56 protein-coding genes and 1 pseudogene (2 of these 57 only partly in view) are annotated in these 54,198 nt (G+C 61.6%); 31 read left to right on the forward strand and 26 right to left on the reverse strand.

Going from position 1 to position 54,198, the window contains the following annotated elements; genetic code table 11:
- Positions 1-139, reverse strand: the 5' portion of a protein-coding gene (locus ACY8D3_RS15360) for a type IV pili methyl-accepting chemotaxis transducer N-terminal domain-containing protein (RefSeq protein WP_462379662.1). It extends 635 nt beyond the left edge of the window; the window shows 139 of its 774 coding nt (coding positions 1-139); its start codon is at positions 137-139; its stop codon lies off the left edge, out of view.
- Between the two features lie 393 nt (positions 140-532).
- Here ACY8D3_RS15360 and ACY8D3_RS15365 point away from each other — a divergent pair, with 393 nt between their 5' ends.
- The gene (locus ACY8D3_RS15365; protein ID WP_462379663.1) at positions 533-790 is read left to right on the forward strand and encodes a hypothetical protein; all 258 of its coding nucleotides are present in this window, start codon (positions 533-535) and stop codon (positions 788-790) included.
- A 52-nt stretch (positions 791-842) separates the two neighbouring features.
- On the opposite strand, the gene ACY8D3_RS15370 is transcribed toward ACY8D3_RS15365, so the two are convergent.
- The 9 genes from ACY8D3_RS15370 to ACY8D3_RS15410 form a co-directional block, all read right to left on the reverse strand.
- Entirely contained in the window at positions 843-1,988 is a 1,146-nt protein-coding gene (locus ACY8D3_RS15370; RefSeq protein WP_462379665.1) for an ABC transporter permease, read from the reverse strand.
- Between the two features lie 8 nt (positions 1,989-1,996).
- Positions 1,997-3,184 (reverse strand): ABC transporter permease, encoded by a 1,188-nt coding sequence (locus tag ACY8D3_RS15375; RefSeq protein WP_462379666.1) that lies wholly within the window; start codon positions 3,182-3,184, stop codon positions 1,997-1,999.
- A 15-nt stretch (positions 3,185-3,199) separates the two neighbouring features.
- Entirely contained in the window at positions 3,200-4,174 is a 975-nt protein-coding gene (locus ACY8D3_RS15380; protein ID WP_462379667.1) for an HlyD family secretion protein, read from the reverse strand.
- Entirely contained in the window at positions 4,171-4,713 is a 543-nt protein-coding gene (locus tag ACY8D3_RS15385) for a nucleoside 2-deoxyribosyltransferase (RefSeq protein ID WP_462379668.1), read from the reverse strand. The genes ACY8D3_RS15380 and ACY8D3_RS15385 overlap by 4 nt, the downstream gene beginning before the upstream one ends.
- Positions 4,714-4,755: 42 nt before the next feature.
- Positions 4,756-5,844 (reverse strand): calcium:cation antiporter, encoded by a 1,089-nt coding sequence (locus tag ACY8D3_RS15390; protein WP_462379669.1) that lies wholly within the window; start codon positions 5,842-5,844, stop codon positions 4,756-4,758.
- Positions 5,845-6,006: 162 nt separating this feature from the next.
- Positions 6,007-7,359, reverse strand: coding sequence for a PepSY-associated TM helix domain-containing protein (locus tag ACY8D3_RS15395; protein ID WP_462379670.1), 1,353 nt, complete (start codon positions 7,357-7,359; stop codon positions 6,007-6,009).
- Between the two features lie 133 nt (positions 7,360-7,492).
- Positions 7,493-7,942, reverse strand: coding sequence for a DUF2946 family protein (locus ACY8D3_RS15400; protein WP_462379671.1), 450 nt, complete (start codon positions 7,940-7,942; stop codon positions 7,493-7,495).
- Positions 7,943-8,015: 73 nt separating this feature from the next.
- Entirely contained in the window at positions 8,016-8,498 is a 483-nt protein-coding gene (locus tag ACY8D3_RS15405; RefSeq protein ID WP_462379672.1) for a copper chaperone PCu(A)C, read from the reverse strand.
- A gap of 57 nt (positions 8,499-8,555) precedes the next feature.
- Positions 8,556-8,927, reverse strand: a complete 372-nt coding sequence (locus tag ACY8D3_RS15410) for a DUF2946 family protein (RefSeq protein WP_462379673.1) — start codon at positions 8,925-8,927, stop codon at positions 8,556-8,558.
- A gap of 248 nt (positions 8,928-9,175) precedes the next feature.
- Between ACY8D3_RS15410 and ACY8D3_RS15415 the strand changes: the two genes are divergently transcribed.
- The 6 genes from ACY8D3_RS15415 (at position 9,176) to ACY8D3_RS15440 (ending at position 12,996) form a co-directional block, all read left to right on the forward strand.
- On the forward strand, positions 9,176-10,075 hold the full coding sequence (locus ACY8D3_RS15415) for a MaoC family dehydratase (RefSeq protein WP_462379674.1): 900 nt from the start codon (positions 9,176-9,178) through the stop codon (positions 10,073-10,075).
- Between the two features lie 87 nt (positions 10,076-10,162).
- Positions 10,163-10,468 carry a MazG-like family protein gene (locus tag ACY8D3_RS15420; RefSeq protein WP_462379675.1) on the forward strand — a complete coding sequence of 102 codons (306 nt, stop codon included), beginning with the start codon at positions 10,163-10,165 and terminating at the stop codon, positions 10,466-10,468.
- Entirely contained in the window at positions 10,465-11,223 is a 759-nt protein-coding gene (locus ACY8D3_RS15425; RefSeq protein WP_462379676.1) for a methyltransferase domain-containing protein, read from the forward strand. Before ACY8D3_RS15420 ends, ACY8D3_RS15425 begins: the two co-directional genes overlap by 4 nt.
- A 28-nt stretch (positions 11,224-11,251) precedes the next feature.
- Complete coding sequence (locus ACY8D3_RS15430) at positions 11,252-11,917, forward strand: DUF4136 domain-containing protein (RefSeq protein ID WP_462379678.1); 666 nt, start codon at positions 11,252-11,254, stop codon at positions 11,915-11,917.
- Between the two features lie 21 nt (positions 11,918-11,938).
- Entirely contained in the window at positions 11,939-12,493 is a 555-nt protein-coding gene (locus ACY8D3_RS15435) for a DUF4136 domain-containing protein (protein WP_462379679.1), read from the forward strand.
- A 56-nt stretch (positions 12,494-12,549) separates the two neighbouring features.
- Positions 12,550-12,996: a DMT family transporter gene (locus ACY8D3_RS15440; protein ID WP_462379680.1), complete on the forward strand. Its 447-nt coding sequence runs from the start codon at positions 12,550-12,552 to the stop codon at positions 12,994-12,996.
- Between the two features lie 7 nt (positions 12,997-13,003).
- Here the strand turns inward: ACY8D3_RS15440 and ACY8D3_RS15445 are convergent, their stop codons facing one another.
- Complete coding sequence (locus tag ACY8D3_RS15445; protein WP_462379681.1) at positions 13,004-13,939, reverse strand: SdiA-regulated domain-containing protein; 936 nt, start codon at positions 13,937-13,939, stop codon at positions 13,004-13,006.
- Positions 13,940-14,162: 223 nt separating this feature from the next.
- On the opposite strand from ACY8D3_RS15445, the gene ACY8D3_RS15450 reads away from it, so the two are divergent.
- The 3 genes from ACY8D3_RS15450 to ACY8D3_RS15460 all read left to right on the forward strand — a co-directional run bounded on the left by ACY8D3_RS15450 (position 14,163) and on the right by ACY8D3_RS15460 (position 16,484).
- A complete protein-coding gene (locus tag ACY8D3_RS15450; RefSeq protein ID WP_462379682.1) occupies positions 14,163-14,561 on the forward strand; it encodes a YkgJ family cysteine cluster protein in 399 nt (132 codons plus the stop codon).
- Positions 14,562-14,658: 97 nt separating this feature from the next.
- The gene (locus ACY8D3_RS15455; RefSeq protein ID WP_462379683.1) at positions 14,659-14,952 is read left to right on the forward strand and encodes a hypothetical protein; all 294 of its coding nucleotides are present in this window, start codon (positions 14,659-14,661) and stop codon (positions 14,950-14,952) included.
- Between the two features lie 161 nt (positions 14,953-15,113).
- Complete coding sequence (locus ACY8D3_RS15460) at positions 15,114-16,484, forward strand: MATE family efflux transporter (protein ID WP_462379684.1); 1,371 nt, start codon at positions 15,114-15,116, stop codon at positions 16,482-16,484.
- Here ACY8D3_RS15460 and speA read toward each other — a convergent pair.
- From speA to ACY8D3_RS15480, 4 genes are all read right to left on the reverse strand, one after another.
- Positions 16,469-18,382 carry an arginine decarboxylase gene (speA, locus tag ACY8D3_RS15465; RefSeq protein WP_462379685.1) on the reverse strand — a complete coding sequence of 638 codons (1,914 nt, stop codon included), beginning with the start codon at positions 18,380-18,382 and terminating at the stop codon, positions 16,469-16,471. The two genes, ACY8D3_RS15460 and speA, sit on opposite strands and share 16 nt — an antisense overlap.
- 99 nt (positions 18,383-18,481) lie before the next feature.
- Complete coding sequence (locus ACY8D3_RS15470; RefSeq protein ID WP_462379686.1) at positions 18,482-18,826, reverse strand: translation initiation factor Sui1; 345 nt, start codon at positions 18,824-18,826, stop codon at positions 18,482-18,484.
- A 139-nt stretch (positions 18,827-18,965) separates the two neighbouring features.
- On the reverse strand, positions 18,966-19,499 hold the full coding sequence (locus ACY8D3_RS15475) for an NUDIX hydrolase (RefSeq protein WP_462379687.1): 534 nt from the start codon (positions 19,497-19,499) through the stop codon (positions 18,966-18,968).
- Positions 19,496-20,551 (reverse strand): DUF2333 family protein, encoded by a 1,056-nt coding sequence (locus ACY8D3_RS15480; RefSeq protein WP_462379689.1) that lies wholly within the window; start codon positions 20,549-20,551, stop codon positions 19,496-19,498. The genes ACY8D3_RS15475 and ACY8D3_RS15480 overlap by 4 nt, the downstream gene beginning before the upstream one ends.
- A gap of 335 nt (positions 20,552-20,886) precedes the next feature.
- Here ACY8D3_RS15480 and ACY8D3_RS15485 point away from each other — a divergent pair, with 335 nt between their 5' ends.
- From ACY8D3_RS15485 to ACY8D3_RS15545, 13 genes are all read left to right on the forward strand, one after another.
- The gene (locus ACY8D3_RS15485; protein WP_462379690.1) at positions 20,887-22,854 is read left to right on the forward strand and encodes a methyl-accepting chemotaxis protein; all 1,968 of its coding nucleotides are present in this window, start codon (positions 20,887-20,889) and stop codon (positions 22,852-22,854) included.
- Between the two features lie 113 nt (positions 22,855-22,967).
- Positions 22,968-24,761 carry a protein-disulfide reductase DsbD gene (gene dsbD / locus ACY8D3_RS15490; protein ID WP_462379691.1) on the forward strand — a complete coding sequence of 598 codons (1,794 nt, stop codon included), beginning with the start codon at positions 22,968-22,970 and terminating at the stop codon, positions 24,759-24,761.
- Positions 24,762-24,885: 124 nt separating this feature from the next.
- Complete coding sequence (gene aroQ, locus ACY8D3_RS15495; protein ID WP_462379692.1) at positions 24,886-25,329, forward strand: type II 3-dehydroquinate dehydratase; 444 nt, start codon at positions 24,886-24,888, stop codon at positions 25,327-25,329.
- A gap of 25 nt (positions 25,330-25,354) precedes the next feature.
- Positions 25,355-25,810 (forward strand): acetyl-CoA carboxylase biotin carboxyl carrier protein, encoded by a 456-nt coding sequence (accB, locus tag ACY8D3_RS15500; RefSeq protein WP_462379693.1) that lies wholly within the window; start codon positions 25,355-25,357, stop codon positions 25,808-25,810.
- 17 nt (positions 25,811-25,827) lie between these two features.
- Positions 25,828-27,177 carry an acetyl-CoA carboxylase biotin carboxylase subunit gene (accC, locus tag ACY8D3_RS15505; protein ID WP_462379695.1) on the forward strand — a complete coding sequence of 450 codons (1,350 nt, stop codon included), beginning with the start codon at positions 25,828-25,830 and terminating at the stop codon, positions 27,175-27,177.
- A gap of 121 nt (positions 27,178-27,298) precedes the next feature.
- Positions 27,299-28,183 (forward strand): 50S ribosomal protein L11 methyltransferase, encoded by an 885-nt coding sequence (gene prmA, locus ACY8D3_RS15510; protein WP_462379696.1) that lies wholly within the window; start codon positions 27,299-27,301, stop codon positions 28,181-28,183.
- A gap of 195 nt (positions 28,184-28,378) precedes the next feature.
- Entirely contained in the window at positions 28,379-29,617 is a 1,239-nt protein-coding gene (locus ACY8D3_RS15515) for a DUF3426 domain-containing protein (RefSeq protein WP_462379697.1), read from the forward strand.
- A 281-nt stretch (positions 29,618-29,898) separates the two neighbouring features.
- Entirely contained in the window at positions 29,899-30,897 is a 999-nt protein-coding gene (gene dusB / locus ACY8D3_RS15520; protein ID WP_462379698.1) for a tRNA dihydrouridine synthase DusB, read from the forward strand.
- On the forward strand, positions 30,894-31,214 hold the full coding sequence (fis, locus tag ACY8D3_RS15525) for a DNA-binding transcriptional regulator Fis (protein WP_462379699.1): 321 nt from the start codon (positions 30,894-30,896) through the stop codon (positions 31,212-31,214). The genes dusB and fis overlap by 4 nt, the downstream gene beginning before the upstream one ends.
- A gap of 70 nt (positions 31,215-31,284) precedes the next feature.
- Entirely contained in the window at positions 31,285-32,889 is a 1,605-nt protein-coding gene (gene purH, locus ACY8D3_RS15530; protein ID WP_462379700.1) for a bifunctional phosphoribosylaminoimidazolecarboxamide formyltransferase/IMP cyclohydrolase, read from the forward strand.
- Between the two features lie 199 nt (positions 32,890-33,088).
- Complete coding sequence (purD, locus tag ACY8D3_RS15535; protein WP_462379701.1) at positions 33,089-34,375, forward strand: phosphoribosylamine--glycine ligase; 1,287 nt, start codon at positions 33,089-33,091, stop codon at positions 34,373-34,375.
- Positions 34,376-34,548: 173 nt separating this feature from the next.
- A complete protein-coding gene (locus tag ACY8D3_RS15540; protein ID WP_462379702.1) occupies positions 34,549-37,308 on the forward strand; it encodes a hybrid sensor histidine kinase/response regulator in 2,760 nt (919 codons plus the stop codon).
- 324 nt (positions 37,309-37,632) lie between these two features.
- Complete coding sequence (locus ACY8D3_RS15545; RefSeq protein ID WP_462379703.1) at positions 37,633-38,394, forward strand: SDR family oxidoreductase; 762 nt, start codon at positions 37,633-37,635, stop codon at positions 38,392-38,394.
- 53 nt (positions 38,395-38,447) lie between these two features.
- Here ACY8D3_RS15545 and ACY8D3_RS15550 read toward each other — a convergent pair whose 3' ends face one another.
- Entirely contained in the window at positions 38,448-39,578 is a 1,131-nt protein-coding gene (locus tag ACY8D3_RS15550) for a methyl-accepting chemotaxis protein (protein ID WP_462384403.1), read from the reverse strand.
- Positions 39,564-40,436, reverse strand: a pseudogene (locus ACY8D3_RS15555) (cache domain-containing protein); the annotation flags it as partial. The gene ACY8D3_RS15550 and the pseudogene ACY8D3_RS15555, both read right to left, overlap by 15 nt.
- A 688-nt stretch (positions 40,437-41,124) precedes the next feature.
- Here ACY8D3_RS15555 and ACY8D3_RS15560 point away from each other — a divergent pair.
- Together ACY8D3_RS15560 and ACY8D3_RS15565 are read left to right on the forward strand one after the other, a co-directional pair.
- Complete coding sequence (locus tag ACY8D3_RS15560; protein ID WP_462379704.1) at positions 41,125-41,628, forward strand: N-acetyltransferase family protein; 504 nt, start codon at positions 41,125-41,127, stop codon at positions 41,626-41,628.
- Entirely contained in the window at positions 41,625-42,152 is a 528-nt protein-coding gene (locus tag ACY8D3_RS15565; RefSeq protein ID WP_462379705.1) for a GNAT family N-acetyltransferase, read from the forward strand. The genes ACY8D3_RS15560 and ACY8D3_RS15565 overlap by 4 nt, the downstream gene beginning before the upstream one ends.
- Before the next feature lie 188 nt (positions 42,153-42,340).
- Here the strand turns inward: ACY8D3_RS15565 and ACY8D3_RS15570 are convergent, their stop codons facing one another.
- Both ACY8D3_RS15570 and ACY8D3_RS15575 read right to left on the reverse strand, forming a co-directional pair.
- On the reverse strand, positions 42,341-43,084 hold the full coding sequence (locus tag ACY8D3_RS15570; RefSeq protein ID WP_462379706.1) for a hypothetical protein: 744 nt from the start codon (positions 43,082-43,084) through the stop codon (positions 42,341-42,343).
- A gap of 350 nt (positions 43,085-43,434) precedes the next feature.
- Positions 43,435-44,232: a DsbA family protein gene (locus ACY8D3_RS15575; RefSeq protein WP_462379707.1), complete on the reverse strand. Its 798-nt coding sequence runs from the start codon at positions 44,230-44,232 to the stop codon at positions 43,435-43,437.
- Positions 44,233-44,407: 175 nt separating this feature from the next.
- Here ACY8D3_RS15575 and ACY8D3_RS15580 point away from each other — a divergent pair, with 175 nt between their 5' ends.
- Positions 44,408-44,956 carry a glutathione peroxidase gene (locus ACY8D3_RS15580; RefSeq protein WP_462379708.1) on the forward strand — a complete coding sequence of 183 codons (549 nt, stop codon included), beginning with the start codon at positions 44,408-44,410 and terminating at the stop codon, positions 44,954-44,956.
- Between the two features lie 3 nt (positions 44,957-44,959).
- Here the strand turns inward: ACY8D3_RS15580 and ACY8D3_RS15585 are convergent, their stop codons facing one another.
- Together ACY8D3_RS15585 and ACY8D3_RS15590 are read right to left on the reverse strand one after the other, a co-directional pair.
- Positions 44,960-45,226 carry a DksA/TraR family C4-type zinc finger protein gene (locus ACY8D3_RS15585; protein ID WP_462379709.1) on the reverse strand — a complete coding sequence of 89 codons (267 nt, stop codon included), beginning with the start codon at positions 45,224-45,226 and terminating at the stop codon, positions 44,960-44,962.
- Between the two features lie 63 nt (positions 45,227-45,289).
- Positions 45,290-46,153 (reverse strand): isocitrate lyase/PEP mutase family protein, encoded by an 864-nt coding sequence (locus tag ACY8D3_RS15590; RefSeq protein WP_462379711.1) that lies wholly within the window; start codon positions 46,151-46,153, stop codon positions 45,290-45,292.
- Between the two features lie 476 nt (positions 46,154-46,629).
- On the opposite strand from ACY8D3_RS15590, the gene ACY8D3_RS15595 reads away from it, so the two are divergent.
- Both ACY8D3_RS15595 and ACY8D3_RS15600 read left to right on the forward strand, forming a co-directional pair.
- Positions 46,630-47,589, forward strand: coding sequence for a lysylphosphatidylglycerol synthase transmembrane domain-containing protein (locus tag ACY8D3_RS15595; RefSeq protein WP_462379712.1), 960 nt, complete (start codon positions 46,630-46,632; stop codon positions 47,587-47,589).
- Between the two features lie 124 nt (positions 47,590-47,713).
- On the forward strand, positions 47,714-48,976 hold the full coding sequence (locus ACY8D3_RS15600; RefSeq protein ID WP_462379713.1) for an Hsp70 family protein: 1,263 nt from the start codon (positions 47,714-47,716) through the stop codon (positions 48,974-48,976).
- On the opposite strand, the gene ACY8D3_RS15605 is transcribed toward ACY8D3_RS15600, so the two are convergent.
- The gene (locus ACY8D3_RS15605; RefSeq protein ID WP_462379714.1) at positions 48,967-49,377 is read right to left on the reverse strand and encodes a hypothetical protein; all 411 of its coding nucleotides are present in this window, start codon (positions 49,375-49,377) and stop codon (positions 48,967-48,969) included. The two genes, ACY8D3_RS15600 and ACY8D3_RS15605, sit on opposite strands and share 10 nt — an antisense overlap.
- Before the next feature lie 169 nt (positions 49,378-49,546).
- Between ACY8D3_RS15605 and ACY8D3_RS15610 the strand changes: the two genes are divergently transcribed.
- Together ACY8D3_RS15610 and osmE are read left to right on the forward strand one after the other, a co-directional pair.
- Positions 49,547-49,759, forward strand: coding sequence for a hypothetical protein (locus tag ACY8D3_RS15610; protein ID WP_462379715.1), 213 nt, complete (start codon positions 49,547-49,549; stop codon positions 49,757-49,759).
- Positions 49,760-49,845: 86 nt separating this feature from the next.
- Positions 49,846-50,190: an osmotically-inducible lipoprotein OsmE gene (gene osmE, locus ACY8D3_RS15615; RefSeq protein WP_462379716.1), complete on the forward strand. Its 345-nt coding sequence runs from the start codon at positions 49,846-49,848 to the stop codon at positions 50,188-50,190.
- 156 nt (positions 50,191-50,346) lie between these two features.
- Here the strand turns inward: osmE and ACY8D3_RS15620 are convergent, their stop codons facing one another.
- Entirely contained in the window at positions 50,347-50,766 is a 420-nt protein-coding gene (locus ACY8D3_RS15620; protein ID WP_462379717.1) for a Rho termination factor N-terminal domain-containing protein, read from the reverse strand.
- 187 nt (positions 50,767-50,953) lie between these two features.
- On the opposite strand from ACY8D3_RS15620, the gene ACY8D3_RS15625 reads away from it, so the two are divergent.
- Positions 50,954-51,487 (forward strand): ferritin-like domain-containing protein, encoded by a 534-nt coding sequence (locus ACY8D3_RS15625; protein WP_462379718.1) that lies wholly within the window; start codon positions 50,954-50,956, stop codon positions 51,485-51,487.
- Between the two features lie 78 nt (positions 51,488-51,565).
- On the opposite strand, the gene ACY8D3_RS15630 is transcribed toward ACY8D3_RS15625, so the two are convergent.
- The 3 genes from ACY8D3_RS15630 to ACY8D3_RS15640 form a co-directional block, all read right to left on the reverse strand.
- On the reverse strand, positions 51,566-51,934 hold the full coding sequence (locus ACY8D3_RS15630) for a DUF3140 domain-containing protein (protein ID WP_462379719.1): 369 nt from the start codon (positions 51,932-51,934) through the stop codon (positions 51,566-51,568).
- A complete protein-coding gene (locus tag ACY8D3_RS15635) occupies positions 51,931-52,449 on the reverse strand; it encodes a Rho termination factor N-terminal domain-containing protein (protein WP_462379720.1) in 519 nt (172 codons plus the stop codon). The genes ACY8D3_RS15630 and ACY8D3_RS15635 overlap by 4 nt, the downstream gene beginning before the upstream one ends.
- 141 nt (positions 52,450-52,590) lie before the next feature.
- On the reverse strand, positions 52,591-54,198 hold the 3' portion of the coding sequence (locus tag ACY8D3_RS15640; protein WP_462379721.1) for a cation acetate symporter. Its footprint extends 48 nt past the window's final position; only the last 1,608 of its 1,656 coding nucleotides appear in the window; its start codon lies off the right edge, out of view; it ends in the stop codon at positions 52,591-52,593.

The following is a 54,198-nucleotide window of genomic DNA, read 5'->3' on the forward strand; positions in this document are numbered from 1 at the left end:
CCTTGGCAAGAATCTGCCCCAGGGTGCGCTGCAGGCCGGCCATATTCATGGCTTCGAGCGGCGCCATATCGGCGCGGCAAACGCAGGCAACGAGAGATAGGCCAACCAGCAAAGAGCGAATACAGCTTTTGAAAGACACGAAGGTTCCTTGAAACGGGATATGGAGAGGTAAAGGCAGGCAACGATGCCTGAAAAAGGGGCCGCGTTCCGCGACGGCTCGGGGCGGCCATCAAACGGGCCCTGGCGTAGTGGCCGGGCGAAACGAGCGGTGCGAATTCTAGCCGAACGCATCCCCCGTCGGCTGACCAGCCAGTCACAAGAATGCACCGCCTGCCCGTCACAAGCGGAACCGGTTCACAATTTCGAAAAGTTATCAAAGGGCCGACTCCTCGATGCGCCGAAAACACACCCTCACGTTCGGTTGCCTTGGGTGCAGGGTAACCCGTGCCGTTTCGCTTGTGGCCACCACTCGCAGGAACTTCCCAGGATCGCTATTTTCGAAGAGGGGAGTTTTTGTACAGGGAAATCGACCATGCTCACCGTCACTCGTTATGTCATGGCATTCGGCGCATTGTTCGCACTCGCCGGCTGTGGCGACCAGTTGGCCGAAGACAAGAATCAGGCTGCGATCGAGCACAAGGAGAATGCGGCCCAGCACATGGATCAGATTCTCAAGACCGATGATCCGGACGAGAAGACCGAATTGCTGCAGAAGGCCCAGGAAGAGCAGCGCAAGGCCGCTGAGCTTCGCCAGGAGGCCATCGAAAGCGGAAACGCCAGCTCGAAATAAGGGTGCGTGGCGGAAATAAAACGGGAGCAGCGCTCCCGTTTTTCATGATGGCTCAGCCGAGCGGGCTGGGATCCTTGCCGTGGTCCCGACGCCAATTCCGCCATTGGTAGATCAGCGTCCCTAGCACGCCATAGCCGGCAGCCAGCGCCAACAGCACTAGGATATGACGCCCTGTCTGAGCCAATGGCAACCCCATCTGGTTCATCTCTGCGACCGCGCGAATTGCCCAGGTCGAAGGGATCGCGTTCGCCAGCCAGATGACCCATTCTGGCATCGCCTGGGGAGGCCAGGTATAGCCGGCGAGATAGAACAACGGCATCGTTACGAACGTAAGCGTCAAATAGACCGCCTCCTCTGATGGCAGCAGTTCGGCGAGGAACTCGCTGAAGGCGAGCACTGCTAGAAGGAACGGCAATACCAGCCCCAATAGCGCCCAAAAAGAGGCAGTCTGGCGAAAGCCGAAGATGTGAGGCCAGATCACGTACAGCAACATGGCCAGGACGACCCAGACCAGCAACTGGGCCGCATAGCGCCCCAGGCGAGTCGAGAGTGGCTGCCGCAGCGAGCGCGGCGTACCACCCCTCATGGCCAGGTTGATCCGGGTGCTGGAAAGCAGCAACCCGTGCTGCAGTACGAGCGTCACGAGGCCGGGCAACACGATCGCGGCGAAGCTGGTGCCGGGGTTGTACAGGTCGACCAACCTGGAGATCAGCGGATTCAGCAACGTTTCCGCCTGCTTCTCGGAGAAACCTTCCCTCATCAGCAGTGCGCGATTGTAACGTCGGAGAATGTCGTTGTAGGTCGCGCTGATGTCTTGCTGGATCTGGCCGTTGGCCATGCGATTGGTGGCATCACCGAACACTGGAACCACGAGGTTTTCGCCACGCAGTAGCCGTTTTTCGAAATCCACCGGAATGATGATGATGCCGTAAAGATCCCTCCACGCCAGGTCCCGCTGCGCTTCGGGCAGGTTGTCATAGCCCCGGATCGCGATTTTGGGCGCTGCATCGAGCAGCCGAGTCAGGTCACGACTTGCGGTACTGTGGTCCATGTCGACGACCGCAACCGGTAGGTCGTAGATCGCGCGTCCAAGATAGGGCATCGATGCGATGCAGACGGTGATCACCAGAAGCAACCACAGCGGCTTGGCTAGCATGTTCGCCAGGCTCAGGCGCATCACTTTCCAGAAATTGGCCATAGCCCCTCCTATGCCGGACTGAAATCAAGCCGCTTGCGCAGCCGCTGCTTGGCAATGACATAGGCCACCAGCGGATACAGCGAGAGCTTGAGGCAGGCGTTCAGTCCTGAAACTGACGGCGCGTCCCTGAGAAACTGATCGAATAGTCCATTCAGCGCGTGGGTCAGCGGCTCGATGTGACCTATCAGCTGTGCAGGCAGCGGCATGGCCAGGGCCGGAATCAATACGCCCGAATAGGTCTGCGCGATACCGATGAGCATGCCCACCAGCGAATACGCCGAGAACCGGTTGGCCGTAAAGATGAACAGCACCAGCCCCAAGGCCTGCGCTGCCATGACATAGAACGCGGTGATCGCGACCATCCATAGCACGCTGCCCTTGATCACGGCGCCATTGAATGAAACGAGCAGGAAGATCTCGATCATCAACAGGGCCGAAAACAGCAACGTATAGGGTGCGAGCTTGCCAACCAGTCGAACGCCCAACGCCTTGGCGCGAAGGATGTGGGGCGAGCTTGCCCTCAGTTCCGGCGCCTCTCGGGCCAGCACATGAATGGTCGCGACGATCACGAACAGCTGCAAGAGATGCACGACGGCTGCGAACTGCTGGTAATAGATGTAATTACCGCTCGCGTTGTAGAGGCTTTCGAACGCGACCGTGATATTTGCAAGCTGCGGAACCGGCATGCCCATACCCGCCGCGATCTCCGGCCGCAGAGACTGCTGCAGAGAACGGGTCAGCGTTGCCATGTCCAGCGTCGAGTAGAACCCCGCTGCATAGAACAGCGAGTTGTAATAGAACGGGACGCTAGGCTGCCGCCCGGCCAGGACGTCTGCTTCGAAATCCTGCGGCACGTATACGATGCCGTATTGATCGCCCTGTTGAACGCGGTCCTTCGCCTGGGGCAGGCCGTCCGGCGTTGTCACCAGGGTGGCATGAGAGCCGGCGTCGAGCTGCCTCACCAGCTGCCGCGACAACGCACTGTTATCCTGGTCGACGACGGCAACAGGCATGTCCTGCAGTGTGCCCGCCTGGTAGACCCCGCTGATGAGGAGAAAAAGCAGCAGGGGCCATATCCAGCCGAGCCAGTGAATGGTCCAGCTGCGCGCTGCAAGCCTTGCCTCCGTGTTGAAGGCGCGTGTGAACCTGGCCAGGTCGCGACGCGCCTTCCTCAGCGGCCGGTCAATCTTGCGCATGGACCGCCCGCCGCCTCAAGGCGTCGCCCACTGCCACAACGCGCTCATTCCTGGCCGCAGGCCCTCGACCGGCGCTGTAGGATAAAGACGGACCTCGAACGTCTTCAGGTCGAAATCCCCTGTCGCACGGGTAGCGCGCCGCGTGGCGAAGTCACCGAGGGGCGCGATGTAGCGCACTTCGGCTTCGACCGCCTCCTTGCCTACCGCCGGAACGCGCAGCGATAACTTGTCACCCTTGCGGATGTGCGCCAGCAGGTCTTCACGCAGGTTGAAGATGAAGTAGCTTTGCGGCAACTGGACCACGGTCATCAACGGACTGTAGGCATTGACCAGCTCTCCCTGCTCGGCAGGAATGGAACCTACTTCGCCCTCCACCGGGGATCGAACCATCAGATCGTCCGCCTGTGCCTGCAATTGCTGCAGTTGTGCATCAGCTTGCGCAAGCGATGCGGACAACGCTTCGCGCCGCTCTGCCCGGTCGCCGGATTCGCCCTTGGCCAGATTGGCCTTTGCCGCGGCAAGCTGATCTCGCGCCACGTCCTGCTGGCGACGGGCGACGTCGAGCTGGCTCTGTGGATAAAAACCTCGGCTGGCCAGTTCGGCATAGCGTTGGTAGTCACGCTGGGCATTGCGGACGTTGGCCTCCGCTTCAGCAACGTTCGCCTGCAGGACGCGGATGTCCTCTTCGCGGGTGCCGCTGTTCGACTCCTTGACCTGAGCCTCGGCCTGGGCACGGGCGGCTTCAAGGCTGGCCAATTGGGCCTCCAGTTCAGGGCTGACGATGCTGACCAGCAAGTCGCCCTGCTTTACCGCATCGCCCCGTTGAACGTGTAACTGCGCCACCCGACCGTGCGCCTTCGAGGCGATCGTCACGGTCGTTGCATCGACTTCACCCTGAAGCAACAGCGGATCACGGTGCAGGCGAAGGTACAGCGTGATCGCGATGATGATGAGGATCAACAGGGGTGCGAACAGCTTCCAGCCTTTCATGAGTGGCTCCCCAGGAAATCGCCGCCAGAGCGGTCGTGATCCTCAGCAATCCGCTCCAGCGCATCCTCGAACGTGCCATGAACAAGATGTGTAGGCACCGCAAGCATTAAATTCAGCGGCAGCTCGAATTCCTCGACGGTCATGCCGTCGCGATCCAGTCCGCGCTCGGGGAAATGGTCGGGGAATCGGTGCGTAATGCGTTCGGCATAACTGCCCTTTTCGAGCACGTGCCCATACACCGGCTTGCCCAAAGCCACTGCATAGCCCACTTCAAAACAGGTGCCACTGTCGGGTTCAGCGCCTCGAAAGAAATTCAGGTCTGCGAGCACCAGGTCGCACTGCTGGATCAAAGCGAGGTTCGCACGGTAGACCCACGCGCCCTGCTCGGCCGGATCGGTAAGCTGTGCTGGAACCGCATTGTCGAGTGGATACAGCCCTTCGAAACCGGCCTCGGCACATCGCGCCTTGAGCCAACGCCCGTATTCCACGGCATCGGGACGAAATACGGCTGGGCCGGCCAGGTATATCCGCGGAATCATCGATTGCCCTTATCCTGTTTGATCGCTCTGCTCATTGAAGCGTTACACACCCATCAATGCCAGCATGATGAACGTGGCGAATAGCACGAAGTGGGTCATGCCCTCGATCGCATTGGTCTCGCCATCGTTCAGGTTGATGGCAGCCACTACCAGCGTGATCAGGACCATGACCGTCTGGACCGGTGTCATTGCCATCTGGAACGGCTGCCCCCGGTACAGCGCCAACGCTTCCATGATTGGAACCGTCAGAATAACGGTAGACAATGACGCACCCAATGCGATGTTGACCACCGATTGCATCCGATTCGCCAACGCTGCACGCAAGGCCGTAAGAATTTCCGGACTTGCAGAAATCGCAGCCACGACCAATGCCGCAAGAATCGGGGGTGCACCACTCCCTTCCAGGCCAAGGTTCATGGCTGTGGACATCATCTCGGCCAGCGCACCGATAATGACGACCCCCAGCACCAGCGTGAGGATCGACCGGGTAGTGCTGCCATGAGCCTCGTCGCTTGACGCCTCCGGACGGCGGCGCTTCTTCTCCGGGTAGCTGTAGCTGAAGAAGTAACTGTGTGCGCCCACCTGCATCCGCAGAAACACGCCATACAGCAGCACCATGGCCCCGATGGTAAACATCGAATACAGATGCCACTTGGCCTCGGGAATGAATTCCGGCACCACCATGGAAATGCCCATGGCAGTGAGGATCATCACACTATAGGTACGAGCCGAGTCGTCGTTGTAGGGCTGCTCGCCATGCTTGAGGCCGCCCATGAGCGCCGCGAGCCCGAGAATGCCATTGAGATCGAGCATTACTGCGGCATAGATCGTATCGCGCACCAGCGTAGGGGATGGCTCGTGGCTCATGAGGATCGCCAGGATGATCACTTCCACCAGCACGGCAGATAGCGTCAGGATCATCGTGCCGTAGGGGTCGCCTACCTTCTCTGCGAGAACTTCAGCGTGATGCGCCACCCGCATGGACGCCAGGATGATTGCACCCACGAGCGCCGCAGCAACACTCAGCGCCACCATACGGCCGCTGTCGGCCCACTGGGGTTCCAAGAAATAGCAAAGCAATCCTGCCCCTACGGCGAGCAGGAGGAAGTATTCATCTTTGATGGCGGTCATGGATGTCTCGCTATGAGGTGATCGCGCCTTGGGTATGCCTCCTTTATCGGGGGCGCCGTCAGCACACATCCAGTGACATTCTCACGTCTCACCGCGTTCAACCGCTGCGCTTCGAATGCTCGACAGCGCCACGTTCGTCATGACGCTGCCTGGTTCGGCCTGTCAGCCTGCGTGCACCGCCTCCTTGCGCAGGCGCATCGAGAGCAGCGCATCGACCAGCAGGAATAGGACGAGGCTTGCCCCAAGGACCGGTAACGCGTAGCCCAGTGCAACCGCTACCACCCCGACGCAAAGACGCGTGACTGGCGTAAGCGCCATGAACGTGCGAAGCGGGCCGCGGTAGGTGCTCATCGAGGGCCGTCGCCGCCACCACATCAGGTAGCCCCATACCGTCATCGCCACGAGACCGAGCGCAAATACACTCAGGATCAGCTGATTTGCGAACCCGAACAGCACGCCCATGTGCAGGTCGATGCCCCACCGGGTGAGCTTCGCCGCCAGGGGATAGTCCGCGAAGCGCACATGATCGAGCACGGTCAGGTGACGAGGGTCGACCGAAACCGCATCCACACGCGTCGGCCAGCGGCGGTCAATTTCCGAGACAGTCCATGCCTGGCCGGCCGTTCGAGGCGGCCGGACTTCGATCAGGTCGGCGCCGATACCGGCCGCACGCGCTGTCGCAAGTATGCTGTCCACAGAAGCGACACTGGCAGCGGCAGGCGGGTCGGCCATGTGATGCCCCATATGGTCTGCATGGTCTGCATGGTCTGCAGGTACCGGCGCATCCCCCTTGAGGGACGTCACCACGGCAGGCGTCGCCCACCCGTAGTGCTGACGGAGTACGCCAATTCGGTCTCCTGCGTACTGCGACCACGTCAGTCCCGTCGCAGAGAAGAACAGAAGCCCGAGCATCAGGCAGAGTCCTACACGCGCATGCCAGCGGCGCATCGGGCGGAGGCTTTGCCGGCCTTGCCGACGGCGAACCCACCAGATTGCCATCCCACCCAGCGCGCCAACCCAAAGCCACGACGCCGCGAGCTCGCTGTACAGGCGCCCCACGTCGCCAAGCAACAGGCCTCGATGGAATTGGTCGATCAGGCCCCGAACGGGAAGTACGCCGGACGTCCCGTAGACGACATGATCACCGCGAACCTCGCCTGTCACCGGATCGATGAACACGGCACGGCTTTCAGACGGGCGTAGCCCAGCCTCGGCGAATTGCACCCGCGTGGTCATACCTGGCTGCGGCGCCGGCCGTATGGCGAATAAGGTGCCGTCATGTTGGAGGTAGTGCTCTGCTGCCTCGACCTGTTTCGAAAGCGGCAATGACTTCCCCTGCGACTCGGTATATAGGGCGTGGCGGTACAGCATCGGTTCGAGTTGGGGCGATAACGCGTAAACGACGCCGCTTGCGGCCGCCACCAGGAGAAAGGGGCCTACGAAAAGCCCAATGTAGAAATGTAGGCGTACCAGCAGCGACATAAATGGCCCGCTGGCTGTGGAAGTTCTGGACATGGTCGGATGTCTCGATAACGCGCATGCATGCGATGCGCCCGGACGAATGCGTCCGGCGCGGCTCCTCATCGACCCGGGTAGCGGCAAGCCAGGCTGCGCGTTACTCGGATCACGAATGACGAAAAAGGCGTTTTCAGACAAGGACCGGTGGCGCACGCGAACGCGCGCCGGGAAAGACAGGGGATATGACATCGTTTCGAACGGGACCGAGAGCCAACCGCACCGGGCCGACCGGAAGGTTCTCGGCAACGCTGTAGCCTTGCGTACCGACTGCCGGACACATGAGCAGGAGATCGCAATAGCCGCATTTCGCCCAGATGGCGTGGCCGTGGGCAGAGCCGAATGAAGATGCCTGTTCATCGAGCTGCGCCCCCTGATGCAGAGAGGCCGCGCCATGTCGATGTTGGGCCTCGACGCTACCGGGCGCCACCTGATGGTCATGCACCGCGGCATGTCCTTGCCCGGCCGGCGCCATGGCATGGGCGAGCGCAAGCGCCTGCGACAGCAGCGGGCCGGCGAAAAGAATGCACATGGCGAACAGCGCGGCAAACGCGCTATATCGCGAGCGTCGAAGCGATCTCATTTCACGGGGCCGAGCCTGCGACGCACCGACACGGATCACCTCCGCCTCGCCACACCGCATCAGGCCGGCTCTTTCAATGCATGTGGTGGCCTTCTGCGTGCCCGCCTTGCGACTTCGGGGCATCACGCTGCACCAACACCTCTACTGACACATCCCCTGCGTGCTCGAAATGCAGCGTCATTGGGAAACGGTCGCCGGCGCGCAGCGGTTGCTTCAGATCGAAGAGCATGACGTGATAACCGGACGGCGCGAACGGCACTTCGCCGCTGGCTGGAATGGTCACGGTCTCGACTTTCTGCATCTTCATCATATCGCCACTGTGAACGTGCTCGTGAAGCTCTGCGCGTGCAGCAACAGGCGTGTCGACCGAAACCAGGCGGTCGGCCTCGCGGCCATTGTTGTGAACGACGAAATAGGCTGGCGCAGTAGGCCCATTGGGTGGCAGCTCACGCGACCAGGGGTGGCCGATATGAAGCGAACCGGCATCATATGAATGCGCGAAAGCAATGGAGGGGCCCGCAGCGAGGGCGACGAGCAACAGGACTTTCTTGAGCATGACGTAATCTCTAAACGTGAAGGCCGTTTCTGGCCTGAACAGGTTTGATCGAAAAGCTCAGGAAAGACCTGGAGAGGCACGGGGGTTGGCGGACGGCCACCAATCTGAAAGCGGCGACGGCGCAGCCGGGAGTGTGTCGCGCGGCGGAACGGGGACCACAGCGACAGCCATCGACCAGCCAGTTACCGGCAAGCCACTCGCGGCAAGGCAGGAGATGCAATGCACGCCATGCCCGCCACCGGCAGGGTCCAAGGGCTTGTTTGATACTGTCGCGAGGGTCGCCCCTGACGCGCAGAAGCCGCCATCCAGACCGCTCAAGGCGAGCGCCGTGGCCTGCCCGTGTTGCAGCCCCGCGAAAAGCACGTTCATGGCCAATGCACACAGCACCAGCAGCGCAATGGGCAATCGGCGGGACGGGGTCGTCTTCATGGCCTGATTCTAGGCCGTGCAGGGGGAGACGTCGAGGCGCCATGTGATGGCAAATGGTCACAGCGCGCTTGACGCAGTAACGAAACAAATAGATACAAGTGCTTTTGCGCACGAAACGGAACGATTCGTCGCCGGTCTCTATGCAACACCTGCCCGCAGCCGAGACTGTGCGTATACTCCGCCCCCTCTTCGCTCGCATCGATTCACCCTGGTGAGAATCGATGCGACTCGCTTCAAGGAACGCTGCAATGACCCAATGGCTCGACATGCCCGCGCCACCGGCTCTTCCGGTCATGTATCTGCAGGCGGCGCTGCGCCGCGGCATCACGGGTCGAGTGCTTCCCGACCGTGGGCTGCGGTGCACCTTGGATGTCGATCCAACGCATTTGGCCCGCTACCGCGAGCTGTGTGGGCATGTCGATGACGGTGCCTTGCCGCCTGCCTACCCGCATGTGTTGGCGTTCCCGTTGCAGATGCACTTGCTCACCGCCAACGATTTCCCCTTCCCGCTCCTGGGTCTCGTCCATCTGGAGAATCGCATTCGCGTTCTGCGACCGCTAGATACTCAAGGCCCACTGCGCGTCAGCGTGATTGCCGAAAACCTGCAGGCACACCCTCGTGGCGCCGCGTTCGATCTCATCGCGCGCCTGGAAGATGAACAGGGAGCCTTATGGGAAGGTGTCAGCCGTCTGCTGTGCCGCGGTGCGTCGGTTGGAGAGGCGGAGCGCGAGCGCCGACAGCGGCGATCGGCTCCGCTCCGGGAAATCGCGCGCTGGTCGGTCCCGGCCGATATCGGTCGCGCCTACGCGCGTGTTTCCGGGGACTACAACCCTATCCACCTATCGCCCCTCACAGCGCGCCTGTTCGGCTTTGATCGCCCGATCGCGCACGGCTTGTGGAACAAGGCCCGCGTGCTTGCCGCCATGGCTGACCGACTGCCCCGCGCCGGCTATGAGGTCGAGGCCTGCTTCCATCGTCCGCTCGTGCTGCCGGGCGAAGCGCTTCTGATGGCAGGCGAAGCCGGTGAGAGCGGCCACTTCGCAGTGACCGGCGCCAAGGGCAAGCGCCACTTGGACGGCAGCTGGCGGCCGCTGCCTCTCGAATTGTTCGAGCCGGAACCCGAGCTGGCACTTGCCGCCCAGTCCTGACTTGCCTCCCGCCCGCAGGCGATAGACACTCGCTCCCATTTCCCTCCCCCGCCGGCAAGCCGCGCGGGGTCGAACTGGCGGAGCCCCATGAATATCCAAGCCCTTACCGAACGCCTGCACGCCATCCGCGATGCCAATGAATGGCGCCGCTTCCACAGTCCGAAGAATCTCGCCATGGCCGCCAGCGTCGAGATGGCTGAGCTGGTTGAGATCTTCCAGTGGCTGAGCGAGGCCCAATCACGCGAACTGCCGCCCGACCAGCTTGAACATGCCGGGCAAGAGATTGGCGACGTCGTCCTCTATCTACTGTTGCTCTGCGCGGAACTTGGCCTGGACATGAACACGGTCGTCAGTGCCAAGCTGGCTGACAGCGAACGGCGTTTCGCACGATGACTGTTGAAGATCGTCACTTCGACGCCCTCGCCGTACGCTTCGCCGAAAAGATCTATGGCGGCACCAAGGGCGCAATCCGTCTTGCAGTACTCCAGGCTGACCTGACCGAGCACCTTCCTCATGGCCCGCTGAAGGTTTTGGACATCGGCGCAGGCCTTGGTCACATGAGCCTATGGCTGGCCCAACAGGGCCATTGTGTGACGCTAGCCGAACCTGCCGAACCGATGCTGGACGGCGCCCGCGCGCGTTTCGAAGCGGCGGGCCTCGACGCCACGTTCATCCACGCGCCGTGGCAGGCGCTGAAGGATAGCGTGGACACCCAATACGACCTGATTCTGTGCCACGCCGTGCTGGAGTGGCTGGCCGAGCCATGGGCCATCCTGCCCACATTGCGAGACCTGACGCGGGACGACGGACACTTGTCCCTCGCGTTCTACAACAAGGACGCCTTGATCTATCGCAACCTGCTCAAGGGGCATTTTCGCAAGCTGCGCAAGGACCATTACGCCGGTGAAGGCCAGAGCCTGACCCCACAAAATCCGCTGGACCCTCGTGACCTTCGGGCGCAACTGGCTGAGCGCTGGACGGTCGAATGCGAAAGCGGCGTGCGAGTGTTCCACGATTTCATGCCACCTGATTTTCAGGGGAAGGTCGACCCGGACGAGCTCGTTCGTATGGAACTCGAATACCGCCATCACCCGACGTTCGCAGGTCTTGGTCGATACCTGCATTGGCTGTGCACACCGCATCGATAGCCTGGCTGCGTCTACTCTGGAGGACATTATGAACCTGTCCAAACGCACGATGGTGCCGAAGCACTCCGCACCCGCGAAAGGGCCCTGGCGTCTGTTGCTGACGGCAGGCATCGCCGCGCTGGTATCGGCCTGCCAAAGCAGTAACCCCTACACGGCGCAGTCCGTACCGATGCCACCGCCCCCCGCCGGGGCGGACACACACTTCGATGCCAGCGCCTACCCTGCCGCCCCTACCGACTACAGCCGCTACCAGAGTTGGCGCTGGGGCAATACGCCCTCATCTTCCGGCGCGCTGAACGATAACGTTCGCGACGCCGTCGCAAACGGGCTCGAACAACGCGGCCTGCGCCCTGCCGCGACCGACAAGGCGGACCTGACTGTGGACGCCAGCATTCGTACCGAGCGACGCCTGCAGCAGGTACAGGACAGCTACGGCAGTTATGGCGGCTATTACGGCGGCAGCCCGTATCGCCACGGCTACGACCCGCATGGCTACGGCGTAGGTGCAAGCATCCCGATCACGCGCACGTATGAAGTAGAGGTCGGCGTGCTTCGTGTCAGTTTCCGCGACGCCGCCGGGCAAGCCGTATGGAGCGGCAGCACCGAATTGTCGGTCAGAGGAGATCAGAGGGAGCGTCGCGAGGCCGTTTACGAGGCCGCCCGCAAGTTGCTCGCCAATTACCCGCCCCGCTAGTTCCTTCAACGGAGAGCCACCATGCTTCGCTTGCCGCTGATTTGCGTTGTGCTGTTGCTGAGTGCCTGCCAGGGCATCCCGGTCGAACGGGACTTCGATCCCACCCGTGACTTCGCTGGCTACCGAACCTGGAGTTGGGATACGCCTCGGATTCAGTACCGCCCGGACGATCCGCGCCTCAAGAGCGACCTCACCGAAGACCGCATCACCGGCGCCGTCTCGGACCAATTGGATCAGCGGGGTTTGCGCCCTGCGCCTGCCGGTCAGCCGGGCGACGTCAGGGTGCAGGTATCGATGGTGGTCGAACAGCGGCAGGACCAGGTGTCGTCGGGGTTCAGCCCAATGTGGGGCAGCCCCTGGCATGGCTATTGGGCGGCACCAATGGTCATGGATACGCGGACAGTCGTCTATGAGGTCCAGACGCTACAGATCGACCTGCGCGACGGCCGAGATGGCAAGCTGGTCTGGCGCGCGAGTGCCGAGCAGATCCGGCGAAATCAGGCCAACCCCAACGAACGTACGCAGGCGATCCGTGAAACGGTCGCGCGTATCCTGTCGCAGTACCCACCTCGCTGATCCGCAACCGGCGCCCCGGCGGGCATAATGCAGCGCCCTGACCTCTGGAGTCCTACATGCAACCCGCCTGGTGGCTGCTCGTTCTGACCTTTTTCGCTGGCGCCGTCCTGCCGTTGCAGACCGGTATCAACGGGCAACTGGCCCGGCATGTGTCCGGAGCCATTCCGGCGGCGATGATCTCGTTCCTTGTCGGCACGCTCATCCTGATTGCAGTCACCCTCGCGATGCGTCAGATGCCGAGTGTACAAACGCTGCGATCGGCTGAGAGCTGGCAGCTCACCGGCGGCATGCTGGGCGCGTTCTTTCTGGTAAGCGCCGCGATGGCTGGGCCGCGGATCGGCGCCGTCCTTTTCATTGCCCTTGTGCTTGCGGGGCAACTCACCATGGCCCTGCTACTGGACCATTTTGGTTGGGCAGGCTTTCGAGAGTCGCCAGTCACCTTGGGGAAAATCGGCGGAATCCTGCTTATAGTCGCCGGCATCTGGATGATTCGCCGGGGCTGACACCGCATTACTCGCGACGAAAGCGGTAGAACAGGTTCGGCTCGCTGACAAGATACAGGTCACCGTGTTGGTCGAACGTCAGGCCTTCACCCTGAGGCACGCTGCCCTTGAGCCCGGCGAAACCACTGAACAGGGAGCGATAGCCTACCAGCTTCCCCTCCCCGTCGAGTTCCATTAGCAGCTTGGACTCGTCGCTCAGCAGTACGAGATGGCCGGTGCGAGGGTCATACTCGACGGATGAGAGATCTGTCGCCATCACGGACCGATCAACCCACTCCTGCCGGTCGATGACCTCGAGGCTGAAATTGCCCATGACGCTCTGCCTCAACCCTCGGATCTCGTAGAGCTTCATGGGGGAGTGTTCCTTGACCACGAACAACCGGTCCCCGTCCCGGTCATAGGCCAGCCCTTCGAAGCCATCGTTGTCCCCGGCGTCGATCCCCAATGTCAGACCTCTTCCAGTGCTCCGGTCGATGGCGCCTGCGCTGTCCTTGGGTACCGGAATCACCAACAGCGCATGCGACCGTTCCTCGACGACGACAAGCAGGTCGTCGCCCAGATAGGCCACGCCTTCGACATCCGTGAACCCCGAAAGCGTGTGTCGGGACAGGAGATTGCCCTCACGATCCAGCGAGACCAGTTCCTCGGGGCTGTTGATGACACCCCACAGCACGTCGCGATCGGCATCGAATGCCAGGCCGGACAGGTTATCCTCGATGCCCGCTACCGGGCGCGCCTCGATGGCCACCCGATAGCGGAGCAACTGCATGCCACGCGATTCCCAGTCTTCACGATCGAGCGCGGTCTGGAGCCAGTAGTAGAGACGGTCGTCCAGATGGGTCGCTTTGATCTGATAGGCGCCTAGTGCCAGTGACATCAGCAGCGCCAGCGGCCAAAGCCGAGTTCCGGCAGCAAGCCCCGAACGGACGGCAAGCATGTTCATGAAGGCGCACCTGTGTGGAAGGATACGCGCGAGTCTGCAGCACCGATGTTTCAATTCGTGCAGCGCGTCGATACCAAGCCACTCCCTCGCTGATACCGATGAAAGGTATGTCGGCCTGCTATCGCTGCCTGCCCGGATGGGTGGCGCTGCGGTATATTCCGCCGCCGCAAATCCGTGCCCTGTACCACCACGCCACATCCGATCTCACGCCTGTTCTCTTTCGATGAAATCGCCTACACCCACTGCCAACGCCGACGTCAATCGCCTGGAAACCTGGGCTCGCTACCACCAAAGCCTCTGCCGTTCCTGTCGAGGAACATGCTGCAGCCTGCCCGTTGAAGTGCAGGTTGCCGATCTGGTCAGGATGGGGCTCATCGACGCCTTCGATGCCGAAGAAGAACCCAAGCGGCTGGCCAGGCGGCTGATGAAGGACGGCGTCGTCGAGCACTTCAACCACAAGCACGCCCGCTTCACACTTACCCGCCTTGCCAATGGCGACTGCCTTTTCCTGGACCAGAAGACGCGCCTTTGCACGATCTATGAGGGGCGCCCTGATACCTGCCGCCGCCATCCCCAAATCGGCCCTCGGCCGGGTTATTGCGCCTACATCGCCAAGGCATGACCGTCACCACGCCGCCCATGGAACTCGGCATCGGCGGCGCGGCCCAAGTGACCAAGACCGCTTTGCTTGAGCGGGCCTGTTGATCCGGGAGTGCTTCATGCAGGTAGAAGGCTTTTTCGAATGGCTGGGACAAGCCATCGGCAGCGTCATACGCTTTGTCGTGGACGGGTTGTACTGGATTCTCGGCATGCTGGCCGTTGCCAGCCAGAACTTCATCGACGGGCTTGCCAGTACGCTTGGCATGGACCGGTCCCTTTTGACCATCGCTGCACTGATCGTCGGACTTATGCTCCTGGTCGCCGCACTGCGGGCCTTCATGCGCCGAGCCATCATCAGTGGCCTGATCTGGCTCGTACTCGGGCTGTGGCTGCTCTCCAACGTAATTCATTGATCACGATGGCGCTCGGCAGTGTCTTCATCTTCACGATCGACCACGCCGGTCACGTGCTGGCCCGGTAAACCCTGCCACGAACGCCGTTGAGTCAACTGGCCCACGCGCGCCCCGCCTCGGTGCTCACTCGTCTATAGTGTCGGCCCTCGCAAGGAGACACGATGAGCCGCTTGCTGGACGCCTGGCGTCACACCCCTACCCATCGCCAGGTCCGCGCGCTGGCGATTCCCATGATCCTGTCGAACCTGTCCGTCCCGATGGTCGCGCTGGTCGACAGCGCGGTGGTTGGCCACCTGCCCCATGCTCATCAATTAGGCGCTGTCGCGGTCGGCAGCATGCTCTATGTCGTACTGGTGGGCATTCTCAACTTCCTTCGAATGGGCACGACCGGCTTCGCGGCCCAGGCTGCCGGGCAGGAGGACGGCAATGCGTTGCGACGCATACTGCTGCAGGGCGTAACGCTTGGGCTGGGGCTGGCGGTGATAGCCGGCGCCCTTGCCCTTCCGCTGACCCACGTCCTGCTGGGCATGGTGGAACCCTCGCCCGCGCTGCGCGATCTCGCTGCTACGTTCTTTCAGCACCGGCTCCTGGGGCTGCCCGCTGCATTGATGAACTACGCCCTGATTGGCTGGTTTCTTGGCGCCCAGAACGCGCGCGCACCACTCGCGGTGCTCCTGCTCACCAACGCTGTCAACGCAGTCCTCTCGGTGACGTTCGTGCTCGGTCTCGACTGGGGCGTCGTGGGCGCTGCACATGCCGCTGTCATCGCTGAATGGCTGGGACTTTGCCTGGCCTTTGCCCTGACACGCGGCGAGCTACGTCGTTATCCGGGAAGGCTCGATTGGCAGCCCTTGCGATACTGGGTGCACTGGAAGCCGCTGCTGGCAGTCAACCGCGATATCTTCATCCGCAGCCTGACGCTGCAGGCCGTATTCGTGCTCGTCACGCTGCAAGGCAGCCGTCTGGGTGATGCCACGGTGGCAGCGAATGCACTGCTGCTAAACGGGCTCTCGGTGACTGCTTATGCGCTCGACGGCCTTGCGCATGCGGTCGAGGCGCTATGCGGGCGCGCCATCGGTGCACGGGATCGTCTGGCATTGCGACGCGCCCTGGTCGTGGCAGCAGGTTGGTCGGCGTTTGCGAGCCTGATTTTTTCGCTCGCGTTTCTGGTATTCGGCGAAACCTTCATCCGCTTGCAGACAGACATTCCCGACGTGCGCACCGTCGCGTTCGCCTACCTGCCCTATCTGGCATTGCTACCGGTTATCGCAGTTGCAAGCTATCTGCTCGATGGACTCTTCATCGGTGCCACGCGAGCGCGGGAGATGCGCGACGCGATGGTGGTCGCCTTCTTGCTGGCACTGCCACTGGGGTGGGCGATGCAGGGCTGGGGCAACCACGGGCTGTGGATAACCTTTCTGTCCTTCATGCTATTGCGCGGCCTGGTCATGGCCGGCTACAGCTGGCGAATCCACAAGCGGCCGGGCTGGATTGCGCCAGCACCGGCCGTGGCCGGTCAAGGCGCGAGGTAGGACGAGCGGGTCAGCCCCAGACGCAGCGCGTCGAGGTACTGCGTGCGCTCACGGGGCGTGAGCTTGGAGCTGGCGACCTTGTCACGGTAGTAGCCCATGAGTTCCTCGGGTGAGAGGTGCACATAGCGCAGCAGATCCTCGATGGTGTCGTGAGTCTCAATGCCCGCGTGATACACGCTGCCATCGTCGCGCTGGAAAATGTTCACCGAGTCGGTATCGCCGAACAGGTTGTGCATATCGCCGAGAATTTCCTGGTATGCGCCCACGAGGAACACGCCGAGCAAGTAATCCTCACCGGACCTAACCTCGTGTACCGGCAGGCTCGTCTCGATGCTCTGCTCGTCCACGTATTGCTTGATCTTGCCGTCGGAGTCGCAGGTCAAGTCCTGCAAGACCGCCCGCCGTAGCGGTTCTTCGTCGAGACGCTGCAACGGGATGATCGGCAGGATCTGGTCGATTGCCCAGGTGTCGGGAAGGCTCTGGAACACCGAGAAGTTGCAGATGTACTTGTCGGCAAGCTTATCGTTGAGCTCATCGAGTACCTGACGATGCGAGCGTTGGCGCGCCTTCAACTGATTGTGAAGCTTGCGGCAGATCGCGAAATAGCACTGCTCGCCCATTGCCTTGTGGCGCAGGTTCAGCTTGCCGGCCGAATACTGCGCCGACACTTCCTCCGCGAAGTGAGTCGCCCGCCAGTAGGTTTCCGCGACCATTTCCGGGTCGTTCGGCCCAAGCAGGTCAAACAGTGCACGCAGCGCGTCCGGGTACTCTTCGGTCTCGTCGACTTCAGGTTCATCGTCATTGTGGCGTTCGATATCGGTGACCTGAACGACCAGCACCGCGTGGTGGGCCGTCATTGCGCGGCCGCTCTCGGAGAAGATATGCGGATGCGGCAGCTCCTGGAGATCACAGAACTCCTTGAGCATATCGACGACGGTGCCCGCGTAGTCTTCCATGTCGTAATTGATGGAACTGGCGTTGCGCGAGTGGGTGCCGTCGTAGTCCACGCCCAGGCCACCGCCAACGTCTACATGATCAACCGGCAGGCCAAGGGCACGCAGCTCTCCGTAATAGCGGATGGCTTCGCGGAAACCACGGCGATAGTCGGCGATGTTGGCGATCTGCGAACCCATGTGGAAGTGCAGCAGGCGCACGCCCTGGTCAAGGCCGGCGGCCTTGAAGCGCTCGACGACGGACAGCAACTGCGCCGCGGAAAGGCCGAACTTCGATTTCTCACCGCCCGTATCTGCCCACTTCGAGGAGGACAGTGACGACAGGCGGACCCGCAACCCAAGCTGCGGCATCACGTTCAACGCCGCGGCCTCGTCGATGACCATCTGAACTTCAGATTCCTTCTCGATCACGATGAACACGTTATGGCCAAGCTTGTGTCCCATCAGGGCGAGACGGATGAACTCACGGTCCTTGTAACCGTTGCAGACGATCGTGCCGCCCCGTGGCGAAAGCGCCAGCACGGCGAGCAGCTCTGGCTTGGAGCCGGCTTCGAGGCCGATGGATACGTTCTCGGTGGCGATGATGCTTTCGATTACCGCCTCCTGCTGGTTCACCTTGATCGGATAGAGCGCGGTGTACTGGTTGCGGTATTCGAGCCGTTCGATATTGGCGTCGAATGCGCTGGTGAGCTGGCGTACGCGGTCCTGAAGAATGTCCGGGAATCGCACCAGCAACGGCAGCGACAATCCCGACGACCGCAGCTCGGCCAGGACGGCGGAGAAGTCGATCGGCTTGCTGGCGTTGCGGTTGGGTGAAATCTCGACCTTGCCTTCGTCGCTCAGCGAAAAATAGCCGGCGCCCCAATGGCGAATACCGTACACACTGCGCGTGTCAGCGACTGTCCAGCTGCTGCCATCGTCTTTTCTCGTACGTCGTGCGGCCATGGATTCCCCCTGCGAATTGAAGCTCGACGACACGTCGGCCGTCGTCACTGTACTGATGTGGACCCAGGTGCGGGTCGCGGAGTTTGGCGGCAGCGCGTATCAGCCGCCGGACTTCTTGGTCTTGAAGCCGCGGGCCTGCAACTCGCCCAGCAGCAGGTCGACATGGTCACCCTGGATTTCGATGACACCGTCCTTCAACGCACCGCCGGTACCGCAACGCTTCTTCAGTGCGGCGGCGAGTGCCTTGAGATCATCGCCTCCCAAGGGCACGCCGGTGACGGTGGTGACCGTCTTGCCGCCGCGCCCCTTGGTTTCGCGACGCACGCGCGCGATGCCGTCGCCAGCAGGTAACGATTCCTCGACGGGTTCAGGTTTGATGCGGCCGACGTCGGTTGAGTACACGAGGCCGCCCAGATCGGACAGGGACAGGCTTTTCTTGGCCATGAACGTCTCCAATGTCTAAATCGAATGCAAGCAAAGGCTGGCCGCGCAGTTTACCGGCAATCGCGGCCGGCACCAGCGCTCGACGCCTGTACGGCACCGGGTCGCAAGGTTATGTCGCTTCGCTTATCGGCAGGCGTGCTTATCGGTTGGCGAGGAAGCGTCTCAGCGCCACCCGTGAATCCGGGCAGTAGGGGCGCTGCTCAATATCGGCCAGTACATCATCCAGCGGCATGAACCAGGCCGCGGCCACTTCTTCGGGCTGCAGGCGCAGTGGGGCGTCGGATACCGCTGAGTAGATCGCGCCCCACAGACGATTGTCAGGCGCATCGAAGAAGAACCGCCCATGGTCGCGCAGGGCGACGCCACCAATTCCGAGCTCTTCTTCGAGTTCGCGCGCTGCGGCGATTTCGTAAGGCTCATCTGGAGCGACCATGCCACCCGCAGCCACATCGAAATAACCCGGATAAACAGCCTTGCTCATGACCCGTTGGTGGACGCAGAGGTGCCCTTGGCCATTGAGCAAAAAGATGAACGTGCCGCGGCCAATCAGGCCGCGAGCACGCAGCTCGGCGCGCGGCAACCCACCGAGCAACCTGTCGTACTCGTCGACCCAGGCGACTTGCTCGCGGTCCGACGCCGCCCGGTGTTCGATTTCGGCAGGAGGCGTGTTCATCCCTGGGACAGCAGGTTGCGCAGATCGATAATCGCGGCATTCGCGCGCGAAATGTAGTTGGCCATGACCAGGGAGTGATTTGCCAGGATCCCATAGCCACTGCCGTTCAGAACCATTGGGCTCCACAGCGTCTCCTGGGAAGATTCCAACTCACGGATGATCTGGCGGACGCTGATGGTGGCATTCTTCTGCGCGAGCACGTCCGCGAAGTCGATCTCCACAGCGCGCAACAGGTGTGCCAGTGCCCAGGCCTGACCCCGCGCCTCATAGAAGACATCGTCTATTTGCAGCCAAGGCGTCTGGACGGTCTCCTCCTTCACCTTGGGCACCGCGCCAGGCGCGACCACTTGCGGTTCGGCATTGGTATCAAGACGAACGCGGCCGACGCTGGCAGACAGACGCTGCGACAGCGAGCCCAGGCGTGTGGCGACGTCACCGAGCCAGTTATTGAGATTGTCAGCCCGCGTATAGAACTGTGCCGAACCCTGCCCGGTGTTGGTCAGCCGAGCCAGATAACGGTCGAGCAGCTGAATGCCTTCGCGGTACTGCGATTCGGAAGATGGCAGTGCCCAACTCCGGTTATCAAAGTTGAAACGTGGCTCGGCTTGGGAAAGGTCCGGATCTTCCGCCGACTGGGACTGCGAGCGAGCGAAATCCTTGCGCAGCGCGCGGGACAGGTCGCGCACCTGAACCAGAACGCCGTATTCCCAGTTCGGCATGTTGTCGAGCCATAGGCCGGGTGGAGCGACATCGTTGGACAGGTAACCACCGGGCTTGTCCACCAGTGTCGTCGCGACCTGCTTCAGTGTCTCGACGACGGTATAGCCCCGTACGATCGGACGCTGGCTGCTCTGTGCCGCTTCCCGGGCGTGGTCCTGCACCGAAAAGAAATCAGGCGTGCGGCTCCAATACATGCCGAGCACGATGCAAATGACCAGATACGCCGCAACGACGCCACCCAGCACATAGGCCACCCCACGGCCCGCGCCGCGGCCCATGGAAATACCGGCGCCGTCAGCGCTGGCGCTACCCGTTCGTTTCCACTTCAGCATCATTCGGATCCTTAGGCCAATGGCCGTTGCTTGACGATCGGACCAAGGTCGACCGCCCGGGCCGATCGATGATCACCCGTTACCTGCCAAGCGCTAGAAGATAACACGCCCATGAGACGGGACCGCCCGCCAACGGCTCCACCGTTCGACCGCAACGCCTTGACAGGGTTGCCCGAACACTCGTTTGGAATGCGCCGCAGCGCAGGACACCCCGCCAGAAGTACTACACAACCGCCGGGCGACAGGAGGCTAGGCAAAACGCCATCACTGTCACAAATCCGCAATCACCCCGCCATACGCTTGCGCCAGCCGCCCACCCTCCCCCGGTCGAAGTTATGCGCCTCAAGACCCTGACGACACTTTCCACCTGCCTGCTTCTGGGCGTGTGCATCATGCTTGGCGCGACACTCTGGTGGTCGCAGCGCGCACTGGAACGCCCCTATCAGACGATGGAGCGCTACCTTGCGCTTTCGCAGCAATACCAGCATGAGGTGGTTGCGCGGATCTTCGGCTACCTGGACAGCGGTAACGCAGTATTGCAGGCAGAGGCACTGCAGGCCTTGGCATCCATTGATGGCATGCTTGGCGACCTTTCACCGGATTTGGCCAGTACGACCCAACCCAGCGTCGAGGCATTGATGACATTCAGCCAGAACGAACTGCTGGCGGCTGGCAAGCTCGCCGGTGATCCCCAGGCGTTGCTCGTTCAGGCGGAGCGCGAGACCGCGAGCGCGCTCGAAGCGCTTTCCCGCTACGCCGATGACAGCGGCAATGCCGCGGCGGAACGCTACCGTGCACCGCTGTTTCAGGCGAGCCAGCGGCTGCAGCGGCTGAGTCTGGCGCGGCAACGGATGGTTGCAAGTGGCAATGCCGCGCTGGCCGACGACGTCGAGCGCGAACTCGAGGGGCTCCGTCAGCAGGCCGCACGTATCGATACCCTTCCTCTATTGGGCGTTGCCGCCGAATCGAATTCCGGTGCCAGTGCGTTCGCCAACCTGATGGGTCTGGCGACGGATACTGATAGCAGTGACGCCGAGGATAGCGGCACGGGACTGCGCCGTGAACTCAACAGCCTCCTGCAGCGTTATCCCGGTGAGCTGAAGCGGACTCAGGACCAGATTGCTTCGCGCGCCGCGCTCTACGAGGCGACCCGCGCCCGCATCGATGCCGTGCAAAATGCACTCGACGGCCTCGAACCTCTGGTCCGGGCCGAGCACGGCCACATCCAGGGCGAGGTTCGAGTCATGCTTGGGGTGGTAATTGGCCTGATCGTACTGATCGCGCTTGGCATTGACAGGATTCAGCGCAGCCTTACGCGCCTGCTTGGTCAGTTGCAGCCCGCGTTGTCTGCCTGGGCCGCCGGTGACTTCACTGATGCCGTGGCATTGAAGACACGCAACCAGGAAATGCGCGAACTGCAAACCTCGCTCAACCGCTTGCGCGAGTACCTGCTGGGTCTCGTCGCCAACATCCGCGAACAGGCCGAGCGCATGTCCGGCAGCAGCCAGACACTGTCCGAGCTCAGTAGCGGCCTGCACCAGAGCGCTGAACGTCAGGCCGGCGACACCGCGCTGATCAAGGATGCATTAGGCGAGCTGGAGGCGACGATCATGCAGGTGTCCGAAGATGCGGGTCGCACTGCCGAAGCGAGCCGTGACGCCGGCCGCTCGGTCGAGCAGGGCCAGCAGGTGATCGAGGGCAGCCTCCAGGGTATGCAGAAGCTAGTGAGCGAAGTCGAAAGCAGCGCCGTCGCGATCGAGCGTCTCGCTGAGGAGGCGCATACGATCGGCGACGTGCTGACCGTCATCCGCAGCATCGCGGACCAGACCAACCTACTGGCACTCAACGCAGCGATCGAAGCGGCACGCGCCGGCGAGCAGGGCCGCGGGTTCGCCGTCGTTGCAGATGAAGTGCGCTCACTGGCGCAGCGCAGCGCTCGCGCAACCGATGAAATCCAGCAGGTTATCGACAGGCTCCAGCACGCCGCTGGGCGGTCACTCGATGCCATGCGCACCCAGGTTTCCCATGCCCAGGCCACGGCGCGCCAGGCAGAAATGGCGGATGGCGCGCTGGTCGAGGTCGTCCAGGCCATCCGCGCCATGGCTGACAACGCGGAGCGTATTGCCTCCGCGACGGCACAGCAGACGGCGGCGGTGAGCGAGATCAGGGATCACAGCGAGCGCATTCACCAACTGGGCGAAACGAACCTTTCACTCATCGACGGCGGACGTCAGCAAGGGGAGAAACTCCTGCACCTGGGTGGTGAGCTTCAGGTGGCGGTGAGTACGTTCCGCGTCGCCTGAGGCCTTCCGAGGGGCCGACACCGCATTGGTCGACATCCGGTGCGACAAGCACCCACGCGCGGGGCGGCCAGAGTTCGCTATCATGCTGGCCGGTTTTCCGTGATGTGCGAGCGATGCGTTTTCTAGCCGTCTTTGTCTTCCTGCTGTCCATCGTGAGCGTGCCTGCCCTTGCGGGCCCGCTGGATACGCCGCGTCCCTCACCCATCCTGGGCGCGAGCGCGTCTCAAGGGGACTTTCTACCCGTCGACCAAGCCTTCCGCTACGACTTGGTCGATACCGACGATGGCGAAGTGCTGCGCTTTACGATCGCGGACGGCTATTACCTCTACCAGCACCAGTTCAAGTTTCACACTGAACCCGATGGGCTGATGGATACGCCCCGCTTGCCCCCTGGCGAGTCGAAGACGGACCCGCATTTCGGCGATGTCGTGGTGTATTACGGCTCGCTCGACATTCCTCTTTCCTTCACCGCAGCCAAGGACCAGCCGCTCAATCTGGTCGTGACCTACCAGGGCTGCGCGGACAAGGGACTTTGCTATCCACCGGAAACGCGCCGGATCGCAGTCAACGGCGGTATCGAGACCGCAGCCACTGCGCGCGCGGCCCCCTCCGCGCCGGAGGCTGAATCGACGTCCGCCGAGGCGGCTAGCTGGAGCTACCGATCGTTGGGCGCCTTCTTTCTGGCGGGGCTGGGCCTGACGTTCACCCCCTGCGTGCTTCCAATGCTTCCCATTCTTTCCGGCGTGGTATTGCGTGGCGCGCCCGGCGGTCGGCGGGCACTGGTGCTTTCGGTGGCCTACGTATTGCCGATGGCGGCCTGCTATGCGCTGCTTGGGGCCTTGATGGGCGTGTTCGGCGCCGGCTTGAATCTGCAGGCCCGACTTCAGTCACCGTGGATACTGATCCCGTTCGCGGCATTCTTCACGGCCTTCGCCCTCGCGATGTTCGGTGCGTTCGAACTACGATTGCCCGCCGCGCTGCGTGATCGCCTGGACCGGCTCGCCGGGACGGCAAAGGGCGGTTCCATCAGTGGCGCCGCAACGCTCGGCCTGTTGTCGAGCCTCTTGGTAAGCCCTTGCGTATCGGCGCCCCTTGCGGGTGCCTTGCTATATATAAGCACCAGCGGTGATGCGGTTGGCGGTGCGCTCCAGCTTTTCGCGCTCGGCCTCGGCATGGGCACCCCGCTGGTCCTGTTCGCGTGTGGTGGCGGTGCGCTGCTGCCCCGAAGCGGCCCTTGGATGGTTGCCGTACGCAACGCCTTCGGCGTGCTGCTGCTTGCCGTCGCGGTATGGCTCATCGAGCGCGTCGTCCCAGGTTCGATCGCTCTGGCACTGTGGGGTACGCTTGCGGTGGGCACGGCCCTGTTCCTCGGCACACTCGAATTTAACGCCAAGTCGCCACGGCAAAAGCTCGCGCAGCTGGCCGGGCTTGCGCTGCTGGTCTATGGGGCGTGCGCGTGGTTCGGCGCCTTGCAGGGTCAGAGCGACCCCCTGCGTCCGCTCGGCGAATACCGCACGCCAGCCGGTCAAGACGCACGCCTCGATTGGACGACCATCAGCGAACCTGAGCAACTCGATGCCTTGCTCGCTGATGCCCGGCAGGCAGAAGAGCCGGTTTTCCTGGATTGGTATGCAGACTGGTGCATCAGCTGCAAGGTCACGGAACGTGAAGTATTGCCAAAGCTGGCCGTACAGCAGGCGCTCAAGCCCTATCGACGTGTTCGGTTCGACGTCACCCGCAGCGACGAGGCACAGCGTGCACTGCTTGATCGGTTCGGCCTGTTTGGTCCGCCGTCCATGCAGTTTTTCGACGCACACGGACGCGAGGTCCTGAGCCAACGCATCATTGGCGAAACCACGGCCGACGAGCTGGCCAGACGCTTGGCAACTGTCGCACGTGACCGGTAAGTCGTTTCCAGTCATTTTCGGCAAAAACGCCAAATCATGCTGACTATTCCGGAGAACTGGACAGACCGGGTGGCTTCCGGCATAGTCGCCCGCTGCATCGAACAGGCGCCGGATAGCATCGTCAATGGCCAAGATACTCGTTCTCCACGGTCCCAACCTCAATCTTCTCGGCACGCGTGAACCCGGCGTCTATGGCGCGGTGACCCTTGCCCAGATCAATGAGGAGCTGGTGCAACGTGCCCGGTCTGCCGGCCATGAATTGAGCCATCTGCAAAGCAATGCCGAGCATGTCCTGGTCGACCGTATTCATGCGGCGCGGGAAGACGGCACGGCATTCATCGTGATCAATCCGGCCGCTTTCACTCACACCAGTGTCGCCCTGCGTGACGCATTGCTGGCTGTGAGCATCCCATTCATCGAAGTGCACCTTTCAAACGTGCACAAGCGAGAAGCCTTCCGCCACCATTCCTATTTCTCCGACGTGGCGGTCGGCGTGATCTGCGGGCTGGGCGCGACCGGTTATCGGTTGGCGCTGGAATCTGCCCTCGAACAAATCGAACGCATCTGACCAACCGATTGGAGTCGACCTGTCAATGGACATCCGTAAAGTCAAGAAACTGATCGAGCTACTGGAAGAATCCGGTATCGACGAGCTGGAGATCAAAGAGGGCGAGGAGTCCGTCCGCATCAGCCGGCACAGCAAGCAGGCGTTCAGTGCCCAGCCCATGTACGCCGCTCCGGCGCCTGCCGCTGCACCCGCGCCGGCCGCCGCGCCCGCTGTAGAAGCCGCCGCGCCTGCCGCGCCCAAGCTCAATGGCACCGTAGCCCGCTCGCCGATGGTGGGCACCTTCTACCGCGCGCCGTCTCCGGCCGCGCCGAACTTCGTTGAAGTCGGTTCCGTCGTGAAGAAAGGCGACGTCCTGTGCATCGTCGAAGCCATGAAGATGATGAACCACATCGAAGCCGAAGCCAGCGGCACGATCGAGTCCATCCTCGTCGAGAACGGCCAGCCGGTGGAATACGACCAGCCGCTGTTCACCATCGTTTGAGCCGCGGGGAACCTGCGATGTTGGAAAAAGTACTGATCGCCAACCGTGGCGAGATTGCCCTGCGCATCCTGCGCGCCTGCAAGGAGCTGGGCATCAAGACGGTCGCGGTCTATTCCTCCGCCGACCGTGAACTCATGCATCTGGGTCTGGCGGATGAAACCGTCTGCATCGGCCCGGCACCTGCCAACAAGTCCTACCTGCACATCCCGGCGATCATCGCAGCGGCCGAAGTCACAGGCGCTACCGCGATCCACCCGGGCTACGGTTTCCTTGCGGAAAACGCCGACTTCGCCGAGCAGGTCGAGAAATCCGGCTTTACCTTCATTGGCCCAACCGCTGATGTCATTCGCCTGATGGGCGACAAGGTGTCGGCCAAGGACGCCATGATCAAGTCCGGCGTACCGGTTGTACCAGGCTCTGACGGCCCGCTGCCGGAAGACGAAGACGAAGCGCTGCGTATCGCCCGTGAAGTGGGCTACCCGGTGATCATCAAGGCCGCTGGCGGCGGCGGTGGTCGCGGCATGCGCGTGGTGTGGAAGGAAGAAGACCTGATCAAGTCGGCCAAGCTGACCCGCACCGAAGCGGGCGCTGCGTTCGGCAACTCGATGGTCTACCTTGAGAAATTCCTTGGCAACCCACGTCACGTGGAAGTCCAGGTGCTTTCCGATGGCCAGGGCAACGCCGTGCACCTTTACGATCGCGACTGCTCGCTGCAGCGTCGTCACCAGAAGGTGCTGGAAGAAGCGCCTGCGCCTCACATCGATGAAAAGGCCCGCGCCGAGGTACTCAAGCGCTGCGTCGATGCCTGCGTCGAGATCGGCTACCGCGGTGCCGGCACCTTCGAATTCCTCTACGAAGACGGCCGCTTCTACTTCATCGAGATGAACACGCGCGTTCAGGTCGAACACCCGGTGACCGAAATGGTGACCGGCGTCGACATCCTCAAGGAGATGTTGAGCATTGCGGCTGGCAACAAGCTTTCGATCAAGCAGGAAGACATCAAGCTCATGGGCCACTCGCTGGAGTGCCGGATCAATGCTGAAGATCCGGACAACTTCATGCCCAGCCCCGGCAAGGTGAAGCACTTCCATGCACCCGGCGGCAACGGCGTTCGCGTCGATTCGCACCTGTACAGCGGCTATTCGGTTCCGCCGAACTACGACTCGCTGATCGGCAAGCTGATTGTCTATGGGCGCGACCGTGACGAAGCCCTGGCGCGGATGCGCAATGCCCTGGACGAGATCATCGTCGACGGCATCAAGACCAACGTTCCGCTGCACCGTGACCTGGTGCGGGACAAGGGCTTCTGCGAAGGCGGCATCAACATCCATTACCTGGAAAAGAAACTGGGGATGGATAAGCACTGACCCTTTACGTCTCTCCTGGAGACGTTTCAGTGCAAGGACCGGAGCGGCCTGTCGCCTGACAGCCCGCTCCTTTCTTTTTCTACCGTACGATTGCTCGTACAAATACCTGCAGGAATTTTCGATGCCTTGGCTCCAAGCGCGAATCGCGATCACGCCCGAACAGGCGGCTCCCTACGAAGATGCCCTCCTCGCCCTTGGCGCGGTATCGGTCACGTTCATGGATGCCGAGGATCAACCGATTTTCGAGCCCGACCTCGGCACCACGCCACTGTGGTCGAACACGCATCTGCTGGCGCTTTTCGAAGCGGATGTCGACCCCGATGCACTCCGCGCCCATTTACAGCTATTGGCGGGCGGCCAGCTGCCCGAGCACGTCATCGAACACATCGAGGACCAGGACTGGGAGCGCAGCTGGATGGCCGACTTCCACCCGATGCGCTTCGGCCAACGCCTTTGGATTGTTCCCAGCTGGCACGACGCGCCGGAGCCGGACGCGGTCAACCTGGCCCTTGACCCCGGCCTGGCATTCGGGACCGGTACGCACCCAACGACCGCCCTGTGCCTCGAATGGCTCGATGGTCAGGCACTGGCAGGACAAGATCTGCTCGACTTCGGCTGTGGTTCCGGGATCCTGGCGATTGCCGGTTTGCTGCTGGGCGCTCGCGAAGCAGTAGGCACGGACATCGACCCGCAAGCGCTCGAGGCGTCCCGTGACAATGCCGAGCGCAACGGCATCGCCGAGGCGTCGTTCACCCTTTACCTGCCCGAGCAAATGCCGGATCGGACCTTCGACGTCGTCGTGGCGAACATCCTTGCTGGCCCGCTCGTGACGCTTGCACCCACCATCACGCGCCATGTACGCGCCGACGGGCTGCTGGCGTTGTCCGGAATCCTGGCCGAACAGGCCGAAGAGGTTCGCCAGGCCTATACCGGCGCATTCGAGCTCGATCCGACAGCCGAGAAGGATGGCTGGGTGCGGATTACCGGACGCCGCCGCTCAGCCTGACCGATCCAGCTTGGTGCCTGGCGCGGGGGGGGAACCCGCCGCCGCAAACCAAGCGCAGCCAGGCCCGAGCAACAGGCGGAGCCGGTAACCGACAGCAGATGCGGACCGTATCAGCACAATGCCATCCCCGCCTGCTGTGGCGGACCGACATGCGCTAGACTACCGCCCATTTTTCCAACCTTCGATTCCGGTTGCATGAGCCAGACGTTCGTTACCCAGTGCCCGCATTGCCAAACCCGCTTTCGCGTTAGCCGTGAGCAGCTGGCTATCGCCAACGGCTCGGTACGTTGCGGCGCGTGCATGCAGGTGTTCGATGCGGCCGGCCTGCTGGTCGATCAGCTCAAGGACGCGCCTGCTGCACCGCAGGTCTCGCTTCAACCCTTGCAACCGCTGCACCTGAAGGACCATCACGCGCCGCTGAAGCTCGAGGCAACCAGCCTGCCACCGGTGCGGGAGAACGAACCGTTCTGGATCCATGACGATATGGACACCGACGGCTTCGACGAAGAACTGGCGCGCCTGGAGCGGGAGGAGCAACAGGCCCATGCGCGGCGTACGGAAGCTCCACGCGGTAGTGGCTCCCTGGTGGCTGCCGATCATGAAGATATCGAAGACGTACATCCGGACGAAGCCTGGGCCATCGAACTCCTTCGAGAAGAAAAGTCTTCAGCCGAATCGTCCACTTCGCTCCGTATCCCGGACGAGGATCTGCCGCGCCCTCGCCTGCACACCCATGCATCCGAGGACGCCGAGCGCGTTGAGCCCACCCTGGGCGGCCTTCCCGCGGAGACGGCCCTGGACGAACCCGAGCCCGACCTCGAACCACCGGCAAAGGGGCTCATAGCCGACAGCGACGACGAACCCCGGCCCGCTAAGAGCAAGCGTCAGCTCGAAGCGCTGGACGACTTGAATGATGAGCCCCTGCAACTCGACTGGCGTCGCCCGCGCAAGCCTTGGGGTCGCAGGGTCGCGTGGGCAGGCGTAAACCTGCTTGCACTGCTGGCATTGGGCGGTCAATACGTCTGGTACCACTTCGACGAACTTGCGCGCCAGGACCGTTATCGCCCTTGGCTTGCACAGATCTGCCCGGAAGTCGGCTGCCGTCTGCCCTCAAAGGTCGATATCGATCAGATCCGCAGCAGTAACCTGGTCGTGCGCAGCCATCCAGAGTTCTCCGGCGCGCTAGTCGTCGATGCGATCCTGTACAACCGAGCCACGTTCTCGCAACCTTTTCCATTGCTTGAACTGCGCTTCGCGGACCTCAACGGCCAGCCAATCGCCAACCGCATTTTCAAACCGGCGGAATACCTCGCTGGAGAAATGGCGGGCGGCCGCGAAATGCCGCCGCAGACCCCGATTCACATCTCACTCGATATCTTGGACCCCGGCCCGAAAGCGGTAAATTACAGCCTGAGGTTCATCTCCCCCGAGTGATGCCCCTTCGCTCCGTGTGCTTTTAACCAAAGGGTATAAGGGACGGATTGTTCAGAATTTGTTCAGAACAATCTTTATCCAGTCACGGGGAGCGGGTATCATGCCCACCCTTTTCGCTGTACCCAAAATGATTCGTTCGACGCTGCTGCGCACAGGCGGCATGGCCTGTCGATCACGATGCCTTGTTGTCGTGATGCACAGTCCGTAGCCCAAGGGCACCGCTTTTTCGCCGCAAAATGATCCATGACCAAGAACTGACAGGCCCCATGCAGGGAACCCCAATGTCGGCGCTAACCATCGGCCCCTACACATTATCCAATCGCTTGATCCTCGCGCCCATGGCGGGCGTGACCGATCAGCCGTTTCGCTCGCTATGCAAGCGTCTGGGTGCGGGCATGGTCGTGTCGGAAATGGTGACCAGCGACGTACGCCTCTGGAACAGCCGCAAATCGCGCCTTCGCCTGATTCATGCTGGCGAAGCCGAACCCCGCTCGGTCCAGATTGCCGGCGGTGATCCCGAGATGCTGGCCGAAGCCGCCCAGCGTAATGTTGAACTCGGTGCGCAGATCATCGATATCAACATGGGCTGCCCTGCGAAGAAGGTCTGCAACAAGGCCGCGGGTTCTGCGCTGATGAAGGATGAGCGACTGGTCGCTGATATCCTTTCTGCAGTCGTGTCCGCCGTGAACGTGCCGGTAACACTCAAGATCCGCACCGGCTGGGACCGCGACCACCGTAATGGTCCTGTCATTGCTCGCCTCGCCGAAGAAGCGGGTATCGCAGCACTTGCCGTCCATGGTCGAACCAAGGCCGACCTGTACACCGGTGAAGCGGAATACGACACCATCGCCACGATCAAGCAGACGGTTTCCATTCCGGTCATGGCCAATGGCGACATCGACTCCCCCCAGAAGGCCGCCCATGTGCTGGCCTATACAGGCGTGGACGGGCTTCTGATCGGACGAGCGGCCCAAGGCCGACCCTGGATTTTCCAAGAAATCGACCATTATCTGGAGACCGGGCAATTGCTGCCCGCTCCTTCGCTCGTGGACGTGGAGCAGATTCTGCTGGAACACCTGGCAGCCCTCCACGCTTTCTATGGCGACACCATGGGCGTACGTATCGCCCGCAAGCATGTTGGCTGGTACCTGGCTACATTGCCGGGCGCAAAGGAATTTCGCGCCCGGTTCAATCGTTTGGAATCCACGGACGCGCAGCGCGCCGACGTTCAGCAGTTCTTTGCCGAGCGACACAACGACGGAGAAGGTGTGGCCGCATGACGACGATGACCGAGACTTTAGTGACTGGAACAACCCACGTGAGCGACAACCTCAACCTCAAGCAGCACCTGAGTGCCCCCAGCGCCGAAGGGCAGACCCTTCGTGGCGCGGTGGAAAAAGCGCTGCTCAATTACTTCGCCCATCTCGAGGGCGCGGATGTCACCGACGTGTACAACCTGGTGCTGTCCGAGGTCGAGGCGCCCCTGCTCGAAACCGTGATGAACCACGTCAAAGGCAACCAGACCAAAGCCTCCGAACTGCTCGGCCTCAACCGCGGCACACTGCGCAAGAAGCTGAAGCAATACGACCTGCTTTGACGTCTGCGGCCTGCCGAGCCATTGCGGCACCGTTCTTCCAATCCTATCCATCCTGAGCGATCCATTGCCCATGACCGACCAAAGCCTTCGCCTTCCCGTTCACCGCGCGCTGATCAGCGTCTCTGACAAGACCGGCGTGGTCGAGTTTGCTCGCGCGCTTGCCGACATGGGGGTGGAAATCCTCTCCACCGGTGGCACCTACAAGCTGCTGAAGGATAATGGCATTGCCGCTGTTGAAGTCGCGGACTACACCGGCTTCCCGGAAATGATGGACGGCCGCGTGAAGACGCTTCATCCCAAGATCCACGGCGGCATTCTTGGCCGCCGCGCGCTTGATGGTGACATCATGGAACAGCACGGCATCAAGCCGATCGACCTGGTAGCGGTTAACCTGTATCCGTTCGCAGCCACCGTTGCCAAGCCTGGGTGCACCCTGCCCGACGCGATCGAGAATATCGATATCGGTGGCCCGACCATGGTCCGCAGCGCCGCGAAGAACCACAAGGATGTTGCCATCATCGTCAACGCCGGCGATTACGACGCCGTACTCGAGAACCTGCGCAACGGCGGCCTGACCTATGCTCAGCGCTTTGACCTGGCACTGAAGGCCTTCGAGCACACCGCAGCCTACGACGGCATGATTGCCAACTACCTCGGCGGTATCGACCAGTCGCAAGACACCCTCACTACCGAAAATCGCAGCCTGTTCCCGCGCACCTTCACGGCGCAGTTCGTCAAGGCGCAAGACATGCGCTATGGCGAAAACCCGCACCAGCAAGCCGCGTTCTACATCGAGAACCCTGAAGAAGCCTGCGTAGCCACCGCGCGCCAGCTGCAGGGCAAGGAACTGTCCTTCAACAACGTTGCGGACACCGACGCTGCGCTGGAATGCGTCAAGAGTTTCACCAAGCCGGCCTGCGTCATCGTCAAGCACGCCAATCCGTGCGGCGTGGCAGTCGTGCCGGACGATGAGGGTGGCATCCGCAAGGCGTACGATCTGGCTTATGCCACCGATACCGAGTCGGCCTTTGGCGGCATCATCGCCTTCAACCGTGAACTGGACGGCGAGACGGCCAAGGCTATCGTCGAGCGTCAGTTCGTTGAGGTGATCATTGCGCCCTCCATCAGCGAAGCGGCGCGTCAAGCTGTAGCCGCCAAGGCCAACGTCCGTTTACTGGAATGCGGCGAATGGCCTGCTACCCGCGCTGCTGGCTGGGACTACAAGCGCGTCAATGGTGGCCTGCTGATCCAGAGCCGTGATACCGGCATGATCACTGCAGACGATCTCAAGATCGTTACCCGTCGCGCACCGACCGAGCAGGAAATCCACGACCTGATCTTCGCTTGGAAAGTCGCGAAGTTCGTCAAATCCAATGCCATCGTCTATGCCAAGCATCGCCAGACCGTTGGCGTCGGTGCCGGTCAGATGAGCCGGGTGAACTCCGCCCGCATCGCGGCCATCAAGGCTGAGCACGCTGGGCTGCAGGTGGCAGGCGCCGTCATGGCATCCGATGCGTTCTTTCCCTTCCGCGATGGCATCGACAACGCCGCCAAGGCGGGTATCACGGCTGTGATCCAGCCGGGTGGCTCGATGCGTGACGAGGAAGTGATTGCCGCTGCCGATGAGGCCGGGATGGCGATGGTCCTTACCGGCATGCGCCACTTCAGGCACTGAGATCGGCCGCACTCGGATGGGCATCTGCGGCGTTGCCTGGGGCTTCCTCAATGCTCATTGCCACTAGGCAACTCCGCTTGAGGTAGCCCCAGGCGCCTTGCATCTACCGATCCGATCGCGACCTCGAAATATGTAGAGCGGATAACGCTTTGCTTATCTGCTATGCGGGTCAATGGCCCGCCCCCATAGGGAGCAAGACATGAACGTATTGATCATCGGCAGCGGCGGTCGCGAACACGCCCTTGCCTGGAAAGTGGCGCAAGATCCTCGTATCGAAAAGGTCTTCGTGGCGCCCGGCAACGCTGGCACCGCGACGGAAGCGAAGTGCGAGAATGTGGCGATCGACGTGCTTGCGATCGAAGAGCTGGCGGACTTCGCCGCCAAGCACGTACAACTGACCATCGTCGGTCCGGAAGCGCCGCTGGTGAAGGGTGTGGTTGACCTGTTCCGCTCCCGCGGCCTCGACATCTTTGGTCCGACTGCGGCTGCCGCGCAGCTCGAAGGCTCGAAGGCGTTCACCAAGGACTTCCTTGCTCGCCACGCGATCCCGACCGCCGACTACCAGAACTTCACCGAGGTCGAACCGGCACTGAGCTACCTTCGTGAGAAGGGTGCACCGATCGTCATCAAGGCGGATGGCCTGGCCGCCGGTAAAGGTGTGATCGTGGCGATGAACCTGGAAGAAGCGGAAGACGCCGTGCGTGACATGCTTTCGGGCAACGCCTTCGGTGACGCCGGTGCCCGCGTTGTCATCGAGGAATTCCTCGACGGTGAAGAAGCCAGCTTCATCGTCATGGTTGACGGGGAAAACGTACTGCCCATGGCTACCAGCCAGGACCACAAGCGGGTTGGCGATGGTGACACCGGTCCCAATACCGGCGGCATGGGCGCGTATTCACCGGCGCCAGTGGTCACCGCCGAGGTTCACAAACGTGTGATGGAAGAGGTCATCTACCCGACGGTCCGCGGAATGGCAGCCGAAGGCAATGTCTACACCGGCTTCCTCTACGCCGGCCTCATGATCGACACGTCCGGCGCACCCAAGGTGATCGAATTCAACTGCCGCTTTGGTGACCCTGAGACCCAGCCGATCATGGTGCGCCTGGAATCCTCCCTCGTCCTGCTCGTCGAGGCCGCGCTCGCCAAGGCGCTGAACAAGGTTGAGGCTACCTGGGACCCACGTCCCACGGTCGGCGTAGTGCTTGCCGCGGGTGGCTACCCGGGTGACTACGCCAAGGGGCAGGCGATCTCGGGCCTGCACGACGCAGCGGTCCTGGACGGCAAGGTGTTCCATGCCGGCACTGCCATGAAGGACGGCCAAGTGGTCACCGCAGGCGGCCGGGTGCTTTGCGCAACAGCCATTGGCGCGAGCGTGGCCGACGCGCAGCAACAGGCGTATCGACTGGCCGAGAAGATCAGTTGGGGCGGCTGCTTCTACCGTCGCGACATTGGCTATCGTGCGATTGCCCGCGAAAAAGGCGAATAACACAGGCATGGCGCTGTGCGAGCCGCCACGTCGCTCGCACAGCGCCAACGCCCTGATCGGTGCCTCACCTACAATAAAGCTCATCGACGTGCCAGCATTGGCGCTATCCGGTCGTATCGGTCGGTCACGCGCATTGGCTATAATTCAGCCACACCTTCGAACGGAACTCGCCCGTGTCCCGGCTCTGGACTGCCATCACGCTACTGGTCTGCCTGTCGCTGTCTGCCTTGTGCTCGTCACAGGCGTTCGCGCAGACGGTCGTCGGCTGGGCGCAGCTGTTGGATCAGGACGGCAACCTACAGCTCGAAGACCTCCGAAATTCGCGTTACCGCGCTTTTTCCAATACTCAACTTTCCGACGTTGTCGTGCCCGCCGCGCCTGGCGCGCTGTGGTTGCACTATCAGGTTCCGGGTAACCAGGCCACGCAGCTGCTCCGCGTCTTTGCGCCCGGGCTTGGATCGCTCGAATTCTATGCCATGCATGGTAACGAGCGCGTTCAGCAGATCCTCACCGGCATTCACATGCCGTACTCGACCCGACCGCTGCCCAGCCGGGATTACCTGATTCCCATCCCACAGTCCGCCGACCGTCTCGACATCTATGTCCGACTGCAGGCCGACAGTACGCTTCGTCCGTCGATCAGTCTGGTCCCCGCGGCGCAGGCCGCTGCTGACGACGGCAAGACCATGCTGATCGGCGCTCTGTTATGCGCGCTGATACTGTTGACCCTCTATAACGTCCTTCGTTATTGGCGCCACCGCGCAGGGGGCAGTCTCTGGTTGGCAGGCGGTACGTTCGGGACCCTGATGGTCGGCCTTAATGGCCTCGGCATCAGCAGCCCCTGGCTCGGCAAGGCACTGTGGGTTCAGCCGCTGCTGACCAATCTGTCTCTTTTGTGGGTCATGGGCTGCGCCCTGATGCTGACGCTACAGTTCTTCTCCGGCGTGGGTGAACGGAATCTGCCTACCCGCTTGTTGAAGGCCGAGACGGCGCTTGTCGGCGTGCTGGCGCTACTGATGATCCTTTTCCAGGGCGCCAACCTGCTGCCTTTCACCTACATTCTGTTGGGCGCGGTGGGGCTGACCGTCCTTGCCGTTACCTCTTATCACCTGCGCCACGGCTACCAACCGGCACGCCCGTTTGCAGTTGCGTCGGTCATCTTCAATATCGGTTTTTTCGGCTCGCTTCCGGCGCTGCTGGGGTACTGGCCCGTTCCCACCGAGTGGATGCTGATCGCCCTGCTTGGCATCCTTGGCCTTTCCGCCGCCCTGTGCAGCATGGCGCTGACGGAGCGCCGGAACGAGTTGGTGGACCATCGACACAATGCCAGTCGCGATCATGCGGCCTCTTCCGCTGAACTTCGCGCCAAGGCGCAGTTCCTCGGCCGCCTGAGCCACGAGATCCGCACACCCATGAACGGCGTGCTGGGAATGACCGAGCTGCTGCAAGGCACACCGCTATCGGCCAAGCAGCGTGATTACGTGCAGACCATCCACAGTTCCGGCAGCGAATTGCTCTCGCTCATCAACGAGATTCTCGATATCTCCAAGCTGGAATCCGGGCAAATCGAACTGGACGACGTCCGCTTCGACCTCAATGGCCTGATCGACGAATGCCTGGACATCTTCCGCCCCCGTGCTGAACAGCAAGGGGTGGAACTCATCAGCTTCATGCAGCCGCAGGTCCCACGTGTCATCAGTGGTGACCCCACCCGCCTAAGACAGGTGGTGCTGAGCCTGCTCGAACATGCGTTCCGGCAGACCGACCAGGGCGAAGTCGTACTGGTAGTCGCCCTCGAGCAAACCACCCTGGCACAGCCTCGCCTGCGCATAGCGGTTCAAGACACAGGGCGCCCGTTGACCGCAGAAGAACGCGAACACCTGCTCAAACCCGAGCTCGACAACAGGGACGTGCTCGCCACCAGCCGCCTAAGCGGTCAGGTCAGCCTCATCGTCGCACGTCACCTCATTCGCCTCATGGACGCGGAGTTCACCGTGCAGAGTGGCAGCGAACAAGGCACCACGCTTGCGCTCAGCCTGCCCGTAGACACCCAATGGCTGGTACAGCAGAACACCGACCCGGATGCGCTTCTGCAAGGGGCTCGTGTACTTGTGGTGGACGACAATGAAACTTGCCGCAAGGTGCTGCTTCAGCAATGCACCGCCTGGGGGCTGCAGGTCAGCATGGTCGCGTCGGGGAAGGAAGCACTCGCTCTGCTCCGGACCAAGGCGCACATTGGCGAATACTTCGATATCGTCTTGCTTGACCAGGAAATGCCTGGCATGAGCGGGGTGCAGCTGGCCGCGCGGATCAAGGAAGACCCGAGCCTCAACAACGACGTTCTCCTGATCATGCTGACGGGCATCAGCAATGCACCGGGCAAGGTCGTGGCACGCAATGCTGGCATCAAGCGCATTCTTGCCAAGCCGGCCGCCGGCTACACACTCAAGACGACACTGGCCGAAGAACTGCTCCAGCGTCGACGCGGCAACGCGCGGCTGCCTTCCACGCCAGTCAGCGCGCCGCTCGAGGCCCCTGAGGATTTCCGCATCCTCATTGCAGAGGACAACAGCATCTCCACTAAGGTTATCCGGGGCATGCTGAACAAGCTGCGTATCGAGTGCGACACGGCAACTGACGGCGAACAGGCACTCAAGGCAATGCAGTCCAAGCATTACGATCTCGTCCTGATGGACTGCGAAATGCCCGTTCTGGATGGCTTCGCTGCGACCGAGCGCTTGCGCCGGTGGGAGCGCGAGCTGGGAAAGCCCCGCACGCCCGTCGTGGCGTTGACCGCACACATCCTCAGCGAGCACAAGGAGCGGGCCTATCTCGCGGGCATGGATGGGCACATGGCCAAACCCGTCGAACTGTCTCAGCTGCGTGAGTTGGTCCAGCACTGGATTGGCCGCAAGCAGGCCGAGCAGGCCTGAACCAGCGGCATCCCTGCCCACGCCTCTATTGAAAAAACTGCCAAATCGATCTGCTACAGCCAGGCGCCCATTCTCCATGCGTCCGCCGCCGTCTGCGTAACACGCCTGCCCCAACGACGACACCGCAGGCCCGCTCGCGTCTGGCCTCAGCAGGATACCAACTGGCTCATATAGCATTGGGTAACCAAGGGCTCATGAGCAGCCTTCATGTTGATTGTGGCCACGCTGCGGTGCCCTTTCGTTACTGAACACGTTATAAACGTTGGGATATCGAAGCCCGCGTCATCGCAGGGCATTCCATCAGCCCCTTGAGTGAGGTTAACCATGAGCAATGTCGTTTTCATCACCGGCGCCACGTCTGGATTCGGTCGTGCTACCGCACGGCGCTTCGCGCAGGCCGGTTGGTCCCTGGTCATCACGGGCCGCCGCAGCGACCGACTCGAAGAACTCAAGGCCGAGCTCGGCGGCTCGGTGCCTGTGCATGCGGCGACGCTGGATGTGCGTGACGCCGAGGCGGTGAAGGCGCTCGTGGCAGGCCTGCCCGCAGAATTTGCAACGATCAAGGTACTGGTCAACAACGCTGGTCTGGCGCTGGCGCCCCAACCGGCACAGAAGGTCGACCTGCAGGACTGGCACACCATGATCGACACCAACATCACGGGCCTCGTCAATGTGACCCATGCCGTCCTGCCGAAACTGCTCGAGACCGGCAAGGGCACGAGCATCATCAACCTGGGCTCGGTTGCGGGCGAATGGCCCTACCCAGGCGGCCACGTCTACGGCGCCAGCAAGGCATTCGTGAAGCAGTTCAGCTTCAACCTGCGCTGCGACCTGGTGTCCACGGGTGTCCGGGTGACCGATATCGCGCCGGGAATGGCGGAAACGGAATTTACCCTGGTACGCACCAAGGGCGACCAGGCCGCTTCTGACAAGCTTTACCGTGGCACCACCCCACTGACGGCTGAAGACATCGCCGAGCAGATCTTCTACGTAGCCACCCTGCCCGACCACATCAACATCAACCGCCTGGAAATTATGCCGTCGCGTCAGGCGTGGTCCGCTTTCGCAGTTGATCGCGACCAGTAACCCAGCAGAAAAAGAAGAAGCCCCTTTTCGGGGCTTCGTTCACTTTACATCGGTCACCGTCCGCGGCTCATGCCGGAGAGGCGTTCCGATAGCCCTTGCATGCCCTGCCCTAGTTCTCGCAGCGCCCCGGCGTCTCGTGCGCTCTGCTCGCTGGCGGCGTGGATGCGCACGGCCAGCTCGTTGATTTCCTGCGCTACGTGGCTTTGCTCTGTCGCGGCCACGGCAATTTGCTGGGCACGCTGCACGATGTCATCGAAGCTGCCCACGGTCTGCTCCAGCGTGCCGGAAATACCGGACGCCTGGTCGACAGCCACACGGGTGCGTTCAGCGCCTGCCTGCATCGTCGACACCGCCTCGCTCGACGCCTGCCGAAGCTGGGCGATCATTTCAGAAATTTCATCAGCGGACGCCTGGGTCCGGCCAGCCAGGGTGCGGACTTCATCCGCAACAACGGCGAACCCGCGCCCCTGTTCACCGGCCCGCGCGGCTTCGATGGCGGCGTTCAGCGCAAGCAGGTTGGTCTGTTCAGAGATCGACTTGATGACGGCAAGCACGCCGCCAACCCGCTCGATGTCATCGCCCAGACGCGTGATGGTCGCCGCCGCACCCGTGATCTCGCCAGCCAGTGCCTCGATGGACGCCGCATTGCGAGTGACATTCTGCTGACCAACCCGCGCCGATTCCAGCGAAGTGCTCGCAAGGTCCGAACAGGTGGTCGTGTTGTGGGCAACCTCACCCGCGCTTGCCGACATTTCCGTGATTGCTGTCGCGAGCATCGTATTGTCTTCGCGCTGCGACTCGGATCGATCCGCCAGGCCGCTGGAGAGTCCAGCCAGCTCACTGGCCTGCCGCTGGAGGGTGTCCGCTTCATTCGCAATGTTGCGCAGCATCTCGCGTAGCGAACCGGCGTAGCGGTTGACCGCCGAGCGCAGAGCGCCGATTTCGTCGTCGCGGCGAATATCCAGCTCGCTGCTGCCCGCCGAGCCCTGCCCCAACAATTCGATTTGCGCGGTCGTCTCGTCGATTTGCGCGAGCAGTCGCTTGCCTGCCAGCCAGGCCAGGCCGAGCAGTACGCCCAGCAGCGGCAACAGGAAAACGAGGATGTCGAGGGTCAGCCGATCCGCCAACCCCGTCACGCGGTGCTCGGGCGTGACGAGCCCGACATGCCACCCCGTGCTGCCCATTTTTTCGAGCGTCACGTACGCCGGCCCGTCCAGCTGCACATCGTGGTCGAGATAAAGTGTCTGGGTGGCACGTGAGGTATCGCCCAGAGCCGCAACAACCGAAGCGAAGCCCTGCAGCGACGTGCTGAGTCCAGCCACCGTCGGCAGGCCCTTGTCGGCCCTGGCGCCAGGGAAGTACAACACGTTACCGGCACGGTCCACGGCGAAGGCATAGCCGCCGGTAACGTTCCCCTGGTTTTGCAGGAAGGACGCGAGCCCATCGAGCTTGAGGTCGATGGTTGCCACGCCGGCGAAACGGCCACCGCGCTGGTACGGCACGCTACAGGTCGTCATCGCAACGCCCGTCACGCTGTCCTGATAGGCATCCGACCAGGCGCACCGGCCCGCCGAACCGGAACGGGCGTCGGCATACCAGGACTCGGCCTGGTAAGGCGCCGCACCCGGAACGTTGTAATCATCCGAATAGGTCAGTGCGCCTTTTCCATCACGGGCCCAAAAGAAGCTGCGACGGTCCGCGCCTGGGGTAAACGCGTTCGGCTCCGGCCACAGGCCACCGCCTGCGATAGCGGTATCGCCCTGGCTATCGATGATCTTCGGAAGCAGGCTGCTCACCAGCGCCTCGTCTGCCGGGACCGCCTCGCCAAGATGAGCGATGGCAGCCGTGGTGCCTTCAATACGGCTGAGCTGCATCGAAAGCTGGCGTGCAATGGCCGCCGCGGATTGCTCGGCGGCTAGCGTACCCGCGCTCACCAGTTGGGGCTTGCCTCGAAACGTCATGACGGCGTAGATGGCGAACGCCGTCAGCACCAGCAGCATGAGAATTCCAGCGGTCATACGCGGCGCAATTCGAGTAGACATGCGCGAGTGCTCCAGGATGAAAGATAACCCTGTATCGGCCCAGCGAACCGGTAATTGAACAGGCACGACGAAAGGTAAGCCTGCCTTATCGATGCAGGAAGATGAACACTACCCCGGGAGCGAGTGGATAAGGGTTGTTGGATCGAATCCGCCTCAAGCGCCAGGACGCACCGCCGCGAGGCATCGATCGCCCATAGAACTCATTCCTTGCACCAAGCTGGCCCGCAAAGGCCGTTGTTGCTCGGTTTGGCCTCCCACGCGAACACCGCGACGGCGCGGCATGACTATTGCTCGGGCCGAGGCAAAGCGCCCTGATCGGTTAAGCGTGATCTGGCAGGCCTTCAGATGTAATTGTTGCCCGACGCGTTGCAACCGAAGCGTTGCATGCTCGCAGCTCGCTCATTCACCTTGCGCCCGCGCTAGGCCCAAAGGACGCGGCCACGATGCCTCGAGCGTCGCACTGCCAATGCCGGACTGAGCCGCCAAGAGAAGTGGATGCACTCATCCTACGGCCGCCCTGGTGGCCAAGCGGCGCCCGGCGCGTGATAACAGATTTAACCTTCTCGAAGCCATAACGTACATTTCGTGCTGGCCTGGCTGAAGCCGCACGCGAAAGTCAGCTGCAAGCACGTCGCGGAGGTACCAAGCTCATTAACGTGTATTAACCACTTGCCTGATCGGAGCCTCAATGAACATTCGAGATGCAATGGAAGCCGACCTCGACGGCATCCGCGAGATCTATAACGAAGCCGTCGAGCACAGCACGGCGATCTGGAACGACCAGGCGGTTGACCTGGAAAATCGTCGCGCCTGGTTCGCCGACCGGCGCGAGAACGGCTTCCCGGTCCTTGTCGCCGTGGACGAATGCGACAACGTACTCGGCTACGCCTCGTATGGCCCATGGCGTCCTCACGACGGTTTCCGCCATACGGTCGAGCACTCGGTGTATGTTCGCGACGGCCAACGTGGCAGCGGCATCGGCCGCGCCATGATGGCGGCGCTCATCGAGCGCGCCCGGCAGGACGGCAAACATGTGATGGTGGGCGCCATCGAAAGCGCTAACCGAGGCTCGATCCACCTGCATCAGCAACTGGGCTTCCTGCACGTCGGCCACCTCAGGGAAGTCGGTACGAAGTTTGGTCGCTGGCTCGACCTGACCTTTATGCAATTGACGCTGACGCCTCGCAAATGAACCGACCTCGTCTTGTAAAGGCTGACGGCTACGACACTGTCAGGGGTGGGCTAGGCCGGCTCCTGCTCGACAGCGTTGCGAGTGGCGCCTCGGTTGGCTTTCTGGCGAACATTGATGCAACCGAGTGTGAGGCGTACCTCGACGAAGTGAGCAGAGGCATTCAAGCAGGCAAGCGTCTGCTCTGGGTAATCGAGGAAGCAGACGAGTTGCTCGGCAGCGTGCAGCTTGCATTGGTGACCAAACCCAACGGGCTGAATCGCGCTGAGATCCAGAAACTGCTGGTGCACCAGCGCGCGCGCAGACGGGGTTTGGCCAGCACCCTGATGGCCGAGCTGGAAGCGCACAGCCTTGGCATCGGCCGCGGGCTGCTGTATCTCGACACGCTGGCAGGCTCCGACGCCGAGGCCCTGTACGCACGCCTCGGGTATGTGCGCGTTGGGGAGATACCCGACTACGCAGCGGGCCCTGACGGGACCTATCAGCCCACTGCGCTCTATTACAAGATTCTGCGCCGGGCGCAATAACACCAGAAGTGAGATCAAGGCCCGATGTCTCCGGCACACCGTCATTCCGTCAGTAGCCCGTTAGCGACTACCTTTCGCGCCCGAGCTTCTACGAGTCCCTACGGCGTAGCTCCGGACCTCACGCTGGCTCGCGGTCCGCGCCAGCAAACAGAATGACCTACGCTACGTCGGTCTCGCCGACCCGACACCTATCGAGGAAAATTGGAATATCGGGCGGTTCGCCGCTGACCGGACGCATCGATGAAGGTGAGCGAACGATCGTTTTCCATGTTTGTGAGGTCATCCTTACGGGCATGCTCGTAGTAACGGTTGACGACGATATCGAGGTAATCCGAGTACCAGAAATGAAGTACCGGCGGCGCAGTGGTAGACCCCTCGATGTCCGAGTCGCATCGATAGTGGTAGATTTCGCCCGGCAAGCCTGAGACGAGACCCTCGGCTTTTGCGGCCTGCACGAACCCGCACTGGCGCTCGACGGTCAGGTGACCATCCGGCGCTGACGGTACGATGGTCTCGCTTGTGATACGGAAGCCCGCGCGGGGGAAATTCTTCTGCTGATCGAAGCGAATCGATGAAAGCTCGTATTCATCGTCGATGGAGAAAAACCCGTGGTAGGCCTGAAGAATCCGGCGCTGCACGGCCGGCCCCTGGATCTCCTCCTGCCCATAGCCGTCGCGGCGTGACACCTCCGCATAGTGACCCAGACGCTGCACGCGCTGGATGACCTTGTAGTTCGGATAGCTCACGTCAATGTCGAGCGACACGAAACGGTCGGTACCCGCTGCCGAATGGGGATGGGCCTCGGTGTATTGCCTGGCCTCGTCACTGAACCGTACCCACTCGGGCAACGGCCCACCGGACGCCGCGAAGGCCTTCAGGCTGAGTAGTCCGGCGCCCACGAGAACTGCGCACATCACGCCACATCGGCTCATCTATAGTCATCCTGTCAAAAAGGTCGATCGGGCTGAACGCCCGCGGCACGCCCGGCCGCTCAACGATTGTAGACATCTGAACGCCGTTGGCTATCCAAAGCTTCGAACGGACGCGATGAGTGCCCTACCCTGATCTGCTTCCCTTACGAAACAGTCAGGTGGGTCAGGCCTGGTCAACCCGAAAGGCAGTGGAGCGCCAGCCATGAACGTGACGTACCGAGGCCTGAGCCGGTTCCGTACGCGGGCGGGGTGAGCACGAATGAGCGAAGAGAAATCGCCGACCCCTGATTGAGTCCCGCACAAAAAAGCCCCGGATCGAGCCGGGGCTTTCTACATCCGAAGCGGGGTGATCAGCGACCGGCTTTCTCGATCGCTTCCTGTAGGGTCTTCAGGTCGGCGGCGCCGGGGATGACCGTGACGTTGTCCGTGGTCGCCCCGTCAATGGGCATCACGATGAAGGTGGGCGTGCCCGCCACACCGACTTCAGAACCCAGCTTCATGTGTTTCTGCAGCTGAGCATCGAGTGTATCGGCGTCCTTCTTGACATCATCCAGCGTGACGCCTGCCGAACGTGTAGCACCCGCGATGTCCTCGCCGGTCAGCTTGCCCTCGTTCTTGCCAGTTGCATACAAGGCATTATGGTACTTGAGGTAGGCATCGGCGCCCTTGTCCGCGTACACCTTGAGCCCGGCCTCAGCAGCAAGGGTAGAGGCGGGCCAGCGCGAACCGAAGATCGGGAACTCCTTGAACACGAAACGAACCTTGGGGTTCTTTTCCATGAGCTGCTCAACAGCACCCGCCATCTTGTAGCAGTAGATGCACTGGTAATCGAAGAACTGTACGACCGCGACTTTCGCGTCCTTCGGTCCCACGGCCGGCGTCGCCGGGTCGGAGGTAAGCTCGGTTCCCGAGGCGATGGCACCGGTCTGCATCTGCTGGGCTTCCTGCTGCTGTTGCTTTTGCTGCAGCGCCTGGCTGGCCTGAACGAGCACCTCGGGATGATCGACAAGGTACTGGGCAGCGATCTTGCCGATTGCCTCCTGTTGCGCGGGGGTGAAATTGGCTTCTGCGGCATGGACGGCGCTGCCCGACCAAAGCATCGTGGCCGCCATGATTACGCTCAGCGTTTGACGATTGAATACAAACATCGTATTTCCTTGAAAAGGAGACATGAGAGCGCCACAGGCGCCCCGCCATACTAGGCCTTGACGAAATTGACGTCGAGCGGAGCACTTGCGGTGGCTGCCCGATCCTTCATCTTCTGCTTGCCGTTCCGCCTGCGTTCAGCAACGCACGGCTGCCCCCCCCTATCTGGAGAACCACATGACCACGCTGTATGACATTCCGCTGACCACGATCGACGGCGAATCCACCTCGCTGGCTGCCTACAAGGGCAAGGCGCTGCTGCTCGTGAACGTCGCCTCGAAGTGCGGGCTCACGAAACAGTACGAAGGCCTCGAGGCGCTTTATCGCCAGCGCAAGGGCGATGGCCTGGAAATCCTTGGCTTCCCGGCGAATGACTTCAAGGCGCAAGAGCCCGGGAGCGAAGCCGAGATCAAGCAGTTCTGCAGCACCGAATACGACGTAAGCTTCCCGCTTTTCTCCAAGGTGACTGTCGTCGGCGAAGCCAAGCATCCACTGTATGCGGCGCTTACTCAGGCCAAGCCGGATGCAACCGGGGAAGGCCCCATGCGCGCTCGGCTGAAGGAATACGGCATCGAGGCAAATCCGATTCCCGAGATCCAGTGGAATTTCGAGAAATTTGTGATTGGGCGCGATGGAAAGGTCGTCGAGCGTTTCGCGCCGGACGTCACCGCAGATGACCCGCGCCTGCTGGCGGCCATCGACAAGGCATTGGCCGCCAAGGCGTGATCACTATCTGAGTTGACTGTCCTTGCTGCCGCGCCGGTTGTAACCCGCGCTGGCGGCGTGGGCCTTGTCGTATTCGGTCTGGCACCGGATACATAGCCGTACACCCGGCACGGCCTTGCGCCGCGCTTCGGGGATCGCACAGTCGCATTCCTCACATCGCAACAGGCTTTCGCCTCTGCCCATCTGGCTGCGAGCGCGTTTGACCGCGTCCTCGACCGTGCTGTCGATCTGATCCTGTACGGCGCCATCATGCGCCCAACCGGTAGCCATGTTCGCCTCCTCCTCATTGGGGCTGCGTGATGTCATGCCGGACGGCGCAATCAGGAAAGGGCGCTACTCTTTGACGTCCATGTATTCGCGCGCCCATATCCGGTACTCGTCCGGGTGGGTGTACTTCTTGGACAACTCCGAAGCGCTAAGGTCCGATGCATCCACTTCGCGCTGCTCGCGCAGGCAATCGTAGGTGGCCTTGATCGCCGCAAAATAGGCCGCATGACCGTTTACCACGATGCGTACACCCAGCTTGGCCAGGCGGGCGTTGTCGCGCAGCTTGGGATTGCCGTAGGTGACGAGCATGAGCGGGACACTCAAATGTCGGGCAATGGCTTCGAGGTGTTCGAAGTCCTCGACTCCGACCATGCAAATACCATCTGCGCCGGCCGCCTGATAGGCACGCGTGCGCTGGATGACTTCATCCACGCTCAGGACGCCGGCGTTCGTCCGGGCAATGATGGACAAGTCCGTGTCAGTACGCGCCTCGATCGCTGCGCGGATCTTTCCGACCGCCTCTTCGACGGGTATCAGATCAGTGGACTTGTGGCCGAACTGGGCCGGAAGCAGCGTATCTTCGATGGTCAATGCAGCAATACCGGCGCGCTCCAACTCGACGACGGTCCGCATAACGTTGAGTGCATTGCCGTAGCCGTGGTCCGCATCGGCGATGACAGGCAGGCGCGATACACGACCGATGCGCACCGCCTGCTCGACGAATTCGCTTAACGTAATGAGCGCGAAATCCGGTGCGGCAAGCACCTGGAGCGAGGCGACGGAACCACCAAGGATGCCGACCTCGAACCCCAGGTCAGCGGCAATACGGGCAGACATCGGGTCGAACACCGACGCGGTGTGATAGCAGGATTCGGAAGTGAGCAGCGTCCTGAACGCGACGCGAAGCTCATGATGGGAAGCTCTGTGCATGGCAATTTATCCACTACGACTACATGTTTTTCTCTTCAGGTGCGACATTCTAGGCAATTCTCGTACCGACGCGGCAGTGTGAACCGGCCTGTTACCGACGAGCTTCCCAACGTAAGCCGCGGTCAAACATGGCGAAGAGTGGCCAGTTCATTTATTGTCCGCGGCGGAAAAGCGCCAAATTCAAGCGTCGTACACCTGCCGTTCAGGTTGGCATGGCAGTGTGGCAACCCGCGCTGTGCCTATCGGCGATAGGCAGCGTCAACAGTTCGGATCGAACCTTCGGCTCATTCGAGGGGTCAGCCACGAAACAACCGGTAACGGCGACAGGAGGCTTTGAAGTTGATGAGAGCGGTACGCTCCGAGATACTCCGGGCGGCAAAATCCAGCCCCCGTTGCGAGGGCCGCCCTTTCGAACGAGGCGTCCCTTCCATGTCACTTGCGAACGCTTCAGCAGTCCAGTTCGAGGTTTCTCTTTGATGATCAAACGCAGCGACGCAGTCTGGACACTGATCGGCCTTCTCGCGGTCGTGCTGTCCTGCTACCTGCTTTACAAGGAAGTGCGGAACATTTCGCTGGACGACCTCAAGGAAAGCCTGCAGGCGATCCCGTTTCACGGTTGGCTGATGTCTGCCCTCGCCACGCTCGGCGCCTATTGCGCCCTTGCCTGGTATGACCGCATCGCAATTGCGCACCTGGGCAAACGCATCTCGTGGTGGTTCATCACCCTCTGCTCGTTCACGACCTACGCGCTGGCCCATAATATCGGCGCGTCCGTCTTCTCTGGTGCCCTGGTGCGCTATCGGGCGTACCGAACCAAGGGGGTCTCTCCCCAGGAAATCGGCATTCTCATTGTCTTCTGCTCCTTCACATTCGCCTTGGGCACGGTGCTCGCAGCAGGCTGCGTTCTGGTGGCACAGCCGTCGCTGATCCAGCGTGTCGGGGCCGACCTCGGCCCGTGGGTATCGATTTGCATCGGGCTGTTTCTGCTGGGCATGGTCGGGCTTTATGTGCTGGGCTCCTGGCTGCAGTTCAAGCCATGGAACTGGGGCAAGTTCCGCCTTGAGTATCCCCGCCTGAAGATCGTGCGTCGCCAGCTACTGGCCGGCCCGCTCGAACTCGCGTGCGCGGCTGCGATTATCTATTTCGCACTGCCTGCACAGGACAACCCGGGCTACCTCGTCATCCTGGGGGTTTTCCTCGCTTCGTTCTCACTGGCTCTGCTGTCTCACGCGCCGGGCGGGCTGGGTGTGTTGGAAGTGACCTTCATCGCTGCGCTGCCTGAGCTAAAGACGGCCGATGTTCTCGCAGCGCTCATTGTGTTCCGGGGCTTTTACCTCCTGCTGCCGTTCGCACTGTCGCTGTTCGTGGTCCTCGGTTTCGAGTATGGCCAGTGGCGCAGTCGCCGCCAGATCCAGCAGAACATCCCGAGCGACTGACAAAAAGGGGCTTCGAAGCCCCTTTTTTTCGACCTGCCCTCTCTCCGAATGGCAGCGTGTACGGCTCGCGATTCCCGGTCCGAGCGCCTACAATGCGCGCCCTTTTTTAACCGGACCGCAGCAGATGATTCAGACTCCGGCCCGCGCCTGCGGCATTGATTTCGGCACTTCAAACTCGACTGTCGGCTGGCTTAGGCCCGGTCGCGACGCGCTCATCGCATTGGAGCAGGACAAGCCTACCCTCCCCTCGGTCGTCTTCTTCAATACCGAAGAGCGACGTCCTGCCTTCGGGCGCATGGCCCTGGATGAATACCTCGAAGGCTACGAGGGACGCCTGATGCGTTCTCTGAAAAGCCTGCTGGGCTCCAAGCTGCTCAAGAGCGAGACGACAGTGCTGGGCAGCGCAGTACCCTTCAAGCAGATCCTCGGCCTGTTTCTCGGTGAACTGAAAAAACGCGCCGAGGCCGACGCTGGCAAAGCGTTCGACGAAGTGGTCCTTGGCCGCCCCGTCTTCTTCGTCGACGACGACCCGGCAGCAGATCAGGAAGCCGAAGACACGCTGGTTGGCGTTGCTCGCACGCTAGGCTTCAAGGAAGTGTCGTTCCAGTATGAGCCCATCGCCGCGGCGTTCGACTATGAGTCGAACATCAGCCGCGAAGAACTCGTTCTGATCGTTGATATCGGCGGGGGTACCTCGGACTTCTCGCTCGTGCGGCTATCGCCGGAGCGCCGCGCCCTGGCGGACCGTACAGCGGATATCCTCGCTACCGGTGGCGTGCACATCGGCGGGACCGACTTCGACAAGCAACTCAGTCTGCAAGGGGTCATGCCGCTGTTCGGCTACGGCAGCCGCATGAAGAGCGATGCGCTGATGCCGACCAGCACGCACCTGAACCTTGCAACCTGGCACACCATCAATGCGGTGTACGCCCCCGCGTCCATTCGTGCGCTGAACAGCATGCGTTACGACATCGTCGACCCGACAGGCATCGACCGCCTGCTCAAGCTGATCGAACAGCGCGCGGGCCATTGGCTGGCCATTCAAATCGAAGACACCAAGATTGCCCTGACCGACATCGAAGCCCGCGCACTGGACCTGTCCCGGGTCGAGGAAGGCCTTACCGCGGACCTGACACGTGTCCTGTTCGAAGAGGCCATCGGCTCCCTGCTCGAGCGTGTTGGCCAGAGCATCCATCAATTGCTCGGTGATGCCGGAATCGGCGCGCCGGACGTCGACACGGTGTTTTTTACGGGCGGCTCCAGCGGCATTCCGGCGCTTCGCCAGGCGGTCTCCCGGCAATTGCCGAACGCGCACTCGGTGGAAGGGAACACGTTCGGCAGCATCGGCAGTGGCCTCGCCATCGAGGCCTGGAAGCGTTACGGCTGAGCCGGAACGAGGGTCATATCGACAGGTTCACCCGGGTTGTGATGGCGAATGCGCCAGCGCGACGCAGTGAGTTCCAACGTCTCGATCTGGTAGGGCTGGCCATCTTCGATCATGGTCAGCCCACCGTTCCCATTGGCGGTCCACGTACCGAGGGCCGGCCTGTTTGCCCTCGAGGCGATCACCAGCGTGCCTTCGGAAAGCAGCGTATACAGCGTGCCCGTTTGGACGGTGCTCGACTCGCTCACTCGCCAGACACGATCTACATAGCTGGTCGGCTTGTCATCACCGCACCCACTCAGCGTTGCCCCTGCCAGCAGCAGGATCATAAGACGCGCGCCAGCAGTGCGCGCGGATCCGGCCCCGCGAACAGCCTGCGAATCCTTGTAACCATGATGGCTCATTGGGCCTCCTCAGCGTTCCAGGTAAGTCGGACGAAACGCATAGACAAAGCTACAGGCCACGCGTTCCGGGCCTCGCGTCGGTTACGAACGGCGCTACCGTTTGGCGGCTTCAGCGAACAGTGCCGAAAAAGGGCCTCTCCAAATAGATGTAACTACTGGAGTGACTGCCATGCGCCACTATGAAATTCACTACACCATGATGGGCGAATCTCATACGGATGTGATCACCAGTCTTGACGTTCCCGTGGTGGACATCGTCGTCGACCTGGCCCGCAAGAACAACATTGCGGTCAATGACGACGATGTTCTGCTGGACCCGCATGTGGGAGCGGCGCTCACGATCAGTGACGTGACCATCGAGGATCTGGACAGAGCCGACTGAGCCGAGGCTTTGTTTCAAGCAGCAATCGAACCCTGAGGGCGGCGCTGCGCTCCATATGAGAGCAAACCTCATAAGGAAGCTGTCCCATGTACAAGTCGATTATTGCCTCAGCTCTGACCCTGGCCGCGCTGTCCGGCTGCGCCTACAACGTCGAAAACCCTGTCGATTACGTGACGTATCGCAATCAGCCACTTGTAGATCAGGTCAAGGAAGGCATGACCAAGCAGCGCGCCACAGAACTCGGCGGCCCCGCTTCATCCGAGCACACGCTTTCCGGAAACCGTGGCACCTGCAATGACTACGTGCTGAACCACGAAGGCAAGGAACAGCCCTACTACGTCGCGTTCGATGTGAATGATCGCGTCATGTCCAAGGGCTTCATGACCTGCGCGGAGCACGAGCAGAACGTTCGCGAGAAGCGCAAGACCTAAGCGTTTCCCCTGAACATGAAAATGGGCCGAAAAGGCCCTTTTTCATGTTCGGAGTGTCCGGATCAGAAGAACACCGTAATAGCGGCCATGATGGCGAGCCCTGCAATAATCAGGCTCACCCCATGGTTACCCAGCCAGCGCGGCATCTGCCCTTACCTAGGCAGCGCGTAACGCGTCGACCAGCTCCTGCTTACGCATCTTCGAACGGCCGGAGATGCCTTTCTTCGCTGCGCGCTCCTTGAGTTCAGTCACCGTCAACGATTCAAGCGAGTTTCCGCCTGAACGCTTTGGGCTGCCGCCACTGGATCGAGCCGAGCCCTTGTTCGGTGAATGCCCTTCCTTGGTCGCTACCGCGCGTTGCGCCGAGTCCTTGCGGTCACGCTGCTTCTGGCCGCCGCTCTTTTGCTGACCGGAGCCGCCCTTGCGCTCGCCACCTCCGGACTGCTTGTTAACCGTCGCCCACGCTCGCGCTTCAGCCTCACCTGAGGACACGCCACGCTGCTCGTAGCTCTCCTCAATGTGCTCGGCCTTACGCTGCTGTTTTTCGGTGTATTTGCTCTTGTCGCCACGAGGCATGGGAAACCTCCAAATCTGTTGGGATTACCTTCTTATGAGCGTGACGCTTGCCGGCATGTTCGTCTGGGCCGACAGGCGTCTGCGCGCCATCGATAAAACTTTTGCACAAGGGTCACCCTCCAAACTCTGCATCGATGTAGCGGCCATCTCAAGAGCTGCGCCTTTTTCCCGATCCCGGAGAACCGTGATGAGTTATGTACAACTGAGCGACAAGAACACCTTGAGAGAACGCGCGCGCCAGCATGTCGAAAACGGCGCGGTAACCGAGACCTACACCGCCGATCTCGATACGGTATTGCGCTTGCTGAACGAAGCGCTGGCGACTGAGCTGGTCTGCTGGTTGCGGTACAAGCGCCACTACTTCATGGCGTCCGGGGTGAAAGCCAGCGTGGTCGCAGATGAATTCCAGGAACACGCCGACCAGGAGCAGGAACACGCCGATCGCCTGGCGGAGCGTATCGTTCAGCTGGGTGGAGAACCGAACTTCAATCCGGAAGGCCTGACAGAGCGAGCGCACGCCCAATACGTGGAAGGCGCGACGCTGCGTGAAATGGTCATGGAAAACCTGATCGCCGAGCGAATCGCAATCGATAGCTATCGCGAGATCGTGCAATACATCGGCGACAAGGACCCCACCACTCGCCGAATCTTCGAGGACATCCTGGCGCAGGAAGAAGAGCACGCCGACGACATGGCGGGGTTGCTGGACGGTCTCAATTAAGCGACGCCAAAACCGGCAGGCATCCTCGGAGTCGCGCCGGTTCGCTTTCTAGCGTGAGTTCCTCAGCTCGCACGCCGCTCAGCCCTTGAGCGGATCATGCCCCCAGTTCATCAGCGACTTGCGCCACCGCGTGTCCTCGACGTCGCCGTCGGGCCGCTGCTTCATATGACGGTGCACATAGCCGATGACCTTCTTCATGGCCTTGTAGTCATCGTCCTGCAGTTCCGCCTGACGCTTTCCCTTGATTTCGAGAATGCGCTCGCCCATCTGGTGGCCAACCGCCTTGCCGTCCTTTTCGGACTCGACCTTCTGGCCCTGCTTGGTCATGCCGACCGTCTTGCTGGGCGATCCGCGTAACCACTTCCGTAGCTGTGCGGGCGCCATGTTCACCACAGACTTGAACTCGTCACGGATCTGCTTTTTGTCAGTGTCTTTCAGGTCGCTCATCGCTCACCTGCCTTTTTCAATGCAGTCACCAGTTCGTCCTTGCGCATCCGGGAGCGCCCACGGATATCGCGCTGTTGGGCGCGCTGCATGAGTTCGGTTCGGGTCATCGCATCCAGCGGGGGCTTGCGGGCGCTGGCGGTCTTGCGCGCCACATCGTCAGGCTGGCGTGAATGCTGCCGACCGCGACGGGTGTCCTTGCGCTTTTTCTGGCTGGTTCGTTCGTATTCCTCCTGGGTAAGCCCTTCCCGTGCCTTCTTCGGCAGGTAGCGCTCGCCCGTGTCTTCCGACTTCTTCCCGGATTTCGTGTCCCACTCCTGCTCGGTCCATTGCTTCAGGTGGTTGTCCTTGGACTGGCCGCCTTCATACTCACCGCCCTGCTTCTGGTATTCATGGGATGCCAACTGCGCCTTGCGTGCAGACCATTGGCCAGGCTTGCCGCCCTTGTCGCCTTCGGTGATTTCGCGCTTTACCTTCTCCCAGAGCTTGGGATCGGTTTTCTTCGCCGTGCTGCTCATGGTGACCTCCGGTAGTCGCCTCTCATAAAAGGTGACTGATGCTTCGGTGACGACGCTCATTTGTCAGGACGAATGGAGGCGACCGGATGCGGAAACGAAGAAGGCAGCCTTGCGGCTGCCTTCTTCGGAGCGGGTTATCGCTTAGTGGGACACGGCCCCACTGGCGCCCAGACCCGTTTGCGAACGAACGAACTGCGGGATGAACCGTGCACGTTCTTCGCCAGCCGATGCCGACTGATCGAGTTTGGAGAACACGGCGATACCGATGAACGCTACCAGCATCGAGAACAGCGCTGGGTATTCGTACGGGAAGATCGCCTTCTCATGACCCAGCACCGATACCCAGATGGTTGGGCCCAGGATCATGAGCACCACCGCTGTAATCAGCCCCAGCCAACCGCCAACCATCGCGCCGCGGGTCGTGAGGTTCTTCCAATACATGCTGAGGATCAGCACAGGGAAGTTACAGCTGGCAGCAACCGAGAACGCCAGAGCGACCATGAAGGCCACGTTCTGCTTCTCGAACGCGATACCCAGCACGATGGCCAGCGCGCCCAGGAACAGCACGGTGATCTTCGATACACGCAGCTCGTCCTTTTCGTTCGCCTTGCCCTTCTTGATCACGCTGGCGTAAAGGTCATGCGACACTGCCGAGGCGCCCGCGAGGGTCAGGCCTGCAACCACTGCCAGGATGGTGGCGAACGCCACTGCCGAGATGAAGCCCAGGAACAGACTGCCGCCCACGGCGTCGGCCAGGTGGACCGCGGCCATGTTGGTGCCACCGATGAGTGCACCTGTCGCGTCCTTGAATACCGGATTCGTGCTGACCAAAAGGATCGCGCCGAAACCGATGATGAAGGTCAGGATGTAGAAGTAACCGATGAAGCCAGTGGCGTAAAACACACTCTTGCGGGCTTCCTTGGCGTCGGAGACGGTGAAGAAGCGCATGAGAATGTGTGGCAGGCCGGCGGTACCGAACATCAGCGCCAGGCCCAGCGAGATGGCAGACAGCGGATCCTTCACCAGGCCACCCGGGCTCATGATCGCCTCGCCCTTGGCGTGCACGGCGATCGCCTCGCTGAACAAGCGGCTGACATCGAAGTTGACGTACTTGAGCACCATGACCGCCATGAACGAAGCGCCCGAGAGCAGCAGCACTGCCTTGATGATCTGCACCCAGGTAGTCGCCAGCATGCCGCCAAAGAGCACGTACATCACCATGAGCACGCCGACCAGCACGACGGCCACGTGGTAGTTCAGGCCGAACAGCAGCTGGATCAGCTTGCCGGCACCTACCATCTGCGCGATGAGGTAGAACGACACCACTACCAGCGAGCCGCAGGCGGAGAGTGTACGGATCTCTTTCTGCTTCAGGCGGTACGAGGCCACGTCGGCGAACGTGTATTTGCCGAGGTTGCGCAGACGCTCCGCAATGAGGAAGAGAATGATGGGCCAGCCAACAAGGAAGCCGATCGAATAGATCAGACCGTCGTAGCCCGACGTGAACACAAGCGCCGAAATCCCGAGGAAGGACGCTGCTGACATGTAGTCACCGGCAATGGCCAGGCCATTCTGGAAACCGGTGATGCGACCGCCTGCCGAATAGTAGTCGGCCGTGGACTTGCTGCGCTTGGACGCCCAGTAGGTGATGCACAGCGTGGCGCCTACGAAGGCCACGAACATGGTGATCGCCGAGACGTTCACCGGCTGACGCTCGACGTTGCCGGTCAGTGCATCGGCCCATACCGC

This window comes from Pseudomonas sp. Marseille-QA0892 (assembly GCF_054950135.1).

Excerpts from the sequence above, each read along its gene's own strand:
- ACY8D3_RS15605 (WP_462379714.1), bottom strand. The coding sequence starts at position 49,377 with ATGAGCCATCATGGTTACAAGGATTCGCAGGCTGTTCGCGGGGCCGGA.
- ACY8D3_RS15405 (WP_462379672.1), bottom strand. The coding sequence starts at position 8,498 with ATGCTCAAGAAAGTCCTGTTGCTCGTCGCCCTCGCTGCGGGCCCCTCC.
- ACY8D3_RS15380 (WP_462379667.1), bottom strand. The coding sequence starts at position 4,174 with ATGAAAGGCTGGAAGCTGTTCGCACCCCTGTTGATCCTCATCATCATC.
- ACY8D3_RS15585 (WP_462379709.1), bottom strand. The coding sequence starts at position 45,226 with ATGGCTACCGGTTGGGCGCATGATGGCGCCGTACAGGATCAGATCGAC.
- ACY8D3_RS15575 (WP_462379707.1), bottom strand. The coding sequence starts at position 44,232 with ATGTTTGTATTCAATCGTCAAACGCTGAGCGTAATCATGGCGGCCACG.
- ACY8D3_RS15620 (WP_462379717.1), bottom strand. The coding sequence starts at position 50,766 with ATGCCTCGTGGCGACAAGAGCAAATACACCGAAAAACAGCAGCGTAAG.
- ACY8D3_RS15390 (WP_462379669.1), bottom strand. The coding sequence starts at position 5,844 with ATGACCGCCATCAAAGATGAATACTTCCTCCTGCTCGCCGTAGGGGCA.
- ACY8D3_RS15415 (WP_462379674.1), top strand. The coding sequence starts at position 9,176 with ATGACCCAATGGCTCGACATGCCCGCGCCACCGGCTCTTCCGGTCATG.
- ACY8D3_RS15455 (WP_462379683.1), top strand. The coding sequence starts at position 14,659 with ATGCAGGTAGAAGGCTTTTTCGAATGGCTGGGACAAGCCATCGGCAGC.
- ACY8D3_RS15410 (WP_462379673.1), bottom strand. The coding sequence starts at position 8,927 with ATGAAGACGACCCCGTCCCGCCGATTGCCCATTGCGCTGCTGGTGCTG.
- ACY8D3_RS15480 (WP_462379689.1), bottom strand. The coding sequence starts at position 20,551 with ATGCTGAAGTGGAAACGAACGGGTAGCGCCAGCGCTGACGGCGCCGGT.
- ACY8D3_RS15425 (WP_462379676.1), top strand. The coding sequence starts at position 10,465 with ATGACTGTTGAAGATCGTCACTTCGACGCCCTCGCCGTACGCTTCGCC.
- ACY8D3_RS15625 (WP_462379718.1), top strand. The coding sequence starts at position 50,954 with ATGAGTTATGTACAACTGAGCGACAAGAACACCTTGAGAGAACGCGCG.
- ACY8D3_RS15515 (WP_462379697.1), top strand. The coding sequence starts at position 28,379 with ATGAGCCAGACGTTCGTTACCCAGTGCCCGCATTGCCAAACCCGCTTT.
- ACY8D3_RS15430 (WP_462379678.1), top strand. The coding sequence starts at position 11,252 with ATGAACCTGTCCAAACGCACGATGGTGCCGAAGCACTCCGCACCCGCG.
- ACY8D3_RS15550 (WP_462384403.1), bottom strand. The coding sequence starts at position 39,578 with ATGGGCAGCACGGGGTGGCATGTCGGGCTCGTCACGCCCGAGCACCGC.
- aroQ (WP_462379692.1), top strand. The coding sequence starts at position 24,886 with ATGGCCAAGATACTCGTTCTCCACGGTCCCAACCTCAATCTTCTCGGC.
- accC (WP_462379695.1), top strand. The coding sequence starts at position 25,828 with ATGTTGGAAAAAGTACTGATCGCCAACCGTGGCGAGATTGCCCTGCGC.
- dusB (WP_462379698.1), top strand. The coding sequence starts at position 29,899 with ATGTCGGCGCTAACCATCGGCCCCTACACATTATCCAATCGCTTGATC.
- ACY8D3_RS15440 (WP_462379680.1), top strand. The coding sequence starts at position 12,550 with ATGCAACCCGCCTGGTGGCTGCTCGTTCTGACCTTTTTCGCTGGCGCC.
- prmA (WP_462379696.1), top strand. The coding sequence starts at position 27,299 with ATGCCTTGGCTCCAAGCGCGAATCGCGATCACGCCCGAACAGGCGGCT.
- ACY8D3_RS15590 (WP_462379711.1), bottom strand. The coding sequence starts at position 46,153 with ATGCACAGAGCTTCCCATCATGAGCTTCGCGTCGCGTTCAGGACGCTG.
- ACY8D3_RS15600 (WP_462379713.1), top strand. The coding sequence starts at position 47,714 with ATGATTCAGACTCCGGCCCGCGCCTGCGGCATTGATTTCGGCACTTCA.
- ACY8D3_RS15470 (WP_462379686.1), bottom strand. The coding sequence starts at position 18,826 with ATGGCCAAGAAAAGCCTGTCCCTGTCCGATCTGGGCGGCCTCGTGTAC.
- ACY8D3_RS15445 (WP_462379681.1), bottom strand. The coding sequence starts at position 13,939 with ATGAACATGCTTGCCGTCCGTTCGGGGCTTGCTGCCGGAACTCGGCTT.
- ACY8D3_RS15565 (WP_462379705.1), top strand. The coding sequence starts at position 41,625 with ATGAACCGACCTCGTCTTGTAAAGGCTGACGGCTACGACACTGTCAGG.
- speA (WP_462379685.1), bottom strand. The coding sequence starts at position 18,382 with ATGGCCGCACGACGTACGAGAAAAGACGATGGCAGCAGCTGGACAGTC.
- ACY8D3_RS15560 (WP_462379704.1), top strand. The coding sequence starts at position 41,125 with ATGAACATTCGAGATGCAATGGAAGCCGACCTCGACGGCATCCGCGAG.
- ACY8D3_RS15375 (WP_462379666.1), bottom strand. The coding sequence starts at position 3,184 with ATGCGCAAGATTGACCGGCCGCTGAGGAAGGCGCGTCGCGACCTGGCC.
- ACY8D3_RS15420 (WP_462379675.1), top strand. The coding sequence starts at position 10,163 with ATGAATATCCAAGCCCTTACCGAACGCCTGCACGCCATCCGCGATGCC.
- ACY8D3_RS15435 (WP_462379679.1), top strand. The coding sequence starts at position 11,939 with ATGCTTCGCTTGCCGCTGATTTGCGTTGTGCTGTTGCTGAGTGCCTGC.
- ACY8D3_RS15630 (WP_462379719.1), bottom strand. The coding sequence starts at position 51,934 with ATGAGCGACCTGAAAGACACTGACAAAAAGCAGATCCGTGACGAGTTC.
- ACY8D3_RS15450 (WP_462379682.1), top strand. The coding sequence starts at position 14,163 with ATGAAATCGCCTACACCCACTGCCAACGCCGACGTCAATCGCCTGGAA.
- ACY8D3_RS15610 (WP_462379715.1), top strand. The coding sequence starts at position 49,547 with ATGCGCCACTATGAAATTCACTACACCATGATGGGCGAATCTCATACG.
- ACY8D3_RS15400 (WP_462379671.1), bottom strand. The coding sequence starts at position 7,942 with ATGAGATCGCTTCGACGCTCGCGATATAGCGCGTTTGCCGCGCTGTTC.
- osmE (WP_462379716.1), top strand. The coding sequence starts at position 49,846 with ATGTACAAGTCGATTATTGCCTCAGCTCTGACCCTGGCCGCGCTGTCC.
- fis (WP_462379699.1), top strand. The coding sequence starts at position 30,894 with ATGACGACGATGACCGAGACTTTAGTGACTGGAACAACCCACGTGAGC.
- ACY8D3_RS15395 (WP_462379670.1), bottom strand. The coding sequence starts at position 7,359 with ATGTCCAGAACTTCCACAGCCAGCGGGCCATTTATGTCGCTGCTGGTA.
- ACY8D3_RS15365 (WP_462379663.1), top strand. The coding sequence starts at position 533 with ATGCTCACCGTCACTCGTTATGTCATGGCATTCGGCGCATTGTTCGCA.
- ACY8D3_RS15580 (WP_462379708.1), top strand. The coding sequence starts at position 44,408 with ATGACCACGCTGTATGACATTCCGCTGACCACGATCGACGGCGAATCC.
- ACY8D3_RS15460 (WP_462379684.1), top strand. The coding sequence starts at position 15,114 with ATGAGCCGCTTGCTGGACGCCTGGCGTCACACCCCTACCCATCGCCAG.
- ACY8D3_RS15570 (WP_462379706.1), bottom strand. The coding sequence starts at position 43,084 with ATGAGCCGATGTGGCGTGATGTGCGCAGTTCTCGTGGGCGCCGGACTA.
- ACY8D3_RS15635 (WP_462379720.1), bottom strand. The coding sequence starts at position 52,449 with ATGAGCAGCACGGCGAAGAAAACCGATCCCAAGCTCTGGGAGAAGGTA.
- purD (WP_462379701.1), top strand. The coding sequence starts at position 33,089 with ATGAACGTATTGATCATCGGCAGCGGCGGTCGCGAACACGCCCTTGCC.
- ACY8D3_RS15485 (WP_462379690.1), top strand. The coding sequence starts at position 20,887 with ATGCGCCTCAAGACCCTGACGACACTTTCCACCTGCCTGCTTCTGGGC.
- dsbD (WP_462379691.1), top strand. The coding sequence starts at position 22,968 with ATGCGTTTTCTAGCCGTCTTTGTCTTCCTGCTGTCCATCGTGAGCGTG.
- purH (WP_462379700.1), top strand. The coding sequence starts at position 31,285 with ATGACCGACCAAAGCCTTCGCCTTCCCGTTCACCGCGCGCTGATCAGC.
- accB (WP_462379693.1), top strand. The coding sequence starts at position 25,355 with ATGGACATCCGTAAAGTCAAGAAACTGATCGAGCTACTGGAAGAATCC.
- ACY8D3_RS15385 (WP_462379668.1), bottom strand. The coding sequence starts at position 4,713 with ATGATTCCGCGGATATACCTGGCCGGCCCAGCCGTATTTCGTCCCGAT.
- ACY8D3_RS15370 (WP_462379665.1), bottom strand. The coding sequence starts at position 1,988 with ATGGCCAATTTCTGGAAAGTGATGCGCCTGAGCCTGGCGAACATGCTA.
- ACY8D3_RS15595 (WP_462379712.1), top strand. The coding sequence starts at position 46,630 with ATGATCAAACGCAGCGACGCAGTCTGGACACTGATCGGCCTTCTCGCG.
- ACY8D3_RS15545 (WP_462379703.1), top strand. The coding sequence starts at position 37,633 with ATGAGCAATGTCGTTTTCATCACCGGCGCCACGTCTGGATTCGGTCGT.
- ACY8D3_RS15475 (WP_462379687.1), bottom strand. The coding sequence starts at position 19,499 with ATGAACACGCCTCCTGCCGAAATCGAACACCGGGCGGCGTCGGACCGC.